Annotated in this window: 63 protein-coding genes, 1 tRNA gene and 1 riboswitch (2 of these 65 cut by a window edge); of the genes, 11 read left to right on the top strand and 53 right to left on the bottom strand. The window is 42.5% G+C overall.

Annotation, left to right across the window (positions count from 1 at the left end):
- Nucleotides 1-645, bottom strand: partial view of a (S)-benzoin forming benzil reductase gene (locus IEW76_RS06815; protein WP_188652146.1) — the 5' portion only. It extends 105 nt beyond the left edge of the window; only the first 645 of its 750 coding nucleotides appear in the window; the start codon lies at nt 643-645; the stop codon falls past the left edge of the window.
- Nucleotides 646-736: 91 nt separating this feature from the next.
- A complete protein-coding gene (locus IEW76_RS06820; RefSeq protein WP_188652148.1) occupies nt 737-2,665 on the bottom strand; it encodes an endonuclease MutS2 in 1,929 nt (642 codons plus the stop codon).
- 522 nt (nt 2,666-3,187) lie between these two features.
- A riboswitch (purine riboswitch) is annotated at nt 3,188-3,289 on the top strand.
- Between the two features lie 171 nt (nt 3,290-3,460).
- Between IEW76_RS06820 and IEW76_RS06825 the strand changes: the two genes are divergently transcribed.
- On the top strand, nt 3,461-4,654 hold the full coding sequence (locus tag IEW76_RS06825; RefSeq protein WP_188652150.1) for a NupC/NupG family nucleoside CNT transporter: 1,194 nt from the start codon (nt 3,461-3,463) through the stop codon (nt 4,652-4,654).
- Nucleotides 4,655-4,693: 39 nt separating this feature from the next.
- Here the strand turns inward: IEW76_RS06825 and IEW76_RS06830 are convergent, their stop codons facing one another.
- Together IEW76_RS06830 and IEW76_RS06835 are read right to left on the bottom strand one after the other, a co-directional pair.
- Nucleotides 4,694-4,873 carry an aspartyl-phosphate phosphatase Spo0E family protein gene (locus IEW76_RS06830; protein WP_229721147.1) on the bottom strand — a complete coding sequence of 60 codons (180 nt, stop codon included), beginning with the start codon at nt 4,871-4,873 and terminating at the stop codon, nt 4,694-4,696.
- A 304-nt stretch (nt 4,874-5,177) separates the two neighbouring features.
- Nucleotides 5,178-5,795, bottom strand: a complete 618-nt coding sequence (locus tag IEW76_RS06835) for a YdcF family protein (RefSeq protein WP_188652152.1) — start codon at nt 5,793-5,795, stop codon at nt 5,178-5,180.
- 227 nt (nt 5,796-6,022) lie between these two features.
- Between IEW76_RS06835 and IEW76_RS06840 the strand changes: the two genes are divergently transcribed.
- Entirely contained in the window at nt 6,023-7,333 is a 1,311-nt protein-coding gene (locus IEW76_RS06840) for an aspartate aminotransferase family protein (protein ID WP_188652154.1), read from the top strand.
- A 753-nt stretch (nt 7,334-8,086) separates the two neighbouring features.
- Here the strand turns inward: IEW76_RS06840 and treR are convergent.
- From treR to treP, 3 genes are all read right to left on the bottom strand, one after another.
- Nucleotides 8,087-8,779, bottom strand: a complete 693-nt coding sequence (gene treR / locus IEW76_RS06845) for a trehalose operon repressor (RefSeq protein ID WP_188652309.1) — start codon at nt 8,777-8,779, stop codon at nt 8,087-8,089.
- A gap of 32 nt (nt 8,780-8,811) precedes the next feature.
- Nucleotides 8,812-10,482 (bottom strand): alpha,alpha-phosphotrehalase, encoded by a 1,671-nt coding sequence (gene treC / locus IEW76_RS06850; protein ID WP_188652156.1) that lies wholly within the window; start codon nt 10,480-10,482, stop codon nt 8,812-8,814.
- Between the two features lie 83 nt (nt 10,483-10,565).
- Nucleotides 10,566-11,969: a PTS system trehalose-specific EIIBC component gene (gene treP, locus IEW76_RS06855; protein WP_188652158.1), complete on the bottom strand. Its 1,404-nt coding sequence runs from the start codon at nt 11,967-11,969 to the stop codon at nt 10,566-10,568.
- 193 nt (nt 11,970-12,162) lie between these two features.
- Here treP and IEW76_RS06860 point away from each other — a divergent pair, with 193 nt between their 5' ends.
- From IEW76_RS06860 to IEW76_RS06870, 3 genes are all read left to right on the top strand, one after another.
- The gene (locus IEW76_RS06860; RefSeq protein WP_188652160.1) at nt 12,163-12,534 is read left to right on the top strand and encodes a thiol-disulfide oxidoreductase DCC family protein; all 372 of its coding nucleotides are present in this window, start codon (nt 12,163-12,165) and stop codon (nt 12,532-12,534) included.
- A 201-nt stretch (nt 12,535-12,735) separates the two neighbouring features.
- Nucleotides 12,736-13,629 (top strand): 3-hydroxyacyl-CoA dehydrogenase, encoded by an 894-nt coding sequence (locus IEW76_RS06865; RefSeq protein WP_188652162.1) that lies wholly within the window; start codon nt 12,736-12,738, stop codon nt 13,627-13,629.
- Nucleotides 13,630-14,019: 390 nt separating this feature from the next.
- The gene (locus tag IEW76_RS06870) at nt 14,020-14,457 is read left to right on the top strand and encodes a hypothetical protein (RefSeq protein ID WP_188652164.1); all 438 of its coding nucleotides are present in this window, start codon (nt 14,020-14,022) and stop codon (nt 14,455-14,457) included.
- A 643-nt stretch (nt 14,458-15,100) separates the two neighbouring features.
- Here the strand turns inward: IEW76_RS06870 and IEW76_RS06875 are convergent.
- On the bottom strand, nt 15,101-15,835 hold the full coding sequence (locus tag IEW76_RS06875) for an alpha/beta fold hydrolase (RefSeq protein WP_188652166.1): 735 nt from the start codon (nt 15,833-15,835) through the stop codon (nt 15,101-15,103).
- A 125-nt stretch (nt 15,836-15,960) separates the two neighbouring features.
- Here IEW76_RS06875 and IEW76_RS06880 point away from each other — a divergent pair, with 125 nt between their 5' ends.
- From IEW76_RS06880 to IEW76_RS06890, 3 genes are all read left to right on the top strand, one after another.
- The gene (locus tag IEW76_RS06880; RefSeq protein ID WP_188652168.1) at nt 15,961-16,617 is read left to right on the top strand and encodes a CPBP family intramembrane glutamic endopeptidase; all 657 of its coding nucleotides are present in this window, start codon (nt 15,961-15,963) and stop codon (nt 16,615-16,617) included.
- A 132-nt stretch (nt 16,618-16,749) separates the two neighbouring features.
- A complete protein-coding gene (locus IEW76_RS06885; RefSeq protein ID WP_188652170.1) occupies nt 16,750-17,760 on the top strand; it encodes an oxidoreductase in 1,011 nt (336 codons plus the stop codon).
- A 130-nt stretch (nt 17,761-17,890) separates the two neighbouring features.
- The gene (locus IEW76_RS06890; RefSeq protein ID WP_188652172.1) at nt 17,891-19,012 is read left to right on the top strand and encodes an NADH-dependent flavin oxidoreductase; all 1,122 of its coding nucleotides are present in this window, start codon (nt 17,891-17,893) and stop codon (nt 19,010-19,012) included.
- Nucleotides 19,013-19,232: 220 nt separating this feature from the next.
- Here IEW76_RS06890 and eno read toward each other — a convergent pair whose 3' ends face one another.
- The 27 genes from eno to IEW76_RS07020 form a co-directional block, all read right to left on the bottom strand.
- Nucleotides 19,233-20,519: a phosphopyruvate hydratase gene (gene eno, locus IEW76_RS06895; protein ID WP_188652174.1), complete on the bottom strand. Its 1,287-nt coding sequence runs from the start codon at nt 20,517-20,519 to the stop codon at nt 19,233-19,235.
- A 17-nt stretch (nt 20,520-20,536) separates the two neighbouring features.
- Entirely contained in the window at nt 20,537-22,084 is a 1,548-nt protein-coding gene (gene gpmI / locus IEW76_RS06900; RefSeq protein WP_188652176.1) for a 2,3-bisphosphoglycerate-independent phosphoglycerate mutase, read from the bottom strand.
- Nucleotides 22,077-22,838, bottom strand: a complete 762-nt coding sequence (gene tpiA / locus IEW76_RS06905; protein ID WP_036782302.1) for a triose-phosphate isomerase — start codon at nt 22,836-22,838, stop codon at nt 22,077-22,079. Before tpiA ends, gpmI begins: the two co-directional genes overlap by 8 nt.
- Nucleotides 22,839-22,854: 16 nt before the next feature.
- A complete protein-coding gene (locus IEW76_RS06910; protein WP_188652311.1) occupies nt 22,855-24,039 on the bottom strand; it encodes a phosphoglycerate kinase in 1,185 nt (394 codons plus the stop codon).
- A gap of 280 nt (nt 24,040-24,319) precedes the next feature.
- A complete protein-coding gene (gap, locus tag IEW76_RS06915) occupies nt 24,320-25,327 on the bottom strand; it encodes a type I glyceraldehyde-3-phosphate dehydrogenase (RefSeq protein WP_036782300.1) in 1,008 nt (335 codons plus the stop codon).
- Nucleotides 25,328-25,368: 41 nt separating this feature from the next.
- Entirely contained in the window at nt 25,369-26,397 is a 1,029-nt protein-coding gene (locus IEW76_RS06920; RefSeq protein WP_188652178.1) for a sugar-binding transcriptional regulator, read from the bottom strand.
- 149 nt (nt 26,398-26,546) lie between these two features.
- Nucleotides 26,547-26,795, bottom strand: a complete 249-nt coding sequence (locus IEW76_RS06925; RefSeq protein WP_188652180.1) for a glutaredoxin family protein — start codon at nt 26,793-26,795, stop codon at nt 26,547-26,549.
- Between the two features lie 6 nt (nt 26,796-26,801).
- Nucleotides 26,802-28,076 (bottom strand): RNA polymerase factor sigma-54, encoded by a 1,275-nt coding sequence (rpoN, locus tag IEW76_RS06930; RefSeq protein ID WP_188652182.1) that lies wholly within the window; start codon nt 28,074-28,076, stop codon nt 26,802-26,804.
- Between the two features lie 159 nt (nt 28,077-28,235).
- Nucleotides 28,236-28,382, bottom strand: coding sequence for a hypothetical protein (locus IEW76_RS06935; RefSeq protein WP_188652185.1), 147 nt, complete (start codon nt 28,380-28,382; stop codon nt 28,236-28,238).
- A gap of 831 nt (nt 28,383-29,213) precedes the next feature.
- On the bottom strand, nt 29,214-29,465 hold the full coding sequence (locus tag IEW76_RS06940; protein ID WP_188652187.1) for a hypothetical protein: 252 nt from the start codon (nt 29,463-29,465) through the stop codon (nt 29,214-29,216).
- Between the two features lie 460 nt (nt 29,466-29,925).
- Nucleotides 29,926-30,135 (bottom strand): hypothetical protein, encoded by a 210-nt coding sequence (locus tag IEW76_RS06945; RefSeq protein ID WP_188652189.1) that lies wholly within the window; start codon nt 30,133-30,135, stop codon nt 29,926-29,928.
- Nucleotides 30,092-30,679, bottom strand: coding sequence for a DUF3990 domain-containing protein (locus tag IEW76_RS06950; RefSeq protein ID WP_188652191.1), 588 nt, complete (start codon nt 30,677-30,679; stop codon nt 30,092-30,094). The genes IEW76_RS06945 and IEW76_RS06950 overlap by 44 nt, the downstream gene beginning before the upstream one ends.
- Before the next feature lie 167 nt (nt 30,680-30,846).
- Nucleotides 30,847-33,375, bottom strand: a complete 2,529-nt coding sequence (locus tag IEW76_RS06955) for a phage tail tape measure protein (protein ID WP_188652193.1) — start codon at nt 33,373-33,375, stop codon at nt 30,847-30,849.
- Nucleotides 33,368-33,742, bottom strand: a complete 375-nt coding sequence (locus IEW76_RS06960) for a hypothetical protein (protein ID WP_188652195.1) — start codon at nt 33,740-33,742, stop codon at nt 33,368-33,370. The genes IEW76_RS06955 and IEW76_RS06960 overlap by 8 nt, the downstream gene beginning before the upstream one ends.
- Before the next feature lie 311 nt (nt 33,743-34,053).
- The gene (locus IEW76_RS06965) at nt 34,054-34,251 is read right to left on the bottom strand and encodes a hypothetical protein (RefSeq protein ID WP_188652197.1); all 198 of its coding nucleotides are present in this window, start codon (nt 34,249-34,251) and stop codon (nt 34,054-34,056) included.
- The gene (locus tag IEW76_RS06970; protein WP_188652199.1) at nt 34,251-34,865 is read right to left on the bottom strand and encodes a hypothetical protein; all 615 of its coding nucleotides are present in this window, start codon (nt 34,863-34,865) and stop codon (nt 34,251-34,253) included. The genes IEW76_RS06965 and IEW76_RS06970 overlap by 1 nt, the downstream gene beginning before the upstream one ends.
- On the bottom strand, nt 34,862-35,278 hold the full coding sequence (locus IEW76_RS06975; protein WP_188652201.1) for a hypothetical protein: 417 nt from the start codon (nt 35,276-35,278) through the stop codon (nt 34,862-34,864). Before IEW76_RS06975 ends, IEW76_RS06970 begins: the two co-directional genes overlap by 4 nt.
- A 579-nt stretch (nt 35,279-35,857) precedes the next feature.
- On the bottom strand, nt 35,858-35,992 hold the full coding sequence (locus IEW76_RS20950; RefSeq protein WP_268235054.1) for a hypothetical protein: 135 nt from the start codon (nt 35,990-35,992) through the stop codon (nt 35,858-35,860).
- Entirely contained in the window at nt 35,992-36,210 is a 219-nt protein-coding gene (locus IEW76_RS06980) for a hypothetical protein (RefSeq protein ID WP_188652203.1), read from the bottom strand. The genes IEW76_RS20950 and IEW76_RS06980 overlap by 1 nt, the downstream gene beginning before the upstream one ends.
- An 84-nt stretch (nt 36,211-36,294) precedes the next feature.
- The gene (locus tag IEW76_RS06985; protein WP_188652205.1) at nt 36,295-36,510 is read right to left on the bottom strand and encodes a helix-turn-helix domain-containing protein; all 216 of its coding nucleotides are present in this window, start codon (nt 36,508-36,510) and stop codon (nt 36,295-36,297) included.
- 71 nt (nt 36,511-36,581) lie between these two features.
- Entirely contained in the window at nt 36,582-37,292 is a 711-nt protein-coding gene (locus IEW76_RS06990) for a hypothetical protein (RefSeq protein ID WP_188652207.1), read from the bottom strand.
- 229 nt (nt 37,293-37,521) lie between these two features.
- Nucleotides 37,522-37,983, bottom strand: a complete 462-nt coding sequence (locus tag IEW76_RS06995) for a helix-turn-helix domain-containing protein (protein ID WP_188652209.1) — start codon at nt 37,981-37,983, stop codon at nt 37,522-37,524.
- A complete protein-coding gene (locus IEW76_RS07000; protein WP_188652211.1) occupies nt 37,983-38,312 on the bottom strand; it encodes a hypothetical protein in 330 nt (109 codons plus the stop codon). Before IEW76_RS07000 ends, IEW76_RS06995 begins: the two co-directional genes overlap by 1 nt.
- Nucleotides 38,313-38,793: 481 nt before the next feature.
- Nucleotides 38,794-39,099: a hypothetical protein gene (locus tag IEW76_RS07005; protein ID WP_188652212.1), complete on the bottom strand. Its 306-nt coding sequence runs from the start codon at nt 39,097-39,099 to the stop codon at nt 38,794-38,796.
- Nucleotides 39,100-39,188: 89 nt separating this feature from the next.
- Entirely contained in the window at nt 39,189-39,425 is a 237-nt protein-coding gene (locus IEW76_RS07010; protein ID WP_188652214.1) for a hypothetical protein, read from the bottom strand.
- Between the two features lie 53 nt (nt 39,426-39,478).
- Nucleotides 39,479-39,763 (bottom strand): hypothetical protein, encoded by a 285-nt coding sequence (locus IEW76_RS07015; RefSeq protein ID WP_188652217.1) that lies wholly within the window; start codon nt 39,761-39,763, stop codon nt 39,479-39,481.
- Nucleotides 39,750-40,088 carry a hypothetical protein gene (locus tag IEW76_RS07020; RefSeq protein ID WP_188652219.1) on the bottom strand — a complete coding sequence of 113 codons (339 nt, stop codon included), beginning with the start codon at nt 40,086-40,088 and terminating at the stop codon, nt 39,750-39,752. Before IEW76_RS07020 ends, IEW76_RS07015 begins: the two co-directional genes overlap by 14 nt.
- Before the next feature lie 157 nt (nt 40,089-40,245).
- Here IEW76_RS07020 and IEW76_RS07025 point away from each other — a divergent pair, with 157 nt between their 5' ends.
- Complete coding sequence (locus IEW76_RS07025) at nt 40,246-40,488, top strand: helix-turn-helix domain-containing protein (protein ID WP_188652221.1); 243 nt, start codon at nt 40,246-40,248, stop codon at nt 40,486-40,488.
- A gap of 61 nt (nt 40,489-40,549) precedes the next feature.
- Here the strand turns inward: IEW76_RS07025 and IEW76_RS07030 are convergent, their stop codons facing one another.
- From IEW76_RS07030 to IEW76_RS07060, 7 genes are all read right to left on the bottom strand, one after another.
- On the bottom strand, nt 40,550-40,711 hold the full coding sequence (locus IEW76_RS07030) for a hypothetical protein (protein WP_188652223.1): 162 nt from the start codon (nt 40,709-40,711) through the stop codon (nt 40,550-40,552).
- Nucleotides 40,712-41,001: 290 nt separating this feature from the next.
- Entirely contained in the window at nt 41,002-41,583 is a 582-nt protein-coding gene (locus tag IEW76_RS07035; protein ID WP_188652225.1) for a recombinase family protein, read from the bottom strand.
- Between the two features lie 179 nt (nt 41,584-41,762).
- Nucleotides 41,763-42,143 (bottom strand): hypothetical protein, encoded by a 381-nt coding sequence (locus IEW76_RS07040; RefSeq protein ID WP_188652226.1) that lies wholly within the window; start codon nt 42,141-42,143, stop codon nt 41,763-41,765.
- A gap of 650 nt (nt 42,144-42,793) precedes the next feature.
- The gene (locus tag IEW76_RS07045; protein WP_188652228.1) at nt 42,794-43,072 is read right to left on the bottom strand and encodes a phBC6A51 family helix-turn-helix protein; all 279 of its coding nucleotides are present in this window, start codon (nt 43,070-43,072) and stop codon (nt 42,794-42,796) included.
- A gap of 67 nt (nt 43,073-43,139) precedes the next feature.
- Nucleotides 43,140-43,760, bottom strand: coding sequence for a DUF2971 domain-containing protein (locus tag IEW76_RS07050; RefSeq protein WP_188652230.1), 621 nt, complete (start codon nt 43,758-43,760; stop codon nt 43,140-43,142).
- A gap of 66 nt (nt 43,761-43,826) precedes the next feature.
- Nucleotides 43,827-44,825, bottom strand: coding sequence for a tyrosine-type recombinase/integrase (locus IEW76_RS07055; RefSeq protein WP_229721148.1), 999 nt, complete (start codon nt 44,823-44,825; stop codon nt 43,827-43,829).
- A 206-nt stretch (nt 44,826-45,031) separates the two neighbouring features.
- A tRNA-Arg gene (locus IEW76_RS07060) sits at nt 45,032-45,107 on the bottom strand.
- A 119-nt stretch (nt 45,108-45,226) separates the two neighbouring features.
- Here IEW76_RS07060 and IEW76_RS07065 point away from each other — a divergent pair.
- Together IEW76_RS07065 and clpP are read left to right on the top strand one after the other, a co-directional pair.
- Complete coding sequence (locus tag IEW76_RS07065) at nt 45,227-45,637, top strand: hypothetical protein (protein ID WP_188652232.1); 411 nt, start codon at nt 45,227-45,229, stop codon at nt 45,635-45,637.
- 212 nt (nt 45,638-45,849) lie between these two features.
- Nucleotides 45,850-46,437: an ATP-dependent Clp endopeptidase proteolytic subunit ClpP gene (clpP, locus tag IEW76_RS07070; protein ID WP_036782288.1), complete on the top strand. Its 588-nt coding sequence runs from the start codon at nt 45,850-45,852 to the stop codon at nt 46,435-46,437.
- Between the two features lie 47 nt (nt 46,438-46,484).
- On the opposite strand, the gene IEW76_RS07075 is transcribed toward clpP, so the two are convergent.
- From IEW76_RS07075 to hisIE, 11 genes are all read right to left on the bottom strand, one after another.
- Complete coding sequence (locus tag IEW76_RS07075) at nt 46,485-46,871, bottom strand: UPF0715 family protein (RefSeq protein WP_188652234.1); 387 nt, start codon at nt 46,869-46,871, stop codon at nt 46,485-46,487.
- A 765-nt stretch (nt 46,872-47,636) separates the two neighbouring features.
- Complete coding sequence (locus IEW76_RS07080) at nt 47,637-48,413, bottom strand: ABC transporter permease (protein WP_188652236.1); 777 nt, start codon at nt 48,411-48,413, stop codon at nt 47,637-47,639.
- Nucleotides 48,410-49,363, bottom strand: coding sequence for an ABC transporter ATP-binding protein (locus IEW76_RS07085; protein WP_188652238.1), 954 nt, complete (start codon nt 49,361-49,363; stop codon nt 48,410-48,412). Before IEW76_RS07085 ends, IEW76_RS07080 begins: the two co-directional genes overlap by 4 nt.
- 241 nt (nt 49,364-49,604) lie before the next feature.
- Nucleotides 49,605-49,859 (bottom strand): HPr family phosphocarrier protein, encoded by a 255-nt coding sequence (locus IEW76_RS07090; protein ID WP_188652240.1) that lies wholly within the window; start codon nt 49,857-49,859, stop codon nt 49,605-49,607.
- A gap of 154 nt (nt 49,860-50,013) precedes the next feature.
- On the bottom strand, nt 50,014-50,958 hold the full coding sequence (gene whiA, locus IEW76_RS07095; RefSeq protein WP_188652243.1) for a DNA-binding protein WhiA: 945 nt from the start codon (nt 50,956-50,958) through the stop codon (nt 50,014-50,016).
- Between the two features lie 43 nt (nt 50,959-51,001).
- Entirely contained in the window at nt 51,002-51,958 is a 957-nt protein-coding gene (gene mgfK, locus IEW76_RS07100) for a gluconeogenesis morphogenetic factor MgfK (protein WP_188652245.1), read from the bottom strand.
- A 3-nt stretch (nt 51,959-51,961) separates the two neighbouring features.
- The gene (gene rapZ, locus IEW76_RS07105; RefSeq protein WP_188652247.1) at nt 51,962-52,846 is read right to left on the bottom strand and encodes an RNase adapter RapZ; all 885 of its coding nucleotides are present in this window, start codon (nt 52,844-52,846) and stop codon (nt 51,962-51,964) included.
- Between the two features lie 18 nt (nt 52,847-52,864).
- The gene (locus tag IEW76_RS07110; protein WP_188652249.1) at nt 52,865-53,329 is read right to left on the bottom strand and encodes an 8-oxo-dGTP diphosphatase; all 465 of its coding nucleotides are present in this window, start codon (nt 53,327-53,329) and stop codon (nt 52,865-52,867) included.
- A gap of 775 nt (nt 53,330-54,104) precedes the next feature.
- Nucleotides 54,105-55,052 carry a thioredoxin-disulfide reductase gene (gene trxB, locus IEW76_RS07115; protein ID WP_188652251.1) on the bottom strand — a complete coding sequence of 316 codons (948 nt, stop codon included), beginning with the start codon at nt 55,050-55,052 and terminating at the stop codon, nt 54,105-54,107.
- A 90-nt stretch (nt 55,053-55,142) separates the two neighbouring features.
- Nucleotides 55,143-56,159 (bottom strand): tetratricopeptide repeat protein, encoded by a 1,017-nt coding sequence (locus tag IEW76_RS07120; protein WP_188652253.1) that lies wholly within the window; start codon nt 56,157-56,159, stop codon nt 55,143-55,145.
- 96 nt (nt 56,160-56,255) lie between these two features.
- Nucleotides 56,256-56,562 carry the 3' portion of a bifunctional phosphoribosyl-AMP cyclohydrolase/phosphoribosyl-ATP diphosphatase HisIE gene (hisIE, locus tag IEW76_RS07125; protein ID WP_188652255.1) on the bottom strand. 323 nt of this gene lie beyond the right edge of the window, so the window shows 307 of its 630 coding nt (coding positions 324-630); its start codon lies off the right edge, out of view — the gene reads right to left on this strand; the stop codon is at nt 56,256-56,258.

The raw sequence follows: 56,562 nt of genomic DNA on the forward strand, positions 1-56,562 counted from the left end.
TTCTTCTTTTAACGCTTTAAACTTTTCCACATCAGCAAATGCTTCTTCCGAAGAAGAGCGAATATCAGCCTGCATATCTGTATCCATGACGCCAGGGCTAAAGGCAACTGTTCTGTGCTTCATGCCCCGCTCTTTTTGTTCAAACGCAGTTGTTTCCGTAAAGTAATTCAGACCTGCTTTGGTGCCACCATATGTGCTCCAGCCATATACAGGCCGGTTAGCGGCGCCAGAGGTAACATTTATGATATCCACATCAATGGTTGCTAATTGTTCCACAACCAAGTTGGTTACTAACATGGGTGCAATTAAATTGATGTGAACGTGTTTGATGACCTGATCAGGATCTAGAGACCCTACACGATCAATAGGTTCAACTACTCCTGCATTGTTTACGACGTAGACTTTCTCAGGAGCTTGATCTTTCACATCTTCTACAATCGAAGAGAAGACCGTTTCTAGCTCCTCTTTAGAAGACAAGTCACACGCATAATGCTTATACGTCACTCCATTCTCTTCAGCTCGTTTTTCTAAGTTTTTATTATCCGAACGGGACACTCCAATGATGTGTGTGCCTCTTTCCATCATTTTCTCGGCAATAGACTCACCGAGCCCTTTCGAAACACCTGTGATTACAGCAATGTTCATCAAGATCCCTCCAAATAGCTATTCCTTTTCTAATTTCAGTATAGCTGACCCCTTAACCCATTCACAAAAGAAACGATCCCTAAACCTGAAATCACGTTTCATCCTCTTCATCGAGCGTTAATCCATCTACATGTTTGCGGTCTAATTGCTTACGAATCTTTCTGTATTCTTTAGATTTAAAAATAATATCAAAGTCATAATCCTCAGGATACAACTCTTCTGCCGGAATATGAAGCGCAATCCGCTTATGGTTAACGGTTCGTTTCTCTCCTTTTACTTGGATCACATAGTTTCCTTTTCCATCAGGTCCTTTATAAACAATACCTGTCTCCTCAGTAGCAAGCACCGTAACATTATCTCCCATATTGTAACGGGGAATCGTTTCTTCTCGATTTGTTTTCTTCTTGGAAATTTTTCTAGCATAGGCATTCGTCTTAATTTGCTTTTCCATCGTCTTAGCATCAGCGTCCTCACGCATTTCATACTTTTTCTCTTCTTTATAAGAGATCTCGTGAGCTTTTTCTATGATTAATGGGTGCATACCAAGTTTTAGAGCAATTTCAAACGCCTGGCTTTTTCCCGTTGTTCCAAGGAGAAGGCGATACGTTGGACGAAGTGTTTCAAGGTCAAATTCCATTGAACCATTCAGGAAACCACTCCGTAATTCCGCAAAATCTTTCATCTCATTGTAATGTGTTGTAGCTAACAGCATCGCACCTTTGTCATATAATTGATCCAAAATCGCTGTGGCAAGTCCCATCCCTTCCGTTGGATCCGTCCCAGATCCAAGTTCGTCAAGCAGCACCAAGGTGTGATCGTTTGTCTCCTGCAGAATGTCAATAATATTCACTAGGCGAGAGCTGAAAGTACTTAGGTTTTCAGTAATACTTTGCCCATCACCTATGTCGACAAACAGTTGCTGAAAAATATGAAGGTTGGTTCCTTCCTGAGCCGGGATGTGTAACCCAGCTTGTGTCATCACCGTCAGTAGACCTACTGTTTTAAGGGTGACCGTTTTCCCGCCTGTATTTGGACCAGTAATGACAAGGGCATGGTAGTCTTCTCCAAGCGACATACTAAGCGGAACAGGGTCATGAATGAGTGGGTGTGTAGCCTCACAAAGTTCGATCTTATAGTCCGTATTTAAACGAGCAGCGCGCCCCTCAATGCTTATACCATACTTCGCTTTCGCAAAGATGACGTCGTATTGATGCATCGTTTCCATAGCGACATGAAGGGTTCGATCCTGTTCTAACACTAGTGCTGTTAAATAGTATAAAATTTGCTCTACTTCCCTCTCTTCCGCTAGCCTTGTCATTTCGAGCTCTTCCTGTAATCGCGTGACTTCTTCTGGTTCTATAAAGACAGTAGCTCCAGAGGAAGAAGAATCAAGCACCGTTCCTTTGACTTTATTCCGGTAAGCTGCTTTGATCGGGAGGACGAAACGACCATTCTTCTCCGCAACTACATGTTCCTGCATATACGTGGATAGTTTTTTAGATTTAGCTAAACGGCCAATCCGATCTTTAATTTCAGCAAGTTGATTCTGCTTCTGCCTTCTAATTTTCAACAATTCTTTAGATGCATAGTCATCTACTTGGCCATGGCGAAGACAACCCTGAATTTCCTGTTCCAGATCACTTAGGTCTTCAATAGACTCAGCATATAACGCTACAGTAGGAGCAGCGTACTGTTTGTCTTTCATAAACCGCTTCAATTTCCCACAATGATCAAGAAATGACTGCAGTTGTTGAAACTGATCCGGCCTTAAAAACATGCCTTTCTTAGCCTGATCAATCATACGACTCACATCATCTAGACTGTGAACGGGCACACTGCTGCTAATCTTCAATATCTCCATCGCTTCATCTGTTTCCTCAAGCCATCTCTCAATTTGCTTCTGATTAAAAGAAGGTGTCAAAGAAAGAACTGTCTCTTTCCCTCTTTCCGTAAACGCAAACCGAGCTACCTCTTCTAAAATTGTATAAAAATCCAATACCTCAAACGTCTTCTGATTCAACTTCTATATCCTCCTTAGCGCCCAGAAATGCTTTAGCACAGTAAAGGGTGTCTGGCACGCTTTATTCAAGTAAAGTGTTTTATATTAAAAAAAGCTGCAATGAATGTATCATTGCAGCTAACCTTCGATTCCATCATCCAATCGAGTGCAGACGTGTACAGAAAATAGAACAGGGCTATGACATATGTGTCATAGCCCTGTTGTACACTTTGCAAGTTATGCTATGATTCATTGTTCTTAACTACCAAAAAAGTGTATAGAAAAATAAACTTGCCTGTGTGCAAGCTTTTTCAAACCTTTTTGGTCCGTATTAAGTTAACGGTTAGTTAAGAACAACGACCTTCATAAAACATACTCCTTCAAGAGTGATTTCGATTGAATGATTTCTTCGCTTATACAATATAATGTAAACGATTCATGACGCACTGTCAAACCTTCCGGATAATAATCAATTTATTCTCCATCTTCAGACATCTTATTTATCTATTGTCACCAACTTAGGAGTTTGCTATATTACTCGTATTCAACTTCATACAAACACCTTATATATCTATGGAAATAGGGTCCATAAGTCTCTACCTGGCAACCGTAAATTGCCGGACTATAAGGAAAGTCTGCATATAATAGCCGAATGATCTTCATTGGGTTACGTCTACGTACATGCATCCACTTTCTTTGTAGGACAAAGACCGTGGGTGCTTTTTTTATACCCCTTAAGAGGTCTGACGTCATACATCCAACTACGTATAAGGTTTTGAATGAATGGACATCACTGATTTTACAGGAGGATTAAGAATGGACATTTTATTCGGACTAGGTTCATTAGCAGGAATTATCTTTTTATCTTGGTTGTTAAGCAGCCATAAAACGTTGGTCAAATGGCGCACCGTTGCAGTCGGACTCGCCCTTGAAGGATTATTTGTGTATTTTATGTTAAAAGTCCCCTTTGGACAAAAAATGCTAGATGTCGCAGCTAAAGGCGTCCAGCATGTAATCGACTTTAGTAGCGAGGGAATTAACTTCGTGTTTGGAGGATTGTTTGGAGAAGGGACAAATATTCAGTTTGTGTTTGCGATTAATGTATTAGCTGTCATCATATTTATTTCATCTCTTATCGCTGCTCTTTATTATTTACGCATCATCCCGTTTATTGTCCGTGGGATCGGATTTATAGTTGGAAAAATATTAGGAACTAGTAAAGTAGAATCCTTTAGTGCTGTAGGGAATACAATGCTTGGGGTTGTAGAAGCTCCTCTTCTTGTTAAACCTTATTTAAGTAAGATGACGCGCTCTGAGACATTTGCGATTATGGTCGGCGGAACTGCATCTGCTAGTGGCGCTATATTTGTAGCCTATGCCGGGATGGGCATTGATGTAAAATACCTGCTTATTTCAATTTTCAGTGTCCCTTTTGTATCTCTTACCATCGCCAAAATTTTAGAACCTGAGAGTGAATCATCTCAGCTCAATGAAGAGATCATTATGGAGAAACCTGAACAAGTTAATGTGTTAGAAGCCATATCTGATGGAGCCGTGAGCGGTGTGAAACTCGCTTTAAATATTGGAGGGCTTTTAATAGCGTTCATAAGCATTTTGGCATTAGTGAACGGAATACTAGGAATTGTTGAACTGGATCTAGCAACAATATTCGGCTACGCTCTCTACCCTTTCGCTTTATTGATTGGAATACCAGTAAGCGATGCTTTTCAGGCTGCTTCCATTATCGGAACCAAGATTGCAGCAAATGAATTAATTGCCTTTAACATGATGCTTGGCGGACAGGAGAACTTAAAGCCAGAAACGATGGCAATCCTAACAGTAGCCCTATGTAACTTTGCTAACCTGTCTTCAATTGGTCAGTTAATCGTAGGACTCGGTTCTATAGCTCCTTCTAAGAAGAGTCAGGTGGCCCAGCTTGGTGTAAAGGCCATTATAGGCGGAACATTAGCAAGCTTTATTACAGCTGTCTTTGTAGGAATGTTCATATAGTATAAAAGAAAGCACATGCATTCGTATGCATGTGCTTTCTTAATTCGAGGTAATTGCGTTTATGGTGTTCCACTTATTAAGTAACTGATCTAACTCTTGGCTTAATTGCAACGTATATTCGTCATTAAATCCACGTTGAATTGCACTATCAACCATTTCCTTACGCTTCTTCTCAATTTCCATACCAACTAACTTAGGCGTTGATAAAGTTGCATTCAAGTTGTCCACTCCTAATGAAGGTTTGATTAGCATGTCTACTCTAGGATGTTTAAACTGAATTGCGTGAATATTCACACTAAAGATTCTTTTAATCTACTTGTTTAAACTATATTTTAATGCCCCTTATACCAAAAGTAAATAGTCTGATGTCTAATTATGACAAGTGAATGCATATTCACTTCTATAGCCCTATGAACCTAAACCACATTAACGCACGAAAGCGTGCCAGACACCCTTCACTACAGCAAATGACTAAAGGGTGTCTGGCACGCTGTAAGTCTTTACATGGCTAAAGCAGTACTGTTTAGCGGTTTACCGGAACCCAGTCGTCAGGTTTCCAGGTGTCAGGAATAACGAGACTACCTTTATAGAGAAAATAGAATCCCCATTCCCTTAAAAAGAAAGGAACCCTTGTTTCTAATGATTGATAGGCAGAGGTTGTAGTCGGTGATGCCTCACTATCTAGGTTAATTTGATTAGCAATCGCGATCGATCGCTTCATATGAAGAGGATCACTGACTAGAGTATAATCTTCAAAACCTTGCTCTTGTCCAATAAGCTTCGCGTTTATGATATTCCCTTCTGTAATCTTAGAGGTCATATCCACGAACGTATCATGCTTAGGAACCCCCATGTCCACTGCATAGTCACGAGCCACTTCTGATTCAGCAAAAGGTGCCCCCTCGCCTTTTCCACCTGTAAAGATGATATGATCTACATCTCCCTTTTTATATAGCTTAACTGCATGATTCACTCGCTCTCTTAAAACAGGTGAAGGTTTATCATGATAAGCTGCTGCACCAAGCACAATAGCCGCATCCGTCTTGCGCGTTTCTCCACCCTCAAATGTCCAGATTGAGTAACCGATATAGGCAACGTAAAGGACCCCGATCCAGAATAGTAGTTTAAATAATCTTTTCAATGTCTTTTCCCCTTCTCACTCGCATACTAGCACGTTTTAAGGGTATAACAGGTCTCTTCTTTTCTGCAACCGTTCGAAAGTCATAAAGAGGTTAAATAGATAATTCAGCTCCAAAAGTCTACTTCAAAAAAATATAGGAAATTCGCTTATGCATATTGTATATAAATTAATTTTCATGTATATTTATTAATACATTCAATCGAACGTAGTTACGGAGGGAACAAAAAATGACATGGACACATCTACTCGAATCAATACACGACCGCCTAGCTCCAACAATGGCCAAAGACTTCCCAAATCTTCCTGTTGAGAAAGAAGAGGGCTGTTATTATTACGGTACTGATGGCAAAGAATATCTCGATTTCTCTTCTGGCATTGCTGTAACAAATGTAGGCCATAGGCACCCTAAAGTCGTTCAGGCGATTAAAGATGGTGCGGATCACCTAACTCATGGGCCATCAGGCGTTATTATGTATGAACCGCTTCTTACATTAGCGGATCGATTAGCTACAATTATGCCAGGAAATCTAGACTGCTTTTTCTTCTCTAATAGCGGAACAGAAGCTGTAGAAGGAGCACTAAAACTAGCCAAACATACAACAGAACGACCTTATGTCATTTCCTTCACTGGAGGATTTCACGGCAGAACACTCGGATCATTAGGAGTGAGCACCTCCAAAAGTAAATACCGCAAATTCATGCAACCAAACGGGTTAACCTATCAAATTCCATACGCTAACCCGAAGGCTTGTCCTGAGGGCGAAGATGTTGGTGAATTTTGCGTGAAACAACTAGAGAAAGATTTTCAAACTTTGTTTGAGCACCAGGTAACACCTGATGAAGTAGCTTGCATGATCTTAGAGCCTGTCTTAGGAGAGGGTGGTTACATTATCCCTCCAAAAGAATGGCTTCAAAAAATTCGCGAAGTCTGCGACCAACACGGCATTTTGCTTATTTTCGATGAGGTTCAAACTGGATTTGGCAGAACAGGAGAATGGTTTGCAGCTGATACATTTGGTGTAACACCAGATATTATGGCTGTAGCGAAAGCAATGGCATCAGGTCTACCACTAAGTGCCACAGTCGCCTCTAAAGAACTTATGAAAAAATGGCCTGTCGGATCCCACGCAACAACATACGGAGGAAATCCGATTGCCTGTAACGCTGCACTTGCTGTCCTGGACGTAATCCAAGAAGAAAAGTTGTTAGACAACACAAAAGAAGTCGGCGCGTATGCATACGAAAAACTCCAAACATTAGCCGCTAAGCATGACGTTGTCGGAGACGTTCGCGGTGTTGGTCTAATGCTCGGCCTTGAAATTGTTAATCCTGTAACAGGAGAAGGAGACAGCGAAGGGCTGATGACCATCTTACAATCTGCTTTAGAAAAAGGAGCGCTCTTCTACTTCTGCGGCAACAAAACGGAAGTCATTCGGGTAATCCCACCACTTACCATGACAAAAGCTCAAATTGACGAAGGTATGGCCATATTAGACGCAGCGCTTACTGAGTACGAAGCATCCATCAGCGTATCCTAATCTACAACTATATTCCTGTTGTCGACCAACCGGCACTACAGGACCACACCCCTGCAGGCCGGAAGCATCGACAAAACTCATATGGGTTCTCTATGATGGTCTCATAGAAAAACACCGTTCAGCATCCTTTGCTGAACGGTGTTTTTTTAATTTTAAATGTTCCATTAATGTAAATATAATATGCTTTTTCAAGAATAGGATAACAATCTTATAAACTCGAAGCTGAGATGCTCCAGTTTGAATTGGGGCCGTTGCGTTAATATGTGCTAGGGCTAGCTGGAGGACAACTCGCTTTCCTACGGGGAGCTGGGAAGCCTCCTCGTTCGCTAACGCTCTCTGTGGGGTCTTCCCTAGGCTCCTCCCCCCGCGGGAGTCTCGCAGTCCTCCAGCTAGCCCTGATAAAATTTAATGAACGGACCCTGCCACTGAAATGAGTAAGACAGATGCATCTTAGATCTTTGAAGAGCTTCCTATTACTAATTTGGCGATGTTTTTGTTTAACCTAATTACAGTTACGATGGGACGGGGAAAACGCGAGACTCCCGTGGAAAAACGGGCTTCCGAGATCCCACAGAGAGCGTAGCGAACGAGGAAGCTCGGGAGTTCGTCCACAGGAAAGCGAGTGTTTTCCCCGTCCCATCTTCATCTCAACCAAGTAAACAAAAATATTAACTTTATTCATCTATTAATATCAATCCTCAACAAACAAAAAAACGAGTGTAACATCCGCGGATGTCACACTCGCTCTACTCGTTAACGACGGGCAAAGTCTACAAATCGAAACTTGTCTGGTCTGTGCCTTGATTCTGTATACTGGAACAGCGTTGCATCATCCAGATAAACGTAGTTTTTAATCACCACTACGTTCGCAAACCCTTCAAGATCTAATAACGTGCGATCTTCAGAAGTCGGTTCTTCTACCGTAATTTCTTTCTTCGCGAAGCTAATGGTTAGACCGACCTCCCCCTCAAGATATGCATAAATCGAATCTTCACAAATCTCTCGGGTTAATCGAGGAACACTACCATAGTAAAGGTAATCTTTATCCAAAATGATCCGCTCTCCACTGAATTCTCGCGAACGACTTACATACCAAACCAAGGACTCTTCATCTAGCTGCATCGCTTCTTGAATATACAGTTCAGGATGAATGAGGGAAAGTTCATTCACATGAGTATTGGTCGCCTCGCCCATAGCTTTGGAAACTTCCTTAAAACTAACAAGACCTGAGACTGGGAAATTGAATTTATCAACATCTAAAACAACTGATCCTTTGCCTCGCACTTTCTGAATAAACCCATTTTGCGATAACAGATTCAACGCCTTCCGGATCGTCTCTCTCGAAGTCTGGAAGGTTTCCGCTAACTCATTTTCAGATGGCAGGGTCTGGCCTTCCTTATACACGTTCATCTTAATCGAATCTACAAGTTCTTCATAAATGCCCATAAACTTATTCTGCTTCACATAGCACCACTCATTTATTTCGTTAAATGATACACTACGGACTCGTAAGGACGCAGCTTAATTGTACGGCTTACGTTCTGTGACTCATCATAGTTAGAAAGAATGAGTTCGCTCCCGAATGCTTCAAGGTCAATGGATTCTGGCACGTTAAACGTCGTTTCATCACCATAGAAATTATTCACAACAAGCAACTTCTCACCTTCACCATGACGAGCATAAGCAAATACCCGATCATCCTCATAACTTAAGAGTTCGTAGTCTCCTGATGTAATAATATCATATTGCTTACGAAGCTCAATTAGCTTCTTATAATGATAGAACACAGAATTTTCATCACTAACAGCTGCTTCTGCATTAATTTCTTTGTAATTCCTTGCTACAGGAATCCATGGAGTGTCCGCTGTGAAACCAGCTTGCTCCCCGTCGTTCCATTGCATCGGTGTTCTAGAATTATCTCGCGACTTCTGAGCAAGAATAGCAAGAATTTCAGTCTCCGTTTTCCCTTGTTCCTTTAGGATTTCATACATATTAAGGGATTCAACATCGCGATAGTCCTCAATCGTATCAAATTTTGGATTGGTCATCCCAAATTCTTCACCCTGATAAATATAAGGCGTACCACGCATCATATGAATCGTTGTGGCAAGCATTTTAGCAGATTCATTATGATAGACTGTATCGTTTCCGAAACGAGACACAACGCGAGGCTGATCATGGTTACACCAGAACAATGCGTTCCAGCCTCCTCCTTCTTGCATACCAACTTGCCAATCTGATAGAACTTTCTTCAATTCTTTAAAGTCAAAATTCGCTACAGTCCACTTCTCTCCGTTTGGATAATCCACTTTCAGGTGGTGGAAACTAAATGTCATGTCTAGTTCCTGACGGTCAGGGTGTGTGTATTTCACACAATTATCAATCGTCGTAGAAGACATCTCGCCTACTGTCATCATTTCATATTTAGAAAATACTTCTTGGTTCATTTCGTGCATAAATTCATGCACACGTGGTCCATCCGTATAGAAGCGACGTCCATCTCCCTCATAATCATTTGGGAAGGCTTGATCTTTAGAAATGAGGTTAATCACATCTAAACGGAAACCGTCGACCCCTTTTTGAAGCCAGAAATGCATCATATCATAAACGCTCTTTCGAACCGCTTCATTTTCCCAGTTCAGGTCTGCTTGTGTTACATCAAAAAGGTGCAGGTAGTACTGTTCTGTATCGGCGTCATATGCCCATGCGTTTCCACCGAACTTCGATTCCCAGTTTGTTGGGGCTTCTCCTTCAATAGGGTCTTTCCAGAAGTAGTAGTCGCGGTAAGGATTGTCTTTAGATTGCTTCGATTGCTGGAACCACTCATGTTCCGTTGACGTGTGATTGACAACGATGTCCATAATGATTTTAATACCACGATCGTGAGCTTCTTGTAAGAGGCGCTCAAAATCTTGCATCGTTCCGTATTCTTCATGAATATTGAAATAATCGCTAATGTCATATCCGTTATCTTTTTGTGGAGATGAATAAATAGGAGTTAGCCAAATGACATCAACACCTAAGGTTTTCAAGTAGTCCAATTTTTCAATAATCCCTTGAATGTCTCCTGTCCCGTTTCCTGTCGTGTCGTTAAAGCTTTTCGGATAAATTTGATAGACAACTGATTGTTTCCACCATGGCTGTGTCATGCGAGCACCTTCCTTATCTTTGATGTAATATCACTAGAAAGACCAATAGCAACCGGGTGTGGTCGGCTGCTAACAGGTCTTTTTTATATTTTTTTACGTTTTGCCAATAAATACGTTACTACAAATGGAACGATGATGACAATCGCCATTCCAATAATAAATGAGATCCAGTCCTGATTTTGAATCGAAACAATCCCTGGTACGCCTCCAACTCCGATTGAGTTCGCTCGTACACTCTGAATTGTAATATACATACCTGCAATGGCTGAGGACACAAGCGCAGCGATAAACGGGAATTTGTAACGAAGGTTAACCCCGAACAGTGCAGGCTCTGTGATTCCTAACCAAGCTGAAACACCTGAAGAAACGGATAACCCTTTTAAGTTTTCGTTCTTCGAAGCTAACCATACGCCAAATGCCGCGGAACCTTGTGAGATGTTGGATAGTGCAAGAATCGGCCATAAGAATGTAGATCCTGTGCTACCAATTAATTGAACGTCTACAGCAAGGAACGTGTGGTGCATTCCAGTTACAACGAGTAATGGATAAAGCGCTCCGTATAACAAACCACCTACAGCCGCAAACTGATCAAACGTCCAAACTAAACCGTCTGTAATCGTGTTACCTAGTGCAAACATAAGCGGTCCAATTGCGATAAATGTTAGGAAACCTGTTACTAGTAAGGCAACCGGTCCAACAATAAGCAACTGAATAGAATCTGGAATGCGGTTACGTAAGAATACATCAATTTTCGCTAATACATAAGAAGCTAACAGTACCGGAAGAACCTGACCTTGATAACCGATTTTTTCAACTTCTAGGCCTAATAGGTTCCAAGTTGGAACTCTTCCTTCTTTAACAGCATTTCCGTAATCCCAAGCATTTAAAAGATCTGGGTGTACAAGCATTAAACCAAGTACAATACCGAGTAGCGGATTTCCGCCAAATTTCTTAACCGCTGACCAACCAATCAAACCTGGCAAGAACACAAAGGCGGTATTTGCAATTAAGTTGATAATACTTGCGAGGTCCGCCCATTGTGTATGAACTTCAATAAGAGATTGATCTTCATAGAAGATTCCAGATTGTGCAAGAATGTTGTGAATACCCATTAGAAGACCAGCTGTAACAATCGCCGGCAAGATCGGAATAAAGATATCCGCTAACGTTTTAATCGCTTTTTGAAGCGGATTCATTTTTTCAGAAGAAGCTTGCTTCACATCATCTTTACTCGCTTCACCTACGCCTAAACCAACCATTTCTTTATAAACCTTATCCACAGTCCCTTGTCCGATGACAACTTGGAACTGCCCGTTCGTAGAGAACGATCCCTTAACCGCTTCCAATTTTTCTAATTCTTCTTGATTGACTTTGCTTTCGTCATACAAAGACAAACGTAAACGAGTCACGCAGTGTGTAGCTGCTTGTATATTATCTTGACCACCTACGTGCTCAATAATTTGTTGAGCTTGCTTTTTTAAGTTCATAGTGATCCCCTCTCCCACTATAATTTGTTCATCTATAAAAACGCTTTCTTAATAACTTGTATATACATGATAGCGCATCCAACTAGATTTGTATATACATCTGTTTATTTTCAGAATATTTTATTTGTAGAAACAAATAAGGATGTTTACGATCAAGAGGACGGGTGTAAAGTATGAAAAAGGAGATGATTGTATGAGGCATCTTGTGTTCTATGATGCGCAATGTCCATTTTGTTACCATGTAAAACTTGTGCTTAGAAAATTAGATTGGTTTAAAAAAGTAGATTGGGTATCCGTTCAGGAGGTTGATGAACACCCTGGCCAATATCCGTACTTACAATACCGTGATATCTATGATGAAATCCATATGCTGACCTCTTCAGGTAGTTTAAAAGAAGGCTATTATGCTATTCGCCGCTTACTTGCAGCTCTACCCTTAACTGTTCCAATTAGCCTGCTTCTTTATATTCCATTCGCAGACCGTCTCGGCTCTCCACTCTATAAATGGTTTTCACGCCACCGCTACCAGTGGTTCGGTCAATATGACGAACCCCGTTATGCTTAAAGTGGTTGCTTTTATGTAACTTAGTAGAAGAAATTTGGAGGGAGAGGAAGATCAAAATGGTCCTCTCCCTCCAACATTTTCAGTACTTTTTATTCCAATTTTTTCTATACAAACAGAGGATCGCCCCGTTTTTTATCGAATATGTAAAAAGAATCCATAAAAATGGTTCACATGACTTGATGAATAAGGAGGAATAAAAAGATGGATTATAAACATATTACGATTGCGGGCGGTGGCGTGTTAGGAAGCCAAATTGCTTTTCAGTCCGCTTTTTTCGGGTTTGAGGTTACGGTATACGATATTACTGAAGAAGCGTTAGAGGAAGCAGATAAGCGGTTTAAAACGTACAAAGGGATCTATCAAAAGGATATGAAAGCTACTAATGAACAAGTAGACAATACATATAAACGAATAAGCATGTCAACAGACCTTGCTGAAGCAGTGAAGAATGCTGATTTAGTTGTGGAGGCGATCCCTGAAGTAGTCTCGATTAAAGAAGAATTTTACACCAAGTTGGGTAAGGTAGCACCTGAGAAAACGGTCTTCGCTTCGAATTCCTCAACTTTCTTACCTAGTCAATTCGCAGAATTCACAGGACGCCCTGAAAAATTCTTAGCGCTCCATTTTGCTAATGAAATTTGGAGGAATAACATCGGAGAAGTAATGAAGCATGAAGGCACAGAAGAAAAGCATTTCAACGATCTACTAGAGTTCGCTGGCGCAATCGGTATGGTACCCATTCCGATCTATAAAGAACAACCAGGATACATCCTAAATTCCCTATTAGTCCCTTTACTATCTGCCGCTCAGAGCTTACTCATTAAAGGAGTATCAGACCCTGAGACCATCGATAAAACATGGGTCATTTCAACAGGAGCCCCAGTAGGTCCTTTTGCTTTCTTAGACATTATCGGCCTTCACACACCGTACAATTTGCAAAAAGCAAAAGGAGACGCCGGAGATGAAGAAGCAGCTAAAATTGCCGAATACTTAAAGACCGAATTCATCGACAAAGGCCACACCGGCAAACTCGCAGGCAAAGGCTTTTATGAATACCCAAACCCTCGTTATTTAGAGGAAGATTTCTTAAAATAAGAGGATCAAAAAGAGAGAAGCATCATGCTTCTCTCTTTTCTTATACCTACACTTTGTTAAAGTGTGATGGTGTCGTGGATATTATCTTCGTGACCGTTCAGCCCCGTTAACGCCAGGGCTTGCTCGGGGACTGCGAGACTCCCGCGGGGGAAGGAGCCTAGGGAAGACCCCACAGAGAGCGACAGCGAACGAGGAGGCTTCCCAGCTCCCCGCAGGAAAGCGAGTTGTCCCCGAGCAAGCCTAAGCACTCATCAAACATAACGGTCTCTTCCCGCTAAAGTATCTCATCTTGATTACTAAAGGATGAATGACGACAACCCCCGGTGGCACAATACTTTTATAGAATGTTATAATGACACGTATAACAATAAAAGAATACCTGGAGGCTTTATGCTTACATTTGAAGAAAAACTAGAGATTATAGAATCTTTTCCCGAATTAACGCGAAACGACGTATCCCTTGGACGCGTGAATTTCCACTATGAAGAAAGCGTAATGGACAAGAAAAACGTTGTCTATCACCTGCATCCTAATGGAAACGGCTTTGTATTCGGTTATTATATTGATGGTGTTGAGACAGATGACCGCGGTATGGTGAACATTCGCGACTTCTCCAAAGAAGACATCAAGGCAATTGTTCGCGATGCCATTGACTCTCTATCCCAACCTGACCAAGAAACGTGGGTAAACGATGAAGGGCATACATTAGCGCTTGTCTTCGATTTTGATCTATGGAATATCTATGCTGGTGACATGCTAGACGGTACTTTCCCGACCTATGCAGCAGCAACAGACTACCTTGAACAAGAAGGTTTCGAACGCAAATAAAATGCTATACAAAATAGAAAGGTGCGTGTACCTCTTAAAGTGGTACACGCACCTTTTTATTTTGCTCTCTTCATGTTTATTGTTGATTTTCATTTATTCCATACAAGCCCCTTATGTGGAAGACTCGAAGTTGAGAGAATGCCTCCGTTTTCCAAAATTGAGAATAAGGTGGTTCGGGAAATCACTCGCTTTCCGCGGCGAGCTGGGAAGCCTCCTCGTTCGCTTCGCTCTCTGTGGGGTCTCCCCTAGGCTCCTACTGCCGCAGGAGTCTCGCAATTTCCCGAACCACCTCTGCCATATATGAGGGAACGGAGGCATGCCACATATGAGAGGGTAGTTTGTTGAAGCCCCGCTACGCTCGAGCTAAGGGGACGTTATACGACTTCTGATAAGAGGTGTCTGGGGAACGGGGAGACTCCTGCGGGAGAAAGAGGTAGACGAGACCCCGCAGGGTGGGTTTCCCGAGGAGGCTCGACAGCTCGCCCGCGGAAAGCGAGTCGTTCCCCAGACACCTCTACCACTCAATAAAAGTAACGTCCCCACTCACAATAAAGTGTCTCAGTTTCGAGTCTTCAACAATCCTACCCTAATCTTGCACAAGCTTGTTATATAGATTAACAACATTAAACTTTAACAGAGCCTTTTATTTAGAAAGCCATTCAGATATAAGTTCAGTTGTCTGATCAAGCTGCTGTTCTGCCGTAATGGTCGCCTCTTGGTCTCCTTCTTGAAAGCCATAACTTCCAAATTGACCATGATTCGCTCCGTCGAGTTCTATAAATTGATGATCCTCAGGGGCATATGCCTTCCCCTCTACGTACTTATCACGATTCATCACACCATCTTTACCACCCGTTATCGACAAGAAAGACAAATTTGATTCACTTAGGTCGCCAACTTCATCGGGATAAGCAGCTAATAAGAAAACACCATCTAAGTCCTCTTCATGTTCTGCGGCGTACCTGGTGGCCATTGCCCCACCTAACGAATGGCCTCCAATAACGTAGGAGCGATTAGGATCTTTTTGAATGACTTCATTCGCTTTGTCCTGAGCTAGGACAGCCAAATTCAAAGGCATCTTAAAAATATATGTAGCGTATCCCTCTTCAGCGAGTTGATGTGCTAGAGGAGCATAGCTCTTTGGCTCAACTAAACCTCCAGGATAGAAAAGGATCGTTTCTTTTTCCGCTTGATCTGGTATGAAAGAGATCCATTCCTTTTTATCTTTGATCGAGATTTCTTCCGTTCGAGTCAGTGCCTGGAGTGCTCTTTCATTCGGTTCATAAGGCTGCAAATAGACGTATCCTGTAATTCCAATTGCCACTACTAAAACTCCAACAACCAGTAAAATCTTTTTCCACCACTTCCACTTTCTCATTGCTCCACCTACTCTGTGATGTTTTATATCTAGCTTATCACACAACTATTGCATCATTGTTAAACGAGACATTATCGTTTAAAATAACATTAAAAGTGTAAAATGTAACTTTAGGGAGTGGTGTAATGAATCAAACTAAAGTGGTAGTGATGCTCTCCTTCCTTACCTGTCTATTCCTTTATGGGTTCGAACAAGGAATTGGTGTTCCTTACATTGTAAAAACTGCTGGTAAGCTTGTGTTATTTATCGGAATCCCTTTAATCTTTTACAAGTCCTTCCTCCCCCCTCACTTAAAAAGGAGAAAAGAAACTTGGAAAGACCCATTACTGTTTGCAACACTATCTTTCTTTTCTATTCTCATTGCTTACTGGCTGACTAAAGATATGATTGATTTCATTGAAATCAAGTCTTATCTCGAAATGGATCTTGGTATAACACCTGTAACCTTCTATGCTGTTGGAATATACATTATACTTGGGAATTCATGGGTAGAGGAATGGTTCTTCCGTGGGTTTATTTTTCAAAACCTTTTATTTCACGGAAAGAAACGGCTCGGATATCTGTATTCTTCAAGTCTTTTTGCTTTGTACCACCTCGCTAGTATTCAAGGGTGGTTCTCGCTCCCACTAACCATCCTCGTCCTAATCGGGTTATTCGCTATCGGTTTGATTTTCTGTTTCTTAACAGAAAGAACGGGCACCTACAAAGGCTCATGGGTCGTCCACATGATTGCTGACTTGGCTATTATCATGGTTGCTTTACATGCATTTGGATGGTATTAAATCATAGATTTAGACTATAACATTCAATAAGTTTAACGTAATAAAGTATAGCTACGCCTCTTTTTCCCATCGCTCCTTTTTGTGCTAGAGTATATAGGAAACGGAAACCTACATACATTGGAGTCGATTACTATGAAACCTATAAAAACCGGATTAATTGGATATGGTCTGTCAGGGCAAGTCTTCCATGCACCATTCCTTCAATCTATGCCGGAATTTGAACTTACAACCGTATCTACATCTAAAAAGGAGAAAGCAGAACAAGATCTTGGGCAGATTCACATTACACCTACGCCCGATGCCCTCATACAAGATAACGACATAGAGCTTATTATTATTACTGCTCCAAATGAGTATCACTTTCCTCTTGCAAAAGCAGCACTAGAATCAGGAAAACACGTCGTTATCGAGAAACCTTTCGTCGTTCATAGCCATGAAGGGAAAGAATTACTTCAAATTGCCGAGGCAAATAATCGATTGCTCAGCCCTTTCCATAACAGGCGATGGGATAATGATTTTCTTACAGTGAAGAAATTGATTGAAGGCAATGCTCTTGGAGATGTGACTAGCTACGAAGCTCACTTTGACCGATATCGCCCTCACGTACGCGACAGGTGGAGAGAGAAAGATGTACCTGGCGCTGGTATTTTGTATGACTTAGGCGCTCATCTAATTGATCAGGCTCTTCATCTATTTGGTTCACCAGCACAAGTTCAAGGGATTGCTAGAGCTCAACGTGAAGGAGCAGAGGTGGATGATTACTTTCACCTATTATTAGACTATAATGCTTTACAAGTCATCCTCCATTCTAGTTCTCTCGTAAGAGCAACAGGACCCAAATTTCAAGTCCACGGTACAAAAGGAAGCTTTATTAAATATGGGACAGATCCTCAAGAAAATCAGCTTAGAGAGGGAATGTTACCGAATCAGTTCGGGTGGGGTGTTGACTCTGAAGAGAACTACGGTATATTAACAAATGACGAACACCCAGATGGAATCCGTGTCCCAACAGAAAAAGGAAGCTATGAATCGTATTATAAGCAGTTAGCTGCAGCGATCCGGAATGAAAAGCAACTCCCGGTAACTGGACAAGAAGGACTGAACGTTATCCAAATTATCGAGGATATCTTGCATTCATCCTAACTCTAGTATCGTTTTATAACCGATTGGCAGATGCACTTTAAAAGACAACGGTTTTTGTTGCGTGATAAACTGATCATGTTCTTAAATTGAGATTCTCAAATAATAAGGAACATATCAAGGAGGCAAAATCATGAGTGATCGTAAATATATGTTTGAATCCTATCAGTTACCATCAGGCGTAACATTGAAAAACCGCGTGCTATTAGCTCCAATGACAAACTTCTTATCAAATGATGATGGAAGTGTATCTGATAAAGAACTTGAATATTACAAACGCCGTTCAGGAGGCGTTGGCGCAGTCATTACGGCTTGTGCAAATGTGAACGAATACGGAAAAGGATTTGATGGGGAGATCGGTGCACATCGAGATGATTTAATCCCAAGTCTTCGTAAATTAGCCGATGCCATTCACGAGAAAGGATCCAAAGCGATTCTACAAATCTTCCATGGTGGTCGTATGTGCCCACCACATCTTATTCCAAATGAAGATGTGGTCAGTGCGAGTGCGGTAGCTGCACTTCGCCCGAACTCTCCAACTCCAAGGGAAATGACAGAAGAAGAAATCCAGCAAACGATTGCTGATTTCGGCTCAGCGACACGTCGCGCAATTGAAGCTGGTTTTGACGGAATTGAAATTCACGGAGCGAACACGTATCTCTTACAACAATTCTTCTCTCCTCACTCCAACCGACGTGATGACCAGTGGGGCGGATCAGTGGAAGACCGCATGAACTTCCCTCTTGCCGTAGTTGAATCTGTGAAGGCAGCTGTCGCTGAACATGCTAAGGATGAGTTCGTAGTAGGATACCGTCTATCACCAGAAGAACGCGAAGAACCTGGTATTACAATGGACGACACGCTACAGCTTGTAGATGTGCTAGCTAAACAAGATCTAGATTACCTGCATATCTCACTTTCTAGCTTTAACCAAGGTTCTATGCGCGACGAGAACGATACACGTCCTCGTATCGACTTAATTCAAGAACGTGTTGGCAGCATCATCCCTGTAATGGGTGTCGGTAGCCTTCATACAGCAGATGATGTAGAAGCAGCCCTTGCAAAAGTTCCAATGATTTCTCTAGGACGTGAAATGCTAATGGAACCAGATTGGGTAGAAAAAGTAGCTAAAGGTGAAGAAGACCAAATCCGTACCGCAATGAAATTGAATCAACAAGAAGAACTAGCGATTCCAGAACCAATGTGGACGAAAATCTTAAACGTACCAAACTGGTTCCCTAAAGAAGAAGAGTAAATTCTATATATTATTTACACCAAAGAGCTGTCCCCTACTGGAGACAGCTCTTTTTATCCAATACTCACTTTATTGCTATATAGTCATAAAGCGTGCCAGACACCCTTTACCTCTCTACAGCACTGCAGGGTGCCTGGCACGCTTTAGCCCTTTAGAGTGGTATATAGCATAAAAAAGCCCCTTCATTCGGCCGAATGAAGGGGCTTTTGTTTAGAACCTATTATTTGTTTAGGTTGTAGAATGCGTTTTTACCAGCGTATACTGCTGTACCAGCTAGTACGTCTTCGATGCGTAGAAGTTGGTTATACTTCGCTACGCGATCTGTACGAGATGGAGCACCTGTCTTGATTTGACCAGCGTTTGTCGCAACAGCGATGTCAGCGATTGTAGAGTCTTCTGTTTCACCAGAACGGTGAGAGATAACTGCTGTGTAACCAGCTTCTTTCGCCATTTCGATTGCTTGGAATGTCTCTGTAAGTGTACCGATTTGGTTCACTTTGATAAGGATAGAGTTTGCGATGCCTTCAGAGATTCCGCGGCTTAGTTTGTTTGTGTTTGTAACGAATAGGTCGTCACCAACAAGTTGAACACGGTCGCCGATACGCTCTGTAAGAAGTTTTGTACCTTCCCAGTCGTTTTCGTCTAGGCCGTCTTCGATTGAGATGATTGGGTATTTGTTAACAAGCTCTTCATACCAGTCAACCATTTCTTCAGACGTACGAGTTACACCTTCACCTTTAAGGTTGTACTTGCCATCTTCATAAATTTCAGAAGATGCAACGTCCATTGCAAGTTGAACTTCTTCGCCTGGCTTGTACCCAGCTTCTTCGATTGCTTCGATGATTGTAGATAGTGCTTCTTCGTTAGAACCTAAGTCAGGAGCAAATCCACCTTCATCACCTACACCAGTGTTGTAGCCTTTGTTCTTAAGAACTTTCTTAAGAGAGTGGAAGATTTCTGCGCCCATACGTAGAGCTTCTTTGAATGTTGGAGCTCCAACAGGCATAACCATGAACTCTTGAATGTCCACGTTGTTATCTGCGTGCTCACCACCGTTAAGGATGTTCATCATTGGTGTTGGAAGTTTCTTCGCGTTGAATCCGCCAAGGTATTGGTATAAAGGAATACCAAGGTAGTCAGCTGCAGCGCGAGCTACTGCCATAGATACACCAAGAATTGCGTTCGCACCAAGGTTACCTTTGTTTTCAGTACCGTCTAGTTCGATCATTAGTTCATCAATGATCACTTGACGAGTTGCGTCGAAACCAAGGATTTCTGGAGCGATTTTTTCGTTAACGTTTTGAACAGCTTGAGATACACCTTTACCAAGGTAGCGATCTTTGTCACCGTCACGTAGTTCTACTGCTTCGTATTCACCAGTAGATGCACCACTTGGAACAAGTGCTGAACCGAAAGCACCAGATTCCGTATATACTTCTACTTCAACTGTTGGGTTACCACGGGAGTCTAAGACTTCGCGTGCGTATACGTCCGTAATATATGGCATGGTTATTTCTCTCCTTTTTATTGATCAGATTTTTTAATTAACGTTTCGCCTGTCATTTCTTTAGGCTGATCGACTTGTAGTAAGTCTAATAACGTTGGGGATAAGTCACCTAAAATGCCGCCTTCACGAAGCTCAAGGCCATCTTTCGTCACGATTACAGGTACATCATTTGTTGTGTGAGCTGTCATCGCTTTACCTTCAGAATTCGTTACTTCGTCAGCGTTACCGTGGTCAGCTGTAATGATCGCATGTCCACCTTTTTCAGTGATCTTATCAATGATTTTACCTAAACATTCGTCCACTGTTTCGATCGCTTTAATAGTAGGCTCTAGCATACCACTGTGACCGACCATGTCAGGGTTTGCGAAGTTTAAGATAATCGCGTTGTGCTTGTCTGCATCTAGCTCTTGTAGAAGAGCATCTGTTACTTCATAAGCACTCATTTCAGGTTGTTCATCATACGTTGAAACCTTAGGAGAATCGATTAGGATTCGTTCTTCCCCTTCGAATTCTTCCTCACGTCCACCGCTCATGAAGAACGTTACGTGTGGATATTTTTCCGTCTCAGCAATACGAAGCTGCTTCATGTTGTTCTGTGCTAATACTTCCCCTACTGTGTTATCCAGGTTAACGGGTTTGTACGCAACGAAACCGTCGACTGTTTCGCTGAATTTCGTAAGCATCACAAAATGAGTGTTCTTCGGTGCTTTCTCACCACGCTCAAATTCACGGAAGTCTTCGTTAGCGAAGGTACGTGAAATTTGGATGGCGCGGTCTGGACGGAAGTTATAGAAAATAATCGCGTCTTCATCTTCAACAGTTGCACGAGGGTTACCCGCATCGTCTGTCATAACAGATGGAAGAACGAATTCGTCATAGATATCATTCGCGTAAGAATCATCTACTAACTCAATTGGATCCTGGTACGTTGGACCTTCGCCGTATACCATTGCGCGGTAGGCCTTCTCCACGCGGTCCCAGCGTTTGTCACGGTCCATGGAATAATAGCGGCCGGATAGAGTCGCGATCTCACCGACACCTAGTTCATCCATTTTGTTCTGCAGGGCTTCAATATATTGTTTTGCAGATTTCTGGCCTACGTCACGTCCATCTAAGAATCCGTGAACATAGACTTTCTCTACTCCGCGGTTTTTCGCCATTTCAAGAAGGGCATATAAATGCTCAATATGACTGTGAATTCCACCGTCAGACAGAAGTCCAAATAGGTGTAAAGCTTTGTCATTTTCTTTAGCATGTTCCATAGCTTCGATGAAGCGCTCGTTCTCGAAGAAGTCGCCTTCACGAATGGACATATTTACACGAGTTAGGCTTTGGTAAACCACACGACCTGCACCAATATTTAAGTGACCTACTTCAGAGTTCCCCATTTGGCCTTCAGGAAGGCCAACCGCTTCACCTTTTGCTGTAAGCGTTGTATGTGGGTACTGTTCCCAAAGACGATCAAAGTTTGGTGTGTTCGCTTGTTTTACAGCATTACCGTATTCCTCGTCACGCATGCCGTAACCATCTAAGATGATTAACGCAGCTAGGTTTTGATTACTCATGTTTACCTGCCTCCACTAGAGATAAGAAAGAATCAGGTTGTAAGCTTGCGCCGCCTACTAGAGCACCATCAATATCAGACTGAGACATAAGCTCGTCAACGTTAGCTGGTTTTACGCTACCGCCGTATTGAATACGAATCGCTTCTGCTGGCTCACTGCCTGCAAATTCGTTAACGACTTTACGGATAGAAGCACACATTGCGTTTGCATCTTCAGCTGTAGCTGTTTTACCAGTGCCAATCGCCCAAATAGGCTCATAAGCAATGATGACATCTTTAACTTGTTCATTTGTAAGGTCTTTAAGAGCAGCTTTCACTTGTGTCTCTACTACAGATTCAGCTTCGCCGTTTTCACGTTGCTCATCTGTTTCACCTACACAAACAATTGGTACTAGGTTGTGTTTGAATGCAGCGTGTGTCTTTTTGTTTACTGTTTCGTCTGTTTCAGCAAACATTTCACGACGCTCAGAGTGACCAAGAACAACATACGTTACGCCAAGGTCTTTAAGCATTTCAGGGCTAACTTCGCCTGTGAATGCTCCACTCTCTTCAAAGTGCATGTTCTGCGCACCAATTTTAAGATCTGTGCCTTCTGCTTGCTGAACAAGCGTTGGAAGATAAGGGAAAGGTGCTACAACAACAGATTCAACTTGATCGTAAGAAGGTACTTGACCTTTTACATCGTCAACGAACTGTGTAGCCTCGCCCATTAGCTTGTTCATTTTCCAGTTACCTGCAATGACTTGTTTACGCATACTGTCACCTCACCTATTATTTATCGTTTAATGCTACTACGCCTGGAAGATCTTTACCTTCCATAAACTCTAATGATGCACCGCCACCTGTGGAGATGTGGTCCATTTGATCTGCATAACCGAACTTCTCAACAGCAGCAGCAGAGTCACCGCCACCGATTACAGAATAACCTTCTGTTTGTCCAAGAGCTTCAGCAACGCCTTTTGTACCATTAGCGAATGTTTCAAGCTCGAAAACGCCCATTGGGCCGTTCCAGATTACTAGCTTAGAGTTTTTCACGATGTCAGCGTATAATTCAACCGTTTTTGGACCAATGTCCATTGCTTCCCAATCAGCTGGGATGCTATCGATATTAACCACTTGCGTGTTTGCATCGTTAGAGAAATCATCGCCAACGATTACGTCTTGTGGCATATAGAAATTAACGCCTTTTTCTTTAGCTTTTTCCATATATTGCTTCGCAAGATCGATCTTATCTTCTTCAAGAAGAGATTGACCAATTTCGTAGCCTTGAGCTTTCACGAATGTGTAAGCAAGACCGCCGCCGATAATTAAATTATCAACTTTGTCAATTAGGTGATCGATAACGCCGATTTTGTCCTTAACTTTCGCACCACCGATAATAGCAGTGAAAGGACGCTCAGGGTCTTTTAACGCATTACCAAGGACACGTAATTCTTTTTCCATTAAGAAGCCAGCTACTGCTGGAAGGTGTTGAGCAATCCCTTCAGTTGAAGCGTGCGCACGGTGAGCTGCACCGAAAGCATCATTTACATAAAGGTCTGCTAAATTAGCGAATTCCTTCGCAAGTTCTGCGTCGTTCTTTTCCTCACCCGGATAGAAACGAACATTTTCAAGAAGAAGTACATCGCTATTTTCCATTTCCGAAATGGCTTTGTCCACTTCACTTCCGTAAGCTTCATCCGTTTTCGTAACGGTTTGACCAAGTAAGTCACTTAGACGTTTCGCTACTGGATCAAGGCGAAGTTCATCAACGGCTTCCCCTTTAGGACGACCAAGGTGGCTAGCTAAGATTACTTTTGCACCTTGTTCAATTAAATGTTGGATTGTTGGTAACGCTGCACGGATGCGCGTGTCGTCAGTTACTTCACCATCTTGCATAGGTACGTTGAAATCAACGCGGCAGAATACTTTCTGGCCTTTTACTTCTACATCTTGGATGGTTTTTTTCTCATTCACGTTCACGGGATGAGGACCTCCTTTAAAATTTTCCTTGGAATGTGTCTAGCTCCCCTGTATGTACGTTTCCTTATTTTCAAGAAGACAAACGTGTTACAAGGGTTTGATTTAAATCATAAAAAGAGTCAAATGGTAAAAATGTGGTGGGCTTCCATTCTTTTCATGGTTCTATCAAACAAACATCGCAAAGGAGGAGGTTGCTCTCCTCCTGCTCTTTGCGATGGACACTCATAATTTATACGGTTAACAGGAGTTGTTTTCCTGCTTATTTACGAAAAACTTAAAGTCCTTTTTTCGCAAGGTATACAGCTAAGTCTACACAACGGTGAGAATAGCCGCTCTCGTTATCGTACCAAGAAACAACTTTAACCATGTTCTTCTCGATGCTTAGAGTTGAAGCAGCATCAATTGTAGAAGAAGCTGGGTTACCATTGTAGTCGCTAGAAACTAGCTCTTCTTCGCTGTAACCAAGAATACCTTTAAGTTCACCTTCAGCAGCTTCTTTAAGCGCTTGGTTTACTTCTTCTGCTGTAGCATCTGTATCTAGCTCAGCTACAAGGTCAACTAGAGATACGTTAGGTGTAGGAACACGCATAGCCATACCAGTTAGTTTACCTTCCATTTCAGGCATTACTTTAGCTACTGCTTGTGCAGCACCTGTAGTTGTTGGGATGATGTTCTCACCAGCAGCACGCGCACGACGGTAGTCCTTGTGTGGAAGGTCAAGGATTTGTTGGTCGTTCGTGTAAGAGTGGATTGTAGTCATCATACCGCGCTTAAGACCGAATTTGTCGTTAAGAACTTTAGCGTATGGCGCTAAGCAGTTTGTAGTACAAGATGCGTTAGAGATTACATGGTGGCTAGCTGGGTCGTAAGAATCTTCGTTAACACCCATAACTACTGTAAGGTCTTCGCCTTTAGCAGGTGCAGAGATGATAACTTTTTTCGCGCCAGCATCGATGTGTTTTTTAGCATCGTCACGCTGAGTGAAGCGACCAGTAGATTCGATTACGATATCTACACCAAGATCTCCCCAACCAAGGTTAGCAGGGTCACGTTCAGAAAGAACTGTGATCTCTTTACCACCGATTACAAGGTTAGATCCGTTAACTGTTACTTTTTCATCAAGTTGACCGTGTACAGAGTCATACTGAAGAAGGTGAGCAAGCATGTTAGCGTCCGTTAAATCGTTGATCGCTACTACTTCTACCTCGTCGTTTTTAAGAGACGCGCGGAATACGTTACGTCCGATACGTCCGAAACCGTTAATACCAATTCTGATTGCCATGAAAAATTCCTCCTTAAGGTATATAGGTGTTTATTTTCTATCTAAAGGGAAGATCCCTTTATTAGCTCTTTTGCTGCACTCTCATCGGTAATGAGTACATTGGATTGTCCCAGGTTAAAATATGAAGAAATCGCCTTAGCTTTTGATTTGCCACCTGCGACAGCAATAACACAATTAGTATGTTGTAAATCTTCTAATTGAATTCCTACTGTTCGCACTTTGTGAACAATACTACCTTCTTCATTAAAATAATAACCAAAAGCCTCACCTACAGCCTTACCCTCTTGAATGGTGTCTATAACTTCTTGTGGAGTTTTTCTTCGTTCTGCCATAGTAGTAGCATCGCCAATACCATGAACAACCACGCCAGCTCCACGAATGATTTTTAGCACCTCTTTAATAGAAGGTTCTTCAATAATGGTCTGATAGGATTCTTCGCTAAGCGGATCTGGCACATAGAGAAGTCGGTACGTTCCATTTGCTTTCTTCGCCATTTCAGCACAAATGGTGTTCGCTTGATTCTCCATCTGTTCTCCAAGTCCACCGCGGGCCGGGACAAATAAGCAGTTTCCTGCTTGTTCAAGTGGTGTCATCATCTCAGCCACAGCTGCAATGGTTCCTCCACCGGTTACAGCCACTGTGTCATCTCTACGAAGGATTCCCTTCATATAACGCACACAGGCCTTACCCATTTCTTGTTTCACCCATGAGAGTTCATCGCTATCCCCAGGTACGATGACTACGTGATCAAGTTGTAAACGTTGCTTCACTTGTTGCTCCAAATCTTTAAAACCTCTTAATTCATTCATGAAGGCTTCTAGCTGAACGATTACATTCTTACCAGTATTCGTCACATGCATCCCTTTTGTCGTCACTTCAATTAATCCTTGTTCATGTAAGAGATCAATTTCTGTTCTAACGGTTCGTTCTGCAATGTTCAAATGATCAGCAAGACTTCTTCGTCCAATTGGCTCCATTAGCTGAATCAATGTTAAGGTTTCATATCTTCGTTGCATAATTGATAGCAAATCGGGGAATAGTTTACTCTGTAAGTCAATTAATGCCCTCATGGAAAAGCTCCTTTGCTGTATGTAAGCTGCAGCGGGAGCTTTTTCGTCCCGCCTTGACGTATTCTGTCCCGCTTGGGCCAAAAAAATACCTCAACGGCAAGCTTACATTTATATTGTATCAGTCCCCATGACCCCTTGCAACAGACATCCTAGCCCTTTTTCTTTTGTAAACGGTTACTTATTGAAAAAAGATCGATTTTCCCATAATCGACCTCTTCACCCTCCATTTCTACTACCGGAATCATGAGACCATATCGTTCAATTAACTCATCTTCTTCATATATATCCTTTTCCCGAATCACAATCTCATAATCATATGAAAGTGTCTCAATCAGTTCTTTAGCTTCTTGGCATAAAGGACAGTCTTTCTTTGTATACAGCACAATCTCTGTTTCCATATGCAGCTACCCCCTTTTCCTTCTTTTCGTAGATGATGGTATGTAAAGTGCTTCCCGATATTTTGCCACGGTTCTCCTAGAAATGTAAATACCAAATTGGTCATGCAATAACTGACTTAACTTTTGGTCTGAGTAGGGCTTCTGCTTATTTTCAGTAAGTATGGTTTCCTTTAACAAATGCTTGATCGCTTCAGCGGAGGTTTCTTGACCACTCCTCGTCTTCAACCCTTGTTGAAAGAAATCTTTAAGGGGGATCATTCCTCTTGGGGACTGAACATACTTATGGCGTACTGCACGGCTTATGGTTGAGACGTGAACTCCAATCGCTTCAGCAACCTCTCTCATTCTGAGGGATTGCTTTTGGTGAGCACCTTCTTCAAAAAAAGGAACTTGTCTTTTAACGATCTCTTCCATGATCGCTTTCATATTTTGTTTCCGTTGTTCGATTGCCATTTGGAGCCATATTGCATGTTGGTATTTTTCCTCTAAATACGCGGATGCTTCTTGATGTTGATGAGATAAGGCATACATATCCTCATCCACGACAATCTTTGGCGCATTCCACGGCGAAAGCTTCACAACCCAGTCGCCATTCTTCTTAAACACTTCCGCATCCGGAACAATATAGTCTTCTTGTACAGACGAATACTGAAGGCCTGGTCTTGGATGACACGTTTGAATTGTATCAATCGCAAGCTTTGCATCTTCCGGTGTAATGTTGTATTCCTCTTGAATGGATTCAATATCTTGTTCAGCTACCCAGTTTATATGATCATAAACAAGCTGCGTCATGTACATAGGATGTTCCGCGCGTTTCAACTGAATAGCAATACACTCCTGCAAAGATCTCGCTCCAACACCAGCAGGATGTAGGGATTGGATATAGGATAACGCCTCTTCCGTTTCTGCTAACGACGCACCACAAACTTCACTCCATTCTTCAATCGTTATATCCAAGTAACCATGGTCATCTAAGGAATCAACTCCATACTGAACTAACTGACGTAAAGATGAAGGGATCCTGCTCTCAACTAGCTGCTCTTGTAAATGGTCACGAAAAGACTTCTCTTTAGATGATTGAACGGTTTGACTCGCCTCCGATTGTCCTCCCTTTGGAAGGGCCGAAGATACACTTACTTCTATAAGAGGATTAACTTCTGCTTGATCTTGAAGAAAACGAATCAAATCTTGTCCATTATAGGCCAACATCTCAATCGCTTGACTTAACCTCTGCGTCATCCTCCACGTTAACCGCTGCTCCTGACTTAATTGATGCTTCAAACAGACCCTCTCCCCCGAAAACGTTTACAAATCATTATAACAAACTTTCTTTAATAGAAGGAAGTAAGGAAGAGGAACTCCGTAAAGGAACAACTTTACATGACAGCACAAAAAAAGAGCCTTAAAATTGCTCAGCAACGTTAAGACTCTTTTAGGATACTACTTCTCTTCTTCCTTTTCATCTGGATCTTCTTCTAAATTATGTTTCGCTTCATCTTCAGCGATAATCTTCTTCCGTTTGCGATCTAACATATCTTCCTTCTGCTCAGGTGTTAAGTGACGTCCTTGATCAAATCGATTGAACATAATCTTTTCCACCTTCCTGTGTTGCTAGAATGGGGTTACAGTAGTCTATTTCCTTTAAAAGGAATAAACTAAACCTCGCAGTGAGTATAGGAACGGCTTAAGGTACGTTGAAGCCGAGACATTATAAAAAGGATGGGGCCGTTATGTTTATGAGTAATAAGGGGGTATGGGGAACGACTCGCTTTCCGCGGGCGAGCTGTCGAGCCTCCTCGCTCGCGTTCGCTCCCTGCGGGGTCTCGTCGACCTCTTTCTCCCGCAGGAGTCTCCCCGTTCCCCATACCCCCTTGCTTGATTTTGGATGAACTGCCCCACTGCTCTAGTACTGCTAAGGTTCTTTAACACCCCAAATGCAACTATAGCCTGTTTCCGTTACTTCATAATACGGAAAAGGTGTGCCGGGAAACTGCGAGACTCCCGTGGGCAGATGAGCCTAGGTGAGCCACAGGAAAGCGAGTGGTTTCCCGGCACACCTTATACTCAATCAAAGTTAACGGAAACATTCTCTCAGCTTCGACACTCCAATGAAATGAAGGGGCGTTCAAGAGATTAAATAAAACGCCTTACCTATTAATAGGTAAGGCGTTTTATATGAGCGCGCTCGAGAGGATTCGAACCCCCGACAGACGTAGGACCGGAACCTACCGGATATTCTTCCTCGGTCGCAATATACGTAAACCCCGCGTCCCTCTTGCGATAACCTCTCCGCAACGATTGCGTTGAAATTCCGAAATTAATTTTAGAGAACGGAACCTTAACGCAAACGGAGACGCTTCGGATTTGCAATTTCTATTATATACGATCCGGTCGGACAAGTAAACGGAGATATTCTTCTTAGCGTTTAATTCCTCGGCTACCATCGTTAACCCATCGAGTTTTTCCGGTAACTGCGACCTTGATCGGCGCTGACTTGGCTTCCGGCTTTACCTCCGCTTTTATCTCAGCCTGGCCACCTCGCTCCATATCCCGTTGAATCAACCGCTTTACGTAACCGCTGAAGTTTTTCCGTTTACTGGCGTGGTCTAATAAAGCCGCCTGATCTGGATCCTCCGAATTGAACGATACACTACGTCTGATATAAGTCATACTTACCCGCCCCTTTGCCGATTTATTACGCAGGACACACGAACATCACACCTACGTATTACCCGCACTTCCATATTATGTGTGTTATGATGTATGTATGACGTAAGGGCTCGTACTACTTTGGCGCATAAGAAAAGCCCCTAACCGCGGGCAAAACCCGGCTAGAGGCGTTTGTTTGTTTCTTTACAAACGTATGCGCGCGGACCTCGAATAATGCAAGTCCTACGTAATTTCCTCGCAAAAGGGGGTGTTTAATATGCACCGTTGCCCCGACTGCCGCAAGCCACTCCGCTTTACCGAGGTGGTAGTCCTCGATCAACTCAACGGCCTTCACCACGCCAGCTGCTACGACTTTCTCCTCGATTTTAAAGACGCTGCCAAGTACGGCGTAATCTACAACCGTTATGCTAACATTTTTATAAAATAAAAACCTCACATGAGAGTGAGGTTAAGTTTTATATTAAATCACTATTTTTCGCAACAAATCTTTAGCAAACCAATTGACACCTTTGTGAGCTAGAGCTGAATTATTAAAATCAACGTTTTGGAGTGTAATGTTTGCAATTTCTCTCGCATATTCATTTGATAATTTCCCCTCAGAAAACCTCACTAAAGCTTCAGATAATTCATCTTTCAACATCCACTTGTTTCTTTCCATAACTGTACTCATTCACATCCAACTCCTCTCCGGTTTCAATAATATATGCTTTGCTTGGTACAAGTATATCACAAAAATCTTGAGTATGAATTGACAACTGTTTATTACTTGTGGTTTTCTTGAAGCTTTCAATAACTTCATCCTTGCCAATTTCACCATTTTTAAACCTACTTAGAACTATATTCGGCTTACTATCACTCATTACCCCAAAAATAGCTTTGTAATCATGTTGATGTTCCCCATAGATGTTTTCTGTCCTATTAAAAAAGACGAAGTCGGCAAACTCATCATCGTAGCTATTTAATACCATTGTGTTGATATGATCATCATAAAACCAGTCTAAAGGTGTAAATTCAAATTCAACTACTACTGCAACTTTATCTTCAGGGTTATCCTTTACCAGAAAAGGAAGGCCTTGAAGAACGCTCTCTCCGCCAGTGTATGCTAGTAAATCTTGAATGAAATCTTTTGCTTGTTGTTCTTTCGGCGTGAGGTAAAAACCATAGCCAAAGTCCAATTCGTTCCCTATATTGTGATTCACTTGTATTCGCTTCATACAGATCTCTTTCCATCCTGAAAGAGTTGTACCATGATACCACTTACTCTTTTGTAGATGTTTCCTAGCGCCCATAAACCTGAACCCTTCCAAGCTTTTTCTACATTGTACCATATATTAACTACATTGTATTATAATTTCTAAAATTGTTACCACTTTCTCCCCCCCTATCTAGCACGATATTCTTGCTTTAACCTACTGAATAATTCATGCACGTCTTTTACCTCGGCTAAATCGCGCGCATTCATAGTAATGTGTATGTCTCCGTAAGTTGTACCTCCGCTGTTTTGTTGCGTCCTCGGCGCGTCATACCTCCCCTTCTTAGGTACGACCGATTTCGCCATATCTAGGCTAGTACGTTCAATTTGCGGAAGCATATCATCTAGTCCGATAACCAACCCTTTACCAGTGTCTTTCCCTATTCCGATCATCACACGCGAGGGGGAGTGGATATCGAGTAAGCCCGTTATTTTGTCTTTAATGCCGTTGGCTATGTCGCTCACTTTCGACATAACTGAGCCTGCCATTGACTTGATGCCTTTACCTAGCCCGCTAATTATATCTTTACCAACGTCCACTAGGTCGATTGACTTCAGAAAATCTAGTGAATCGTTCCAGATGTTCTTTATTGTGTCTTTAACCGCGCCCATTTTGTCGGTTACGGCGGACTTCATCGAAGAGAACTTAGTGGTAACAGCGTTTTTCATCGTTGAAAGCGTATTGTTAAGGAAGCCTTTCAGGAAATTAAAAACGCCTGTAAAGACGTTCTTAACCGCTGAAGTTGAGGACGTAAATAGCGACTTGATAGCGCCCCAAAACCCGCTAAACACCGCCTTGCCTGCCGCGGCAAAGCCTTTTATGGCAGCACCGATCTTACCGATAAACATAACGCTCATGAGGTTCCATACGAACTGCACGGCACCTGAGAACATTTGCTTTATTCCGGACCACATCGCCGAAAAGTCGCCCGTCAGTAGCCCCGCGAACGTCTTCACTAAGCCCATTATCACGTTTAAAGCACCGTTTATGACGCCTTTAATCGCGTTCCATGTCGATACGATTAAGAACTTAATTACCGGCCATACGGTTTCCATCACCGAACTAACTACCGACATCGCGCCTTGTATGACGGACTTAAGCACGCCCCATACGTTTTTAGTCGCTTGGAGAATCATATCGCCATTTTCCGTCCAAAACGCATTAATCTGCGCGAGTTTGTTACTTAAGAACGCAGTAACCTCGGTCATTACCGTCTTGACTACGCCTCGAATAAACGTAAGCGCGGTCTTAAACGCCGACTTAATAGACGCCCATGCTGAGTTAACCGCGTCTCTAAACCATCCAACTTTCTTATAAGCGATCACTAAACCTACGCCTATTGCTACCAAGGCTGCAACTACCCCCGTAGCTACGCCTGCTACTGCCAGTAAGCCGCTTACCGTGGTGCCTGCCGCGGTTGCTAATGCCGTGAGTCCACTAATCAACGCAGGTAGAAATCCAATGGCTATGAGCACGGGACCCAAAACTAAGCCAAACGCAGCCGTTAAAGCTGCCACGACCGCGACTGTCGATTTAATTCCTGGTGATAGAGCGTTGAATCCGTCTAACAACCATTGCACACCTAACGCTAATACTTTAACCGCAGGTAGTAACGCCGTACCGATTGAAATAGCTGCACCCTCGAAGGCCGAGGAAATCAGCTTGAGTTGCCCCTTGAGATTATCGAGCTGAGTCGTCGCTATTTGTTGCGCCGTACCTCCGGAGTTCTTGAGCTCGTTCGTGTAATTTGCAATAGTACCTTGTCCCGCCTCCAAGAGGGTTAACATTGACTTCGCTGATTCTGCTCCGAATATGGTACTAATGGCGCTGAGCTTCTGTTGTTGCGTGAGTCCGGCTGTTGAGCTCTCCAAGTCACCGATTATCTGGTTAAGTGGCTTCATTGCGCCAGTAGCCGTATCAAACGCATTAAATCCGAGGTCTTTCATTAAAGTAGCCGCCTCTTTCGAAGGACTTGCTAATCGGGTGAGAGACATCGCTAAACTTGTGCCCGCCTGTGACCCAGCTATCCCCGCTGATCCTAATAGACCAGTTGCGGCCGACATTTCTTCGAGCGACTGACCACTCGCCTTTGCTACCGGGGCTAAATACTTCATTGTTTCGGAAAGAGAGCCCATCGTAGTGTTAGACGTAGTAAACGTCTTGGTCAGTACGTCCGCTACGTGACCGGTTTTAGACGCCTCGATACCAAAGCCGGAAAGGATATTCGAAGCAATGTCCGCTGTTTCACCTAGGTCAGTTCCGCCCGCAGCTGCCGCGTTAAGCACGCCTGGTAACGCGTTGATTTGATCCTCGACGCTAAAGCCCGCCATAGATAGCGCCTGCAAGCCTTCGCTGGCCTCGACAGCACTATATGACGTTTTTGAACCCATCTCCTGCGCGATTGCCGATAGTTGGTCGAGCTCCTTACCGGTTGCTCCGGAGAGTGCGCCGACCTTCGAGATAGACTGCTCAAAGTTAGCTGCCGTATTGACCGCCATACCTAAGCCCGCCGTCATTGCCGCGCTTGCTCCGGTTACGGCCGCGCCTGCTACTTTAACTCCGTCGAAGGCTCGCTTTGTAGATCGTTCTAAGTTCGACATCGTATCCGAGAACGCATCTATACACTCTATACGAAACGACACATCGAGATTAGACATCGCTATCCCCGCCCGTTCTTTCCACGTACTCACGAATCGCACGAAGCATAGACTCGGTTCTTTCGCTAATAATCGGCAGCATCGTATCAGCTTTTTCCGACTTACCTCGGTATACCATGCGTGCCCTTTGCGTCATACTTTCGGCAAGGCTTACCGTGGTCTTCCTGACAGGGCGCGCGTATTTAGTAACCGTTATTTTTCGTAGTTTCTTTAATCCTTTTTCCGCTTGCCTTAAACACAAGCGCGCTTCGCGTTTCTTTTCTTGTTCGTCTTCGATTTCTTCCGCCTTGGTAATTGCTTCGCCCAAGAACTGAAAGTGTTCTTTAAAAACCTGATCCATCTGTCTTAACTTTTGGTAATCATTCATTTTGTTTCTCCCTTCTTTGACTTTGATTAACTTTGATTTTTGACCTAAATAAAAAGACCCCGCTAAATGCGAGGCCTTGATACCGTTTATTCATTTATTTAATTGCGCAGATTACCACGCCTTTGAGGACTAACACACGATCATTCGGCGAGGGTGTGTACGAGCTTGCGTAGGGGTACTGTTTACTTATCACCGTTTCCCCGTCGAAAATTAAGCGAGGGCGCCCGGAGGTGTAGTCCGGGTCCACTTGCGCCAGTTTTACGAGCTCTTCCGGCTCCTTGTTACCGAACATCTCGATGAATTTCTCCGGATTAATCACTTTGCTCTTCCTCAGCTTCTGATTTCGCTATCTCCTTTTTAATGCGTGTGTACGTGAGTTTGGACTGCATAGAACCTATCTGTCCCGCTAGTCCTCTAGCCATTTCCAGGTCTTCTGCCGTAAACTGATCTCTTTCTTTAATACGATCCCGTAAATTTTGGAGTAAGATAACTGGTTTGTTTGGCCCCATTAGTCAATCAGCCCTTTCTTTAAAGTTTCGTCCCATTTATAGAAGTCAGGTATTTTTCCTCGGTAAATATCAATTAGCTCGCCTTCAGAAAAGAAGTGTTTCTGCCTTTCCTTTTGGGTGAGTTTAATTCCGTACACCTTGTATTCATAGTGCTTACCTAAAGTAGATTTATAATCTCTAACAATATCTTCGTGTTCTTCGACTAACTCGTCGTACTCAAACACCGCCCTGGCATAAGCGTTTTTTGCTTCGAGTAGTTTTTGGAATGCGGGGTTTATTTTTTCTTCGATAAATTTCGGCTTAACTTCGTTGTTAAACTCGGCAGAAATATCGTCAAAGGTTATGTCGTTAGGTCTTGTTTTCTGAAAAACTAATTGTTCATGCTCTCGGCGGGCAACCAGCTTCTTCTGTTCTTCGATTTGGTCTGATAACTCGTCGAGATCTTTAGTGTAATTTTTAGTTTCGTTTACCTGCTTCTTCATCACTTCATCAAAAGATTGTCTTAGTTTATTTAAGGTTTCTTTTTCCTTTGATATGCGTTCCCACATCACTTTATCTTTCTCTGCTTTTTGATCTGACATTTCTCTATATAGTTCTAATTTGCTTTTGCTCATTTAGAATATCTCCCCTCAATTATTTGAATAAGTTTGTTGAGTCGGCTGATTACCCACGCTCGCCACTTAGGCATAGGTACTTCAAGTTCAATCTCGTAAAACTCACGAAACATTTCTTCTGATGACTCTAGTAACCTTCGAGTTTCCGAGGTGTCCGACTTCACTCGATAGCTCACGTTAAATCCTTCGTGCTTTAGCGCTTCGACATACAGTTCAGCCGTAGAGGTATATACGTCCATAGGGTAAAGTCTATGTTCGATCATAACCTCTGCTACTTTAACGAGTGAGGCTTCCACGCTTTCATGCGGCACAGCTATATCGTCAATTTGCTTCCCTTTCTCGTCGTAAATCAACGCCACTAGGAACGGTGTTAGTTCGATGTGTTCCACGTTAACTACCGCTAAAGGATTCATCCGGTCATCCCTCCCCCATTTATATAAAACGCACTTTTAAAATCGTCCTGCCACTCGCCCAATTCCCACTCGGAACCTTCTTCGTCGACCTCCACGTCGACCACTACGTACTTATGCGGCACTACCAGCCCGTCTTTGTAAAGCGTGGCCGGCTTGCTTTGGCCAGGTCCATAGCAACTATACTCGTTGATACGGATTACACAACCGATTTCCTCTCGCTCCACCTTAACCCCTCCGTTTTTTGTACGTATATAACAGATTTCCGCCGAAATATATAGGGTCTACCCCGCTTTTCTGAGGTAGTTCAAGCGCTCCAAGTGTTATTAGTCTCGGAACCTCTTAATCTCCGAAAAATACGGGGCTGCTACTTATGCCGATACAGCCGAACTTGCTCTCTTGTGCCGTAGCCTTCTACCGCAATTACCTTGCCGCCCTCGTCCTTGTGCGCGAGTTTAATGTTTTCTACGCGTTCTAGGATCGCTTTGATATGCGGAGGGTAAGTCGAGTGCACCGCCCATTCGTCACTCACCGGGTCGTAGCTGTATAATGTCTCTTGATCTTCTCGTGGATAATACGCCATTATTCCTGCACCTCTTTCCGTTCAAATAACGCCGCTATCAGGCGCTTATGTTCGTTGTATACTTCGCTAATTACCTCGTACCGTTCGTCTTCCAGTAGCTTACTCAGCATTGCTTGTTTGTCAGCGTAAACCACTAGCTTTTTCCGTCCTCCAGCCGATAACCGCAGCCGTAAATAAAACCCAGCGCGTCCTCGTAAGCCATTTCCGTTATTACATGTTGTACGCCAGGTAGTTCTGACGAGTCCATTTCGACTCGGTATAATACCTCGGCAGTTTCCGCGTCATAAACGGTGGTGATTAACTTGGTGCTTTCGCTAAAGTGCTGCGATATTTTAACTTTTTTATCTTCCATAAAAATCCCCCTTGCTTTTTCGAGAGAGTTGACGTAACATTAAAATGGGTAAACTTAACCTTTTATACTTAATTGAAAAATAAATTAAGAGCGTAACTTTTTATTCCTCTCTACAAAGTCTTGGAACTCATCCGTTACTTCAAACTGCCTAGCTATTTTAGCCCGTATCACGTCACTAACCCCCCTCTGACCGACTTCGATCTTTGAGACAGACGACTGTCCGATTTGAAGGTAGTCTGCGAATTCCCTTTGTGACATACCCAGATACAAACGCACACTTTTGAATATATTCTTATTCATCCTCTTTCCTCCTTTTTATGACTCTTACTGTAAAATAATAAGCACATAGACTGCCGGCTTGCATACGTGCTTTATCCCCTTATACCTTTCTTACTGCGGCTAAATTTCTTTTGCTCTAACGCTCTCAGCCGAACGAGGTAACGTTCCCACTCAGAATATTTCTCTTCGTAGTAAGACCGCATCTCTTCCGCCGAAAGGTGATAGGCAATAACCTCGCCAGGCTCACGAGCTTGTTTGTCTGTCTCAAACTTTACACGCACCTTTTGCTGTTTCTCTCCATCCTTACTGTTATATGGTGTAGTGATCTTGGGCTTCTTTTTCCCGTTCAGCCTATCCGTTCGTAGCTGAGCAGCCTTTATCCGCTCTACCTTGTCATTTTCATAAGGATTTTCGCGCTTCCAAGATTGTTTAAGCATTTCATACTCATTTAACCAAAACGGATATTCGAGCCAACTAACGTAATACTGCTCACGCTTAGTTTTTTTACGGGGTTGTAATAAGCGTTTGTCCGCTTGTTTTTGGCGTCGCTTCAACGTGTCTCTTTCAGTCTTACATTCCTTCGAGCACGTTTTGCTGTTATTCGGACGAGTTGTATCGCGGTAAGGATACCCGCAAAAGTCACACCGCTTAACCCGCTTGTCATCTTGATCGGGCAGTTCGTCTTTTAAGAGCGATACGACTATCGAGTGAGCCGCCTTCCTGGTAAGTCCGTTTGTATAGGTCGAGGCAAATTCGATGGCTCCCGGCCCAGGGTGACGATACTGACGTTTTCCCACCATCATTTATCCCCCTTTCTGTTACTCGAGTTTTTAAGTGTACCGGTATCTCTTGTTCATCCTCTTTCTCTTTCTTTACTCCGAAAGGTATATAGTACTTAAACACAAACATACCGCGGTGTGAGTTTACGAACGCCGCTATATTTTTAAATCTAGTTAATACATCTCGTTCTTTAAATCTAGTTCACACTTAAACGGACGAGGTGTTACACGAAGTAAACAAGTGTACTTATTCCTATCCATTCGAGTAACCTTGTTCCGCCCTCCACTTCTGCATACGTTCCGCCGAAGCTAGCCTCCTCCCCTCACTCTTTTTTAGCCGATCTTTATAGTTTCGGAGTGCGTCAGGATGCTCGCCGTAAAAGGTTTCGGCATCTAACGGAACCAGCGGCACGTAGTAGCCCTTTTCCGGAAAGTCGATCAGACCTACCTCTTTTAAATCGTCGAGATGCTTGCTTGTTGTTTCCGGAGTCTTCGAGTACATTACGGAAAGCCGCTCAATACTCGGATAGGCGTAGCCATCTTTCGGATTGTAGTGATCGATGATTAGTTGGTAGAGGAAGAACTTCTCGGCACTCATTCGCACATGATGGACGTAGTGTAAAGCGTCGCTTGGCAGCGCAATAAAATGCCGGTCGTCATTCGCTCCTCTCGGATTCCTTTTGTCGAACACTTCTCTCAGTTTTTCTCCGCTCATTACAACTCCTCCATATCTAAAAGAATTGTGGGAAACACAAATTGACAGCAACTGCAGGTACCACCTAAAACCTTTCCTCCGACCTCCTCTAACTTCTCTAGGTCCACCCCGTTATCTATAAGCAAGTCTAGAAACTGGTCAAAACTTAAATCCACAGCCACCGGAGGACAATCTTGGTTTTCGTAAATAAGCTTTGTAAGTTCCCCATTCTCATAAACTAAAAGTGCATTCCCTGCCCCTTTATAGTCTTTTTCTAACAAAGCCTCAGGAAGGTTAATGTGTGGCATCCCTTTATCACTAACGATCATTTCCTTTAAACTTTTTCTCATGTAAATCGCTCCCTTTTCGTTTTATTAGGTGTTCCTACTCCCACTAACACCGTCTATCCTCTGGCGTAACACTTTCAGCGAATTTTCCTCACCTCCTACTACCTTGTCAACGTTTAGCTCGCACCCTTCACTTAGTAATACCGGAACCGCGCGAAGCCGTAACGGAAATTCCGCAACTCTTTGACGCCCTACTTGTTATTCGCTATCGAGGGCTGACCGCGGCAGAAATTCCGCTACTTTTCCGCCCTTACCTACTTGTTGCATTTTAACGACGACCGTAACGCTTTTCTTGGTGATTTTCCGTCAATTAAACACGAAAAAGCCCCCGTATTGGCGTACGAGAGCTTTCTTTATAGTCGGCTTGGCGGTGAGTAGTCGGAGAGCAGTTGTTTCGATTATACGCTTGCAATTTACGATTAACAGACGTATAATATACATATACTTACATTTTCGACATTCTACGGCTTAGTTGTTGGCGCAACTAGGCTTTTTTAATGTTCAATCGTTGGTCATGCGCTTCTTTTGCTTTTTCAGCGTGGTGCTTAAGCGACTTCCTCATAGCGTCTAGGTGGCGTATTTCTTCTTTTATAACCCTTCGACGGTCAAGTATCGTTTTTAATCGCTTTGTATGACGGTAAGCAGCTATTGGTCTGATCTTTTCCATTCTTTCTAGATCGTGATACGCATCTGACAGTTCCAAATCAATCCTACTTTGTTCCTTATTTAGACGGTCATGCTGTTTATTAAGCTCCTTCTTAGCTGCATCTACTGCATTCATGTAACCCAACTTCCATACTCCTTTCTTTTAACTGAATAGTAACCCTATATACATAAATAGCAGGGATCCTATAAACACGGTGTAGCTAATACAACTCTTCAACACCAAACCCCGCCTTCCATAATATCCTCCATCGCAATCCTGAGCAGCGAGTCGAATACATCGGATACATCACTCTCTACCAGCAACTCCTTAATCGGCTCTGGCGCTTTCAGACGGTCCATATATCGACTAACTATTTCGCGCTCGATTGTAGCCTTAACTTCGGATAAATCGGCTACTCCATACTCACCCGCAACTGCTTCGGCTTCCATAAGAAGGTTATACTGCGTCATAAGCTCGCGATCCTTGGCGTATTCGTTGAAATTGACAACGTTAACTACCGGCATCAGATCACCTCCTTGTATACGTCTGCTATCGCTAAATCAAGATACTCCGAGTAAATTTCCGGCGCATCCTTTACCGCAGTTTTTACTGCACGCTCTACGTGTTCCGGCAAACATAGACGGTGGATATACCCTTCAACTAGCGCCTTTTCCGTTTCTACAAGTTCAAAAAGCGCTACGTCTTCGTCTTTGCTTTCTTCGCGATCTAACCGCTGAAGTAATCCCTTTCGACGTTCAAACAACTGACGGTCACCTTCGTACGAGCAGATCCATTTAAACTTCTTCATTATAGTAACCTCCTTCAAATGATAAACGAGAATGCGTTAAAGCAATTCCATGCTTTATGAAGTCAACTAGCGACATACCTGGCGTAATTACTTCGAGCAAATCTTTCACATAAGCCTTTGTAAGTGAGTTAAGCACCATCGAAAATAACCGGTTAATCTCTGCATCCACAAAAGGTACCCCTCCGATATAGTCGAAGACCTCGTAAACCGTTAACTCGTCGTTGTCATGTACGATCATTAAGTCGTCCGTAAGCTGATACGCAAATTCTTGGGCGGTTCTACCTCCATCAAAACGAATGATTATGTTCGTTCGCATTAAAACCATTTCATCGGCCCCTTTCGATTATATCGTTTTTACGCTTTTGCGTAATTCGATTAACCTTAGTGTACGCTTTTGCGTAATGAACGTCAATAGGTAATTGCGAAATTTTTTAAAAAAGTATATACTAGGTTTAACGAAACTTAAACGGGAGGGTACGATAATGGAGAATACTACGGAATTGCCCGGTAAACGTGAGGTCCAGCTGAAGGTCGGCGAGTTGTTACATAAACGGGAGCTAACGCAGGCCAAGCTTTCGGATATTACTGGAATAAGACGTGCAGCTATATCGCAACTGTCACGTGGCTATGTGGACCGAGTAAGCCTCGACCATTTAACGAAGATAGCCGACGCATTAGAGCTCGACGATATTTCGGAGTTAATTACAATAGAGAACAAGAAATAAGGCGCCTGATTGGGCGTCTTTTTACGTTTTAAGACATAAAAAAAGCCCGCTCAATGGCGGACTATTTGATTAAGCTATTTTCATCCCCGACACGCAATACTTCTATGTAGTTCGGGGGTTTATATCTACCGTGCATACCGGATTCCTTCTCTTTTTCTTTTTCTAGCTTAAGATAATCAAAGAACTTCCTCATAGCTTGTTCTGAATCTTCCGCTAATATCAACTCACTATCGTCCTTGTAATACTTAACTAAGTAATAATTAAGGTAACGAATCGCTTACACCTCCTCTCAATCCATATATTTCTAGAAAAATAGTCCAATCCCTTTTATTTACACGAACAAAACCACACCTATAGGTACATTTTCTCCGCGAATTTTTTCGGAGCAGAAACACTTCACTACGCTAAAGTCGAAGTGTTAATTTTTGGCGCGTATTTGAGCACAGCAGGGAAAGCTATTTCCAGCTTATTCCCGCCCGCCCCCTATTTACGCACAAAAAAGAGAGCCGCTAGTTAGCGACCCTCCGACTTAACCTTCGTATATATAGTTGAGCGAGGCACGCCGGTTACCTTTGCGATGTCATTAACGCTCATGCCGTTCTGCTTCCGTTCATGATACAGCTTAACCGCCTTCTTAACGTCCTTATCGTCTTGACCAGGGCGACCCATATGCTTACCTTGCGACTTAGCTCGTTGCCTACCTTCGGTCGTTCTCTCGACGATTATGTCACGTTCAAATTGCGCGAAGCTACCGAGGATATTAAACATCAAACGCTGCAAACTACTGCCGTCGTCTCCCGCATTAAACTCGAGGTTATCACGCAGGAATACAACGGATACACCTTTCTCGTTTAGCTCCGATACAATCTTATTGAGGTCGATAATCGAGCGTGCTAGACGGTCTATCTTAACGACATATACCGTATCACCAGGGCGTACGTTCTCGATCATATCCGCTAATGCCTTACGTGGGGCGGTGGATGTACCGGTCACCTTTTCGACGTATACCTTCTCGCAACCTTCCGCCTGAAGTAGCGCCTCTTGTGATTCGAGATCCTGGCCGACTGTACTAACGCGTGCATATCCGATTTTCATATACGGGACCCTCCGTCCAAAAGTTAGTTATGTTCTATACACTTAATTATAGACTAACTTCTAAACAGTTACAAGCGATAAAAACGGGCAGTTTTCGGCTATGTTGAACGTTGTACATAAGTTAACACTTTAAGACACTCTGCGAATCCAAAAGAAAAAGGCCTGCAAAAGCAGACCTCTTAATCGAACCAGTTACCTATCCCATGAGCTAAAGAATTAAAAGCACTTGCATAATGAATACTTTCCCTTTCAAGCTTAGCCACTTCTTCATCGTAAATTTCCAGTCGGTTATGGACTTCTTTCATTAAATCTAAACCACCGATAATATTTATTGTCTCTATCTTGGCTTCAATTACATTTTCCCAATATGTTACACCATCTATATTCAACTTATTTTGGACATACTGGTTATCGCCCTCAAAAATTTCATTTGCAAGCTTCTCATTAAATTCTTGTTGGCTTTTTTCTTCAGACATTTCTCTAGCTTTTCTATATTTCTCAATATGGTACATTAAATCCTCCGCCAAGTTCCATACAACTTGTTTATCCGTAGCATACATTTAAACTACACCTCCTTCCGCAATAATTATTTCTAGGCAACAGATTCCAATTCCTTCTAAGTGTACGAATAAAGTCGCTCTGGCTGCCCCGAAAATATTCGGAGACCGTCCGCGGTGAACGCTTCGCCTGGTAATTCCGCCCCCATTAACGGAATTTAACCGTAGAATAGCCCGAATATGTGAAGTAAACTGAAGCGCCCAAAGTGTTCCGGACCCCTCGCGTCAGGTCCGCGTGGCTGGTTAATGGACGCCTAAAAGTCCGTATATACTAAAACGTACTCAAACGAAAAACGCCGAAAAAGCGGACAAAATCGGAAGTATTCGGAAGTATGAAAACCGCTTATTTTCGCTTAATTTTGCCAACGTATGACCGCGCTAAACTACCGACCATTACCGATCTGCATACGCCTACAAACGCCCTCATATCAACGTTTCCCTCCGATTTACTACGTGCTACATTCCGTACATTTCGGCGATTGGCATCGGTCGTAAGCCGGTAAGCGGTCGGCCTAATTCCGCACTTCCGGTCACGCTTTAAAAATGTCGCTGAGAGTGCATTTTTGTAAACTAGTTTTCGGCGAGAAAATTCCGTCATATCAACGATTATACAATTGAACTATAATGTCAGTTTTGGATACACGCTAACATCCTTACGCAGACTTATTACGTTTACTTTTACGCTGCATAGCTTTCTTTTGCTTACGTCTGTTTTCACGTCTAAGACTATGCCACCGTTTCCAGTAATCCTTGCGCGTTTCTAGGTACTCTTTTTGATAATCCTCACGCTGCTCCCACTTCCACAACGTCATACGGCTGATTCCTAGATCCTCGCAAATTTCCGTTTTGTTGTACCAGCGATATATTGCAAGAAACATAGCTTCTCTATGCCGCCAATCTAACGGCTGCTTCTCCGGTCCTCTTTTACCCATTCGATCACACTCCTTTGTGATAATTTCTAAAAAAAAAAGCCCAGCAAAAATTGCCGGACTTAAATAGCTACTGTATTATAGGTGCCATAGTAGTTATACCACCAATTTTTCTTATTATCTCTTCGTCAGCTTCTTTAATGAACTTTCTATATCTAACTTTTCCTCCTAATAAAATATAAACATGAGCCATTTTTTCTTTAAAATAGAAATCCCCTTTAACCCTCCACTCTCTTTCATGCATCCAATCTACAATTTGATCTTCTGATTTCAATTTTAAATCAACAATTCTCCAATATTCTTCTTCGGGTAAATACTTCATAGCCTCTTCTCTATCATCGTAAATCACAGGTCGTCCTCCGCTATTGTAAACTACTTCTCTTTTAATAGCTATTCCCGTAGCGGTGTAACGTTTGATACCAGTTTCTTTCCTTCGACGTAACTCTTTTTCAAATAGTATATTTTGATTAGCCGAATATAGAGGTACATCTTGGAAGCAGACAGCCTTATTCTTCCCGTTGATAAAACCTTCTTTTCCACTTCCCTTTAGGTGTCCGTCGTTTAGTATCTTTAAAAGTACATCAACTTCGTCACCAATTTCTGGATTCGGTTTAGTTAAATGCACCAAAAATCTACTTAAATCTGACCTCGAAGTGTACCTATCTTTCCAATCATTGAAGCTTACTCCCACACAGAAACCCCTCTCAATACCTACTTCTTATAATTCCTAATTCAACGAGCCAATAAAATATACCTGCTACACATCTAAATTATCCTTCTTGTTCACTTCGTTATACTTTGTGACCACGATATCGTCCGTATAGTCTAAATACCTTTGTGTCGTAGCTAAGTCAGCATGTCCGAGGATCATTTGCAAGCTTCGGATATCCCCACCATTTTTCAAATAGTTAACGGCGAAGGTATGACGCAACGAGTGCGGACTTGCTCTTACCTCATCTTTCAAACCAGCTTTTCTAGCGTACGAATCCATTCGTTTCCTAATGCGATCATAACGAAGCGGCTCGCCAAATTGGTTCGTAAAGACATGAGTTACATCAGCACCGAAGTAATCCCGTGTTTCGGTAACTAACTGAGCGAGGTTTTTCTGCACCTTTTCCGTCATAGGAACCATCCTCGTCTTACGGTTCTTGTTCTTAGCTCCCGGTAGTATAAGCATTCCGTTTTCGAAGTCTATATCCTCAACTTCCATAGAATCAATTTCATTTACACGCAAACCGCACTTTAACATAACCAGCATAGAAACGTAGTCACGGAATCCTGCGTAAATATCCATATTTATTACGGCAAATAGCCGGCGCACTTGGTTGTCGCTTAGTGTGAAAATACGCTGCTCATCAGTTTTTAATTTACGGATCCTTTCAGCGGGATTATAGGAGATGATATTTTCGTTCTTTAGACGCTTATACATTGCCCGGACACTCGTAAGCCTAATGTTAACCGTTACGGGTGATAGTTCCCTCACTTTAAGTAACACCGAAATATATCTTCTGAAATCTTCCTCTTCCACTTCGTCCGCAAATATTTTTCCGGTGACTCTGAAGAATTCCTCCCAATGATACCGATATCCTTGCATCGTTTTTTCCCGGTAGTTCTCCGTTTCATAAATCATCATTAACTTAGATAACGCGATCTCAGCGGTAAGACCAGGACGTATTGAATCGTTTTCTCCGACGTCCCTCCGTTGCATGACTCCGGTTCTTCTTCTTGTTGCAATTTGCCTATTCTTTTTGCGCATAAAAAAGCCCTCCATTTCTTGTAATAGTGTACAGAGAAACGCAGGGCTCGGCGGACGCAGACTCTAACTGGATTAGGGACGTAAATGCCGCCTAAATCGGCTTTCCAAAATTCGAAGGTTTCCGTCTCTCCGCTAACCTCACGGAGACGATTACGCCTGAAATTTCGGAATAGAATCGCATGATACCGCCGTTTATAACGTATAAGCGCGCTCGAGAGGATTCGAACCCCCGACAGACGTAGGACCGGAACCTACCGCTCTATCCTGCTGAGCTACGAGCGCATGCTAGTTATAATAAGGACAACTTCCATTATACGGTTCAAATTATTAAAATTCAAGACCCATTTCATTGAGTATGAGCCCTCGTGCTTTTGGAAATGCTAGCTTCGAGGTGATGCTCTATGTCTATAGCTGTTGGCGTTTGGGTATGCTTAATCTTTTCATTCATTATTATTGGTGGGCTTGGGTTATTTCGTTATCCGATTCCAAGCTTACAACAAGATTCCCATGAACCCCCGTCCCATTCACCCGGGCTTCGTAAGACCTATTATTCTCTTAGGTGTTACGGGTTCCTTCCTTATACACATGTGAAAGTCGGGAGAGTTAAGATTGACCTTGCTTTGTTAGATGTAAAAGTAGCTATCCTTTTTTACAAACCAGAAGATCTGTTACACCCTGTGAAGAAGCGACATTTAAAGAAAAGGTCCAAATTTTTAATTCGAAATGGATGGAACGTGTGGGAGGTAAGAGAGAAGGATTTGTCGAAGAATATTCATCAGGCGATCTGGCAAATTAGAGCACTTAGAAAATAACATTTTCAAAACGTTTAGCTTTCATGAAATGGGGAAAAATTGATTGTATGTGTAGCCGGATCATCATATACATATAATGAAAGAAAGGTCTTCTACATAGTTAGTAAGAAAACATCAATCCTTTCGTTTGACCTTTTTTGACCTTGCGTGTATGATAAAATTAATTCGGTACTTACTTAGTGTTAGAACACGATTTAAAGGAGGAGAATTTCATGAATTTAATCCCTACAGTTATTGAACAGACAAACCGCGGTGAACGTGCGTATGACATCTATTCACGCCTTCTGAAAGACCGCATTATTATGCTTGGGAGCGCTATTGATGATAACGTAGCAAACTCAATCGTAGCACAAATGCTATTCCTTCAGGCAGAAGATCCAGAGAAGGATATCTCTCTATACATCAACTCTCCAGGTGGTTCCATTACAGCTGGTATGGCGATTTATGACACGATGCAGTTCATTAAGCCAAATGTAGCAACAATCTGTACAGGTATGGCAGCATCTATGGGTGCTTTCCTTCTAGCTGCTGGTGAGCCAGGCAAACGTTCTGCTCTTCCAAACAGTGAAGTTATGATCCACCAACCACTTGGCGGAACTCAAGGTCAAGCATCTGACATTGAAATCCACGCAAAACGCATTATCAAAATGCGTGAGAAACTAAACCAAATCCTTTCTGAGCGCACAGGTCAAGACCTGTCTGTAATTGAACGCGACACGGACCGTGACAACTTCATGACAGCTCAAGAGGCAAAAGAATACGGCCTAATCGACAACGTTTTCGAACGTAGTCAAGGTTAATCCAACCATTATGAAAAACCGCTCTGATAAGAATCAGAGCGGTTTTTTTATGCAAAAACTTTAACTTTCGCAGAATCCCACAGCCAAATGAACAGCGCCGTACTTACGACATAAATGTACCACAGAGGAGTAACAAATGGAGCTTGATACTCATTCAATACAGGGTTTACCAGGAGGTGGATGAGAAATGAGCCTCCCAAAAAAGCAACAAAGTATTTCAAGCTATAATCCCGATCGCCAATCTTCCTTTGCAAATAAATAAGAATAGGAAGTGCAAATATAAAATAGAGGGCAAAGAAAACAGCAAAGACTAGGAATATGGCAAAGACCAACCCTTTTGAAACATCAGCCTTAAAACTGAGCTCTACGATCATATAAAAGAATGTCATCGACACCGCCGCAAGCGTAATAATAACCAGGTTCCGCTTATTCATTCAATCACCTCTTTGACTTCACTCACTCAATTTCCCTCTCACCACCAGATAAAAACTCTCCTTTTCTTTCCTAATTCAAGCAAGAGGCATTTAGGTAAGGAGGTGTCCGTTACCGCATGAAGGCTAGGGCAGGCTTGGGGACAACTCGCTTTCCTGCGGGGAGCTGGGAAGCCTCCTCGTTCGCTAGCGCTCTCTGTGGGGTCTCCCCTAGATTTAAAGTGCAGGAGTGGTGCCTAGGACCGTACGGATAAGTCAGCTTTTTGGAAAAGGCGATTAGCCTTTGTAAAAAAGATGGCTTATCTCGCTAGGTCCTCCACTCCGGAACTGGACAGGCTCCTTTCCCCGCGGGAGTCTCGCAGTCCCCCAGTAAGCCCAAGCTTTAAGTAGTTGAACGGACCACTTCTAAATTTTCTCCATCCTCTCCTTATTTGGCAAGTTTCCGTTTCTCCGTATTTGGCAAAGGTGGGCCGGGAAACTGCGAGACTCCTGCGGGAGAAAGAGGTAGACGAGACCCCGCACCGAACGCAGTGAGGGAGGAGGCTCTAAAAAGAAAGAGGAAGTTCGACTAAAACCGTCACGTCCTATGACAACGTCGAACGACCCCACCTCGTGTGGGGCCGCCCGCGGAAAGCGAGTAGTTTCGGCCCACCTTACTCAACACTAACGTTAACGGAAACATTCTCTCAACTCCGACTCTTGAACAAACCTATTATGAGAGATAACCACATAAAAAGAAGGCTAGCATCATAGCTAGCCTTCTCCTCATTAATAATGACCCAACAACCCTTTATTCATCGCCAAGCGTTCACAACTTCGATAAACGATGACGCCAACAATGGCGTAAAAAATCCCATTCCCAACTAACCAGGAGTAATCTACCCACGTAAAGTCTCCAAGGGTATAACCATGAATCATAACGTGACGCATCATATCGACTCCTTTTACAAAAGGAGCAAAAACGAGGTAAGGGGCGACGGAGAGCGGGACAAATGCAAATGCCATGAGAATAAATTGCAAGATTTGCAAGAACGCATCGACTTGTTTAAAGATGACTGATATACCAGCAATAATAAAACTAACGCCAATCATACTAATAATGGTCAGTAAGAGAATAGGAATAATAGCTCCTACGTTTAAGTGCAACCACTCTCCTGTTGTTAGCATTGAAGAAAAAATGAGTACGATCATAATACTGAGATGAATGGCTACCATTCCAAACACACGAGCCAAAAGAATCCGCCATGCTGAAACAGGAGACATATACAACTGTTCCAACGTTCCTCGCATCGCTTCCATTGTAATGGCTCCCCCAGTCGATTGGAGTGTCATCATTGCAAAGTACCAAAATACATAGTTTACGATAATGTACTGAGTATTTGAAGAAGCTTCAGCCGGATCGCCAACTACTTGAATTCCAAAGAATAGAGCTAGAAAGATGATATAAAATGTGGCCAATAAGCTTAACGTATTGGGTAAGTAACGCTTCATTTCTATAAATTCTTTCTTTGTGTTCACTCGTAAGACTTGTAGAAAGGCACTCATGATACAGCCTCCTCTTTTACTAGTCTTCTAAATACTTGCTCAAAATTTACTTGAGTGCGATTAATTGTTTCAATACCCGTTTGGTTAAGGCTGAGTATATTCATTATTTGATAAATCGCTTCTTCATGTTCTAGACTAACTTCTAAGGTGAGGTCATGGAGATTAAAAATTGGGAACTGATGGTGGAGTTTGGTGAGTTGTTCTTCGGTGAGCGTTTCTTTTAATTGAATTTCATAGGCGCTTGTTTCAAATAACTTTAGGAGATGCTGTACATTTTCATCGGCAATAACCTTTCCGCTATTGATAATGACCGTTCGTTTACAAAGGTCTTGCACAACGGCCATATCATGTGTACTAATGATAATTGTTTTTCCTTCTTGCTCTGCAATGTGCTTTAACAATGAACGAACTTCATAACTGGTTTCTACATCTAAGCCAAGGGTTGGCTCATCAAGTAGAATCACGTCTGTATTCGCCATTAAGGCAACAGCTATAGCCAGCTTTTGCTGCATACCACGTGAAAGATTATTCACAATCTCACTGCGTTTATCTTCTAAGCGAAAAAGTTCCAGGAGTTGGTCAATTCGCTCTTTGGATTCTTTTTTCCTCATGCCACGATTACCCGAAAAATACTCAAGATTCTCTTCTACAGATAAACGCCAATACACATTTCGATTCCCCTCTAATACTGCACTAATGTGACGTAAAGCCTTGTTACGCTCTTTCACGCTGTCATACCCGTTAATTTTAATCGATCCTTGATCAGGAACGAGTAGTCCACATATACTTTTAATCGTAGTGGTTTTACCTGCTCCGTTTGGTCCAAGCAGCCCTACAATTTCCCCCTTACGAACGGAGAAAGAAATATCATCCACAGCTATAAACTCTTCTTTGGATTTCCGTTTTTTATATCCTTTTCGAATACCTTCTACTTCAATGATTGTTTCCATATAATCCTCCCTTTTCCCTTATCTATAACCTATTATATAAACTACATCCATTTCCTTCCTCCTACCTGAGAAGATATTTTACTCAGCCTCAAGTCGGAACTATACTCTTATACTAAACCTCGCCGAGATCATGACCTCCCAGAAACCACAGCTACATAAAAAAGCTCAAGAATCGATTCCATATCGATTCTTGAGCTTTGTTGTTCATTTCTTCACAATTAAGATAACAAATAAGTATACCTTACTGACTAGTCACAAATTCAACTAGTTTATCAATAGCGCTGTCTTGATCTGTTCCTTCTGCCTGAAGTGTAATCGTTTCTCCTGGCCCAACAGCAACACTCATGAGTCCCATGATGCTTTTAGCATTTACCCGTTTTCCTTCTTTCTCTAAAAAGATATCGGATGAAAAACGATTGGCTTCTTGAACGAATAAGGCAGCTGGCCTTGCTTGTAATCCGGTACTTAATTCTACTTTCACAGACCGCTCGATCAATCCAATTCCCCTCTCTGTATCATCTATTTAAATAAGGTTTTCATCATTTTCGAAAGCGCTATCACACATTTGTAAAAAAAACGCTTCCGATAAGAAGCGTCGAAATTTTAAGATTATTATATCATGAACCTCATAAAAAAGGAATGGATATCTATTATTTAACCGCAAGTTCGCCTTTACGAAGCTTATCAGCAAATTCATCAATTTTACGAAGGCGATGATTCACGCCAGATTTACTAATGGTAGGAGACATAAGCTCCCCAAGCTCTTTCAAGGTAACATCTTGATGCTCTACACGAAGGACGGCTAGTTCTTGTAATTTATCCGGCAAGGCTTCTAATCCCACTGTACTTTGAATAAGTTTAATATTCTCTACCTGACGGAAGGCAGCTCCAATTGTTTTATTCAGATTAGCCGTTTCACAATTTACAAGTCGATTCACAGAATTTCGCATATCACGCATTATGCGGACATCTTCAAATTTCAATAAGGCTTGGTGACCTCCAATGATATTGAGGAATTCAGTAATCTTCTCGGCTTCTTTCAAATAGCAGATATACCCTTTTCTCCGCTCAATTGCTCTTGCGTGTAGATCAAACTGATTCATAAGTTCACACAGAGATTCATTGTGATCTTCATAAAAGGTGAAGATCTCCATGTGGTAAGAAGATGTTTCTGGATTATTTACAGATCCACCTGCTAAGAAGGCACCTCTTAAATAGGCACGCATACAGCATGATTTTTGCTGATACTTTTTGGAAATCGTCCGAATTAGAGTAAAAGGCTCTTCTAGTATCTCTAAATCCTGCAATAAATCACGAACCTTTTCTTTCATTCGAACAATATAAACGTTATTCTTCTTTAAACGCATTTTTTTACGAACCAATAGCTCTACTGGTAGTTGGTATAGATTTTTGACTAACGTATAAATTCGACGGGCAATCGCTGCATTTTCCGTTTGAACATCTAGAATATAGTTCCGATTGGAAAACGAGATGGAGCCATTCATACGGATTAATGCTGCTAATTCTGCTTCCATGCAACACGGTTCCACTTCAATGCCGGTCAATTCTTTTTTGGTTTCAGAAGCAAATGACAACCCTCTCACCTCCTCTTCACCTAGTGGTTATTCAAGCACATGCTTAATCAAGCATAGAATATAACAACTTGGCGACTTTTGTTGTATCGTGACGTAGTGACGTTTGATTTTGATCAATAATATCACCTTCTATAACGTTAACGCCCATTTCGCGTAACCGATCTTGGTCATTAATAACAGGTGATGCATGCTCAACGGCGTACATTTTTCGAACCTCATCATCAATAATCTGATTATGGACGACAATCGAATGAAGGCATCCTTCTCCAATATGATCTTGAATGGCTTGGACGTGATCAGATGCAGTGTAGTCTGTGGTTTCTCCATGTTGAGTCATCACGTTACACACATAGACAACTTCTCCTTGCGTCTCACGTAAAGCATCTCCGATTTGAGAAACAATCATATTGGGTAGGGTACTTGTATATAAACTGCCCGGCGCAATGACAACCAGGTCTGCTTCCTTAACAGCTTTCACAGCTTCAGGAAGAGGTTGAACTGGCTCAGGGCTTAGAAAGACTCGTTTGATCTTCTTTCCTGATGTAGGAATCTTGGATTCGCCTGAAACAACAGACCCATCCATCATTTCAGCATGAAGGAACATATTTTGGTTTGCAATAGGAAAAATATTTCCTTTTACATTTAAGACACGGGAAATTTCTTTAATGCCGTGAAAGAAATCGCCAGTGATGGAATTCATAGCAGCTAAAAGTAAATTTCCCATGGAATGTCCAGATAACCCGTTGCCATTTTGAAACCGATGCTGGAAAAGATCCAACAGCATCGGCTCTGCATCAGATAATGCAGCAATAACATTTCGGATGTCACCTGGAGCCGGCATAGACAATTCCTCACGCAAACGTCCAGAGCTTCCCCCATCATCAGCAACAGTAACGATAGCTGACAAATCTATCGGGAAAGACTTTAAGCCTCGTAATAAAACCGGCATCCCTGTCCCTCCTCCAAGTACAACTACTCGAGGTAACGGTTTTTTAGGCATCGTCTATTTTCCCTTTCTTTTATCGACATCTCGATGGGTGACATGAGCAACATAATCGCGCGAGAAGTGGTTTGCAATGTGTTCTGCGATGGCTACTGAGCGGTGTTGTCCCCCAGTACAACCAATTGCAATCACAAGCTGACTCTTTCCTTCCCTTTTATATTGCGGCAACATGTACCCTAACAAGTCGAACAACTTCTCTAAAAATTGGTTCGTTTCTGTCCACTTAAATACGTATTTTGATACTTCATCATCTAACCCTGTTAACGGGCGCATCTGTTCCACATAATGTGGGTTCGGTAAGAAGCGAACATCGAATACAAGGTCCGCATCAATGGGCAATCCATATTTAAATCCAAAAGAAACAACTTGCACGGAGAACACTTGTTGTGTTTTCTCAGCGTAAGATTCCAAAATGCGCTCTCGAAGTTCACGTGGCTTCAATGTAGTAGTATCAATAATTTGTTGAGCACGACCACGAAGTTCATCAAGCATAAGACGCTCTTGCTGAATGCCTTCCATTGGTAGCCCATCTGGAGCTAAAGGATGGGAGCGGCGTGTTTCCTTATAACGTGAAACCAGTGATTGGTTTTCCGCATCAAGGAAAAGAATGTGTTCATTTAAGCCGTCTTCTTTTGACAATCGATCTAACGCTGCAAAAAGCGTATCGAAGAATTCTCTACCTCGCAAATCCATAACAAGGGCGACTTTTTGTATATTATTCTTAGGGTCCTTCATTAATTCTAAGAACTTTGGAAGTAGTGCAGGTGGTAAATTATCCACACAGAAGAAGCCCAAATCTTCAAAGCTTTGAACTGCGACTGTTTTTCCGGCACCAGACATTCCTGTGATAATTACGAGTTGGGTTTCTTGTGTTTGATCTACCATGTTTCCATCTCTCCCTTTTTATGGATTCATTGGATCAAGCGTAACGTCTATTAACTTAAAATCAAGTGTATACGTAAAGGTGCCATATAAGATTGAATTATGATTCAGTATATGTCGAAGGTAATGTTGATCGCCTTCTGCCATAGGCTTTTGAAGAACTTCTGCAACAGGAACCCATTCCAGTTCTCCTTCAGGACTTTCCGACTTTAACGTTCCTGAATAATCTTCACTGTAGAAAGTGAACATCATCCATTCATGAGCTACCTCTTCTCCGTCTTTCATAATGAAGGTAAATACACTACGAAGTTGCGGATCCTTTAGCGTTAACCCTGTTTCTTCTTTGTATTCTCGTGCTGCCGTTTCTTTAATATGCTCTCCCTGCTCCATTTTCCCACCAGGAACCACATACCAACCCCGGCGTGGCTTCTGAAGCATTAACACTTCATCGTTTTTACGTAAAACTGTATTTGTAACTCGCTGCACACTACTCACCTCATTTAAAAAATGCGAGAGGCATTCTCCTTATTATTATACTATGGTTTTTATTGTTAGAAAAGCGTATTAGAAAAGCGCAGGCGGGGTGCCCAGGGCCGTACGGATAAGCAAGCTACTGTAAGTCTGCAGAGCAGACTGGAGGTAGATTGCTTATCGCGCTAGGCCCTCCCCGCCGGAGCTAGACAATTAGAAAAGCGCATGGGGCTCGCCCAGGGGCGTACGGATAAGCAAAATGCCGGAAGTGGCGATTAGCCACTGCAGGTAGTTTGCTTATCTCGCTAGCCCCTAGCCCCCGGAGCTAGACATGAAAAGCGCAGGCGGGGTGCCCAGGGCCGTACGGATAAGACAGCTTTTCGGAAAAGGCGAATAGCCTTTGGAGAAAAGATGACTTATCTCGCTAGGCCCTCCCCGCCGGAGCTAGACATCAGAAAAGCGCAGGCGGGGTGCCCAGCAAAAGAGGAAGTTCGGTTAAAAACGGCACGTCCTGTGCCAACACCGAACTGACCTGCATCCTGCAGGCCCGCATAAGCAAAATGCCATAAGTTCGCGTAACGCACCTTCACCACTTACATTTAGACAAAAAAAGGGGCACAGGCGAATTTGCCTGTGCCAAATATATTTATTAAAAGGGGGTCAATTAGTTAATTATATTATACCCCATAATTGTTTCATGCGTGTTACAGCACAATTAAAATGCTATTACGTTTCGTTACGTTTGGTAACAGGCATCTTTACAATTGCGGCTGAACCTTGCATGGAACGCTTATGCTTCGCCAATTTCCTCTAACAAGTTCTCGATGTAGTGTTGAGCTGATTGAGCTGCAATACTACCATCACCTGTAGCGGTTACGATTTGACGAAGTTCCTTTTCACGAATATCTCCGGCTGCGAAGATTCCTGGCACTTTCGTTTCCATTTTTTCATTTGTTTCGATATAGCCGTTTTCGTTTGTAATGCCGATGGATTCAAATGGTTTACTTAGAGGAATCATACCGATATAGATAAACACACCATCAATTGGTTTGTCGTACTCTTCGCCCGTCTTGTTATTTACAAGAGAAACGCTTCCTACTTTACCATTTTCATCGTTAATTTTCGTTACCTCAGTATCCCAAATAAAATCGATCTTTTCGTTGTCATAGGCACGTTGTTGTAGAATTTGCTGTGCACGTAAGGAATCACGACGGTGAACAATCGTTACTTTGCTTGCAAAGCGAGTTAAATAAACTCCTTCTTCAACAGCGGAGTCGCCTCCACCAACAACAACGAGTTCTTTGTTCTTGAAGAATGCACCATCACATACGGCACAGTATGAAACACCACGGCCGCCAAGTTCGGATTCACCAGGCACACCTAATGCTTTATATTGAGCTCCTGTTCCGATAATAATGGAACGAGCTTTATATTCTTTATTTCCTGCTTTAACGGTTTTATATTCTTTACCGTCAACGATCTCTTTAATGTCTCCGTATGCATATTCTGCACCGAATTTCTTAGCGTGATCAAACATTTTATTTGAAAGGTCCGGACCTAGAATATGCTCATACCCAGGGTAGTTCTCAACTTCTTCGGTATTCGCCATTTGTCCGCCTGGAATTCCACGTTCAATCATAAGTGTATTTAAGTTAGCACGAGAAGTGTAAACAGCTGCTGTCATACCTGCCGGGCCAGCACCTGCGATGATTACATCGTAGATCATTTCTTCGCTCACTTCGCTCAACCCCTTTTCATTCTCTTTTGCTGTAATCTCATGGTATAAAATCTGTCCAATTGAGTCTACCTATATGCTCATGAGGGTATTTTATCCTTGTTGCCACGGTCCGCCTTGTTCTGCTAGATTTGGGTGTCTAGTGCATCCTTCTTCCCATAAGCTTAACGCTTTAGAAGGCTCTCCGGTATGGTAAGCTGCTATGCTAAACCATTTATAATAAGATAAGTGCCCTTTTAGTTTACCTTTTTCCAACCGGCAAAAACGATCATACGCTGCTTCGTACTCCCCAACTTGGGTTAACGTAGCAGCTACACGAAGTTTTTGTTGCTCTCCTATAGGATACACATTTCGAAGTTTTTGTATGTGCTCCTGACTTTGTTGAGTCTTCCCTTGATGGAAATAAAACACAGCCAGATTACACATAGAGTGAAGAGACAACGGTTCCTGCTCACGCCAATCTTCCTCTAGCTCTATTGCTTCTTGCTCTTCACCCGCGAAAAAGAGACATACGGCATAATCATGCTTAGCCGAAACAAAATTAGGAAAGAGACGAATCATTTCCTCTAAAATGGGTAGCGCTTCTTTCCATTGTTGTCGCTCCATATAATAAAAAGCCGACTCTTGGTGCATCATTAATTCATCTTCTTCTTCAAATGCCCAATCGTCGTCCTCATCCTCTTCTTCTTCTATATCTAGCACAGAGACTAATTGCTCTGCTTCTTCTTTAAAATCACCTTCAGGGGCTTTATTCAAGTACTCTTTAGCGTACTTCTTAGCATCCTGAAATAACCCTAAGTGAGCATAGTTATTCGAAATAAGATAATAACAATCGACATATTCATGGCCAAAATCTGCTAATACATTCATTAAAATCTGGTTCGCTGTATGATAATCACCCGTCTCTGTATGCACGACAGAAAGCTGGCATTGATAAACCGGTTGCTTTGGTGATAATTCAACCGCTCTTCGTAACCATTTTGATGCTTTTTCAAATTCACGCTTTCTGAAAGCACGAACACCTTTATTGAAGTAAAACTCACCTTCAGGGGTGAACGGAATTATATTATCAACAACAGCTCCTCCAGTATTGTTGTTTGAAGTATGCATGTAGGTCCTCCTATCTTCGAACCGTAACATTCCTTTAGCAGTATACCATATTTGTAAAGGGGATTATAGGAGCGATTCCGTTTTTATCCATACGACTTACTTTTTGCTGCTTCTACCTTCTAAGGCTCCAAGCACATGATCAAATGGAACTCCTCTTTCAGTAAGGAGCATAAGCGTATGGAATAACAAGTCTGCCGTTTCCCATGTTAACTCCTCAGCGTCATTATTTTTCGCCGCAATAATGACTTCACCTGCTTCTTCGCCCACTTTCTTAAGTATTCGATCCACACCTTCTTGGAATAACTGAGATGTATACGAACCTTCTGGTAAAGTGGCTAAACGTTCAGCCAATGTACTTTGCAAATCGTCCAGAATTTCATAACGGTTGCTTTTGGATTCTATT

Origin of the sequence: Pontibacillus salipaludis (genome assembly GCF_014642405.1) — a bacterium.
In the GTDB taxonomy this organism is placed as follows: Bacteria; Bacillota; Bacilli; order Bacillales; family BH030062; genus Pontibacillus; species Pontibacillus salipaludis.

What these genes read in the sequence shown, in the direction of transcription:
- IEW76_RS06825 (WP_188652150.1), top strand. Translation starts at nt 3,461, where the DNA reads ATGGACATTTTATTCGGACTAGGTTCATTAGCAGGAATTATCTTTTTA.
- IEW76_RS06840 (WP_188652154.1), top strand. Translation starts at nt 6,023, where the DNA reads ATGACATGGACACATCTACTCGAATCAATACACGACCGCCTAGCTCCA.
- treR (WP_188652309.1), bottom strand. Translation starts at nt 8,779, where the DNA reads ATGGGCATTTATGAAGAACTTGTAGATTCGATTAAGATGAACGTGTAT.
- treC (WP_188652156.1), bottom strand. Translation starts at nt 10,482, where the DNA reads ATGACACAGCCATGGTGGAAACAATCAGTTGTCTATCAAATTTATCCG.
- treP (WP_188652158.1), bottom strand. Translation starts at nt 11,969, where the DNA reads ATGAACTTAAAAAAGCAAGCTCAACAAATTATTGAGCACGTAGGTGGT.
- IEW76_RS06860 (WP_188652160.1), top strand. Translation starts at nt 12,163, where the DNA reads ATGAGGCATCTTGTGTTCTATGATGCGCAATGTCCATTTTGTTACCAT.
- IEW76_RS06865 (WP_188652162.1), top strand. Translation starts at nt 12,736, where the DNA reads ATGGATTATAAACATATTACGATTGCGGGCGGTGGCGTGTTAGGAAGC.
- IEW76_RS06870 (WP_188652164.1), top strand. Translation starts at nt 14,020, where the DNA reads ATGCTTACATTTGAAGAAAAACTAGAGATTATAGAATCTTTTCCCGAA.
- IEW76_RS06875 (WP_188652166.1), bottom strand. Translation starts at nt 15,835, where the DNA reads ATGAGAAAGTGGAAGTGGTGGAAAAAGATTTTACTGGTTGTTGGAGTT.
- IEW76_RS06880 (WP_188652168.1), top strand. Translation starts at nt 15,961, where the DNA reads ATGAATCAAACTAAAGTGGTAGTGATGCTCTCCTTCCTTACCTGTCTA.
- IEW76_RS06885 (WP_188652170.1), top strand. Translation starts at nt 16,750, where the DNA reads ATGAAACCTATAAAAACCGGATTAATTGGATATGGTCTGTCAGGGCAA.
- IEW76_RS06890 (WP_188652172.1), top strand. Translation starts at nt 17,891, where the DNA reads ATGAGTGATCGTAAATATATGTTTGAATCCTATCAGTTACCATCAGGC.
- eno (WP_188652174.1), bottom strand. Translation starts at nt 20,519, where the DNA reads ATGCCATATATTACGGACGTATACGCACGCGAAGTCTTAGACTCCCGT.
- gpmI (WP_188652176.1), bottom strand. Translation starts at nt 22,084, where the DNA reads ATGAGTAATCAAAACCTAGCTGCGTTAATCATCTTAGATGGTTACGGC.
- tpiA (WP_036782302.1), bottom strand. Translation starts at nt 22,838, where the DNA reads ATGCGTAAACAAGTCATTGCAGGTAACTGGAAAATGAACAAGCTAATG.
- gap (WP_036782300.1), bottom strand. Translation starts at nt 25,327, where the DNA reads ATGGCAATCAGAATTGGTATTAACGGTTTCGGACGTATCGGACGTAAC.
- IEW76_RS06920 (WP_188652178.1), bottom strand. Translation starts at nt 26,397, where the DNA reads ATGAGGGCATTAATTGACTTACAGAGTAAACTATTCCCCGATTTGCTA.
- IEW76_RS06925 (WP_188652180.1), bottom strand. Translation starts at nt 26,795, where the DNA reads ATGGAAACAGAGATTGTGCTGTATACAAAGAAAGACTGTCCTTTATGC.
- IEW76_RS06935 (WP_188652185.1), bottom strand. Translation starts at nt 28,382, where the DNA reads ATGTTCAATCGATTTGATCAAGGACGTCACTTAACACCTGAGCAGAAG.
- IEW76_RS06940 (WP_188652187.1), bottom strand. Translation starts at nt 29,465, where the DNA reads ATGACTTATATCAGACGTAGTGTATCGTTCAATTCGGAGGATCCAGAT.
- IEW76_RS06945 (WP_188652189.1), bottom strand. Translation starts at nt 30,135, where the DNA reads ATGAGTACAGTTATGGAAAGAAACAAGTGGATGTTGAAAGATGAATTA.
- IEW76_RS06950 (WP_188652191.1), bottom strand. Translation starts at nt 30,679, where the DNA reads ATGAAGCGAATACAAGTGAATCACAATATAGGGAACGAATTGGACTTT.
- IEW76_RS06955 (WP_188652193.1), bottom strand. Translation starts at nt 33,375, where the DNA reads ATGTCTAATCTCGATGTGTCGTTTCGTATAGAGTGTATAGATGCGTTC.
- IEW76_RS06960 (WP_188652195.1), bottom strand. Translation starts at nt 33,742, where the DNA reads ATGAATGATTACCAAAAGTTAAGACAGATGGATCAGGTTTTTAAAGAA.
- IEW76_RS06965 (WP_188652197.1), bottom strand. Translation starts at nt 34,251, where the DNA reads ATGGGGCCAAACAAACCAGTTATCTTACTCCAAAATTTACGGGATCGT.
- IEW76_RS06970 (WP_188652199.1), bottom strand. Translation starts at nt 34,865, where the DNA reads ATGAGCAAAAGCAAATTAGAACTATATAGAGAAATGTCAGATCAAAAA.
- IEW76_RS06975 (WP_188652201.1), bottom strand. Translation starts at nt 35,278, where the DNA reads ATGAATCCTTTAGCGGTAGTTAACGTGGAACACATCGAACTAACACCG.
- IEW76_RS06980 (WP_188652203.1), bottom strand. Translation starts at nt 36,210, where the DNA reads ATGGAAGATAAAAAAGTTAAAATATCGCAGCACTTTAGCGAAAGCACC.
- IEW76_RS06985 (WP_188652205.1), bottom strand. Translation starts at nt 36,510, where the DNA reads ATGAATAAGAATATATTCAAAAGTGTGCGTTTGTATCTGGGTATGTCA.
- IEW76_RS06990 (WP_188652207.1), bottom strand. Translation starts at nt 37,292, where the DNA reads ATGATGGTGGGAAAACGTCAGTATCGTCACCCTGGGCCGGGAGCCATC.
- IEW76_RS06995 (WP_188652209.1), bottom strand. Translation starts at nt 37,983, where the DNA reads ATGAGCGGAGAAAAACTGAGAGAAGTGTTCGACAAAAGGAATCCGAGA.
- IEW76_RS07000 (WP_188652211.1), bottom strand. Translation starts at nt 38,312, where the DNA reads ATGAGAAAAAGTTTAAAGGAAATGATCGTTAGTGATAAAGGGATGCCA.
- IEW76_RS07010 (WP_188652214.1), bottom strand. Translation starts at nt 39,425, where the DNA reads ATGACGCAGTATAACCTTCTTATGGAAGCCGAAGCAGTTGCGGGTGAG.
- IEW76_RS07015 (WP_188652217.1), bottom strand. Translation starts at nt 39,763, where the DNA reads ATGAAGAAGTTTAAATGGATCTGCTCGTACGAAGGTGACCGTCAGTTG.
- IEW76_RS07020 (WP_188652219.1), bottom strand. Translation starts at nt 40,088, where the DNA reads ATGGTTTTAATGCGAACGAACATAATCATTCGTTTTGATGGAGGTAGA.
- IEW76_RS07025 (WP_188652221.1), top strand. Translation starts at nt 40,246, where the DNA reads ATGGAGAATACTACGGAATTGCCCGGTAAACGTGAGGTCCAGCTGAAG.
- IEW76_RS07035 (WP_188652225.1), bottom strand. Translation starts at nt 41,583, where the DNA reads ATGAAAATCGGATATGCACGCGTTAGTACAGTCGGCCAGGATCTCGAA.
- IEW76_RS07040 (WP_188652226.1), bottom strand. Translation starts at nt 42,143, where the DNA reads ATGTATGCTACGGATAAACAAGTTGTATGGAACTTGGCGGAGGATTTA.
- IEW76_RS07045 (WP_188652228.1), bottom strand. Translation starts at nt 43,072, where the DNA reads ATGGGTAAAAGAGGACCGGAGAAGCAGCCGTTAGATTGGCGGCATAGA.
- IEW76_RS07055 (WP_229721148.1), bottom strand. Translation starts at nt 44,825, where the DNA reads ATGCGCAAAAAGAATAGGCAAATTGCAACAAGAAGAAGAACCGGAGTC.
- IEW76_RS07065 (WP_188652232.1), top strand. Translation starts at nt 45,227, where the DNA reads ATGTCTATAGCTGTTGGCGTTTGGGTATGCTTAATCTTTTCATTCATT.
- clpP (WP_036782288.1), top strand. Translation starts at nt 45,850, where the DNA reads ATGAATTTAATCCCTACAGTTATTGAACAGACAAACCGCGGTGAACGT.
- IEW76_RS07075 (WP_188652234.1), bottom strand. Translation starts at nt 46,871, where the DNA reads ATGAATAAGCGGAACCTGGTTATTATTACGCTTGCGGCGGTGTCGATG.
- IEW76_RS07080 (WP_188652236.1), bottom strand. Translation starts at nt 48,413, where the DNA reads ATGAGTGCCTTTCTACAAGTCTTACGAGTGAACACAAAGAAAGAATTT.
- IEW76_RS07085 (WP_188652238.1), bottom strand. Translation starts at nt 49,363, where the DNA reads ATGGAAACAATCATTGAAGTAGAAGGTATTCGAAAAGGATATAAAAAA.
- mgfK (WP_188652245.1), bottom strand. Translation starts at nt 51,958, where the DNA reads ATGCCTAAAAAACCGTTACCTCGAGTAGTTGTACTTGGAGGAGGGACA.
- rapZ (WP_188652247.1), bottom strand. Translation starts at nt 52,846, where the DNA reads ATGGTAGATCAAACACAAGAAACCCAACTCGTAATTATCACAGGAATG.
- IEW76_RS07120 (WP_188652253.1), bottom strand. Translation starts at nt 56,159, where the DNA reads ATGCATACTTCAAACAACAATACTGGAGGAGCTGTTGTTGATAATATA.